Annotated in this window: 53 protein-coding genes and 4 tRNA genes (1 of these 57 cut by a window edge); 35 read left to right on the plus strand and 22 right to left on the minus strand. The window is 74.3% G+C overall.

Features of this window, described 5'->3' with window-relative positions; all coding sequences use genetic code 11:
- Window positions 1-138 precede the first annotated feature (138 nt).
- On the minus strand, window positions 139-1347 hold the full coding sequence (locus ACQKM2_RS08105) for an ALF repeat-containing protein (protein ID WP_427707524.1): 1209 nt from the start codon (window positions 1345-1347) through the stop codon (window positions 139-141).
- An 89-nt stretch (window positions 1348-1436) separates the two neighbouring features.
- Entirely contained in the window at window positions 1437-2573 is a 1137-nt protein-coding gene (locus ACQKM2_RS08110) for a Gfo/Idh/MocA family oxidoreductase (protein ID WP_427707526.1), read from the minus strand.
- A 55-nt stretch (window positions 2574-2628) separates the two neighbouring features.
- Between ACQKM2_RS08110 and ACQKM2_RS08115 the strand changes: the two genes are divergently transcribed.
- The 13 genes from ACQKM2_RS08115 to ACQKM2_RS08175 all read left to right on the plus strand — a co-directional run bounded on the left by ACQKM2_RS08115 (window position 2629) and on the right by ACQKM2_RS08175 (window position 15696).
- Window positions 2629-3759, plus strand: a complete 1131-nt coding sequence (locus ACQKM2_RS08115) for an ROK family transcriptional regulator (protein ID WP_427707528.1) — start codon at window positions 2629-2631, stop codon at window positions 3757-3759.
- A 378-nt stretch (window positions 3760-4137) separates the two neighbouring features.
- A complete protein-coding gene (locus tag ACQKM2_RS08120) occupies window positions 4138-4878 on the plus strand; it encodes a hypothetical protein (RefSeq protein ID WP_427707530.1) in 741 nt (246 codons plus the stop codon).
- 101 nt (window positions 4879-4979) lie between these two features.
- Complete coding sequence (locus tag ACQKM2_RS08125) at window positions 4980-5747, plus strand: GntR family transcriptional regulator (protein WP_427707531.1); 768 nt, start codon at window positions 4980-4982, stop codon at window positions 5745-5747.
- Window positions 5748-5904: 157 nt separating this feature from the next.
- Window positions 5905-7026, plus strand: coding sequence for a TIGR03364 family FAD-dependent oxidoreductase (locus tag ACQKM2_RS08130; protein WP_427707533.1), 1122 nt, complete (start codon window positions 5905-5907; stop codon window positions 7024-7026).
- Window positions 7027-7031: 5 nt separating this feature from the next.
- Complete coding sequence (locus ACQKM2_RS08135) at window positions 7032-7745, plus strand: phosphonatase-like hydrolase (protein WP_427707536.1); 714 nt, start codon at window positions 7032-7034, stop codon at window positions 7743-7745.
- Entirely contained in the window at window positions 7742-8791 is a 1050-nt protein-coding gene (locus ACQKM2_RS08140) for an ABC transporter ATP-binding protein (RefSeq protein WP_427707539.1), read from the plus strand. The genes ACQKM2_RS08135 and ACQKM2_RS08140 overlap by 4 nt, the downstream gene beginning before the upstream one ends.
- Window positions 8784-9704 carry a 2-aminoethylphosphonate ABC transporter permease subunit gene (locus tag ACQKM2_RS08145; protein WP_427707541.1) on the plus strand — a complete coding sequence of 307 codons (921 nt, stop codon included), beginning with the start codon at window positions 8784-8786 and terminating at the stop codon, window positions 9702-9704. The genes ACQKM2_RS08140 and ACQKM2_RS08145 overlap by 8 nt, the downstream gene beginning before the upstream one ends.
- A complete protein-coding gene (locus ACQKM2_RS08150) occupies window positions 9691-10488 on the plus strand; it encodes an ABC transporter permease (protein ID WP_427707543.1) in 798 nt (265 codons plus the stop codon). The genes ACQKM2_RS08145 and ACQKM2_RS08150 overlap by 14 nt, the downstream gene beginning before the upstream one ends.
- 58 nt (window positions 10489-10546) lie before the next feature.
- On the plus strand, window positions 10547-11635 hold the full coding sequence (locus ACQKM2_RS08155) for a 2-aminoethylphosphonate ABC transporter substrate-binding protein (RefSeq protein WP_427707545.1): 1089 nt from the start codon (window positions 10547-10549) through the stop codon (window positions 11633-11635).
- 204 nt (window positions 11636-11839) lie between these two features.
- The gene (locus tag ACQKM2_RS08160; RefSeq protein ID WP_427707547.1) at window positions 11840-13447 is read left to right on the plus strand and encodes an alkaline phosphatase family protein; all 1608 of its coding nucleotides are present in this window, start codon (window positions 11840-11842) and stop codon (window positions 13445-13447) included.
- Window positions 13448-13554: 107 nt separating this feature from the next.
- Entirely contained in the window at window positions 13555-14334 is a 780-nt protein-coding gene (locus tag ACQKM2_RS08165) for an HAD-IIA family hydrolase (RefSeq protein WP_427707549.1), read from the plus strand.
- A 103-nt stretch (window positions 14335-14437) separates the two neighbouring features.
- Window positions 14438-15037: a hypothetical protein gene (locus tag ACQKM2_RS08170; protein WP_427707551.1), complete on the plus strand. Its 600-nt coding sequence runs from the start codon at window positions 14438-14440 to the stop codon at window positions 15035-15037.
- On the plus strand, window positions 15034-15696 hold the full coding sequence (locus ACQKM2_RS08175; protein ID WP_427707553.1) for a class F sortase: 663 nt from the start codon (window positions 15034-15036) through the stop codon (window positions 15694-15696). Before ACQKM2_RS08170 ends, ACQKM2_RS08175 begins: the two co-directional genes overlap by 4 nt.
- A gap of 79 nt (window positions 15697-15775) precedes the next feature.
- Here the strand turns inward: ACQKM2_RS08175 and ACQKM2_RS08180 are convergent.
- A tRNA-Lys gene (locus tag ACQKM2_RS08180) sits at window positions 15776-15849 on the minus strand.
- A 236-nt stretch (window positions 15850-16085) separates the two neighbouring features.
- Between ACQKM2_RS08180 and ACQKM2_RS08185 the strand changes: the two genes are divergently transcribed.
- The 5 genes from ACQKM2_RS08185 to ACQKM2_RS08205 all read left to right on the plus strand — a co-directional run bounded on the left by ACQKM2_RS08185 (window position 16086) and on the right by ACQKM2_RS08205 (window position 22412).
- On the plus strand, window positions 16086-17603 hold the full coding sequence (locus ACQKM2_RS08185; RefSeq protein WP_427707772.1) for a peptidoglycan-binding protein: 1518 nt from the start codon (window positions 16086-16088) through the stop codon (window positions 17601-17603).
- Window positions 17604-17614: 11 nt separating this feature from the next.
- A complete protein-coding gene (locus ACQKM2_RS08190; protein WP_427707555.1) occupies window positions 17615-19639 on the plus strand; it encodes an SPFH domain-containing protein in 2025 nt (674 codons plus the stop codon).
- Between the two features lie 299 nt (window positions 19640-19938).
- Window positions 19939-20529, plus strand: a complete 591-nt coding sequence (locus ACQKM2_RS08195) for a lytic polysaccharide monooxygenase auxiliary activity family 9 protein (RefSeq protein ID WP_427707774.1) — start codon at window positions 19939-19941, stop codon at window positions 20527-20529.
- A gap of 26 nt (window positions 20530-20555) precedes the next feature.
- Entirely contained in the window at window positions 20556-22262 is a 1707-nt protein-coding gene (locus ACQKM2_RS08200; RefSeq protein ID WP_427707557.1) for an AMP-binding protein, read from the plus strand.
- 76 nt (window positions 22263-22338) lie between these two features.
- A tRNA-Lys gene (locus tag ACQKM2_RS08205) sits at window positions 22339-22412 on the plus strand.
- A gap of 99 nt (window positions 22413-22511) precedes the next feature.
- Here ACQKM2_RS08205 and ACQKM2_RS08210 read toward each other — a convergent pair.
- The gene (locus ACQKM2_RS08210) at window positions 22512-23270 is read right to left on the minus strand and encodes an IclR family transcriptional regulator (RefSeq protein ID WP_007264223.1); all 759 of its coding nucleotides are present in this window, start codon (window positions 23268-23270) and stop codon (window positions 22512-22514) included.
- A 263-nt stretch (window positions 23271-23533) separates the two neighbouring features.
- On the opposite strand from ACQKM2_RS08210, the gene ACQKM2_RS08215 reads away from it, so the two are divergent.
- The gene (locus ACQKM2_RS08215) at window positions 23534-24739 is read left to right on the plus strand and encodes an LLM class flavin-dependent oxidoreductase (protein WP_427707777.1); all 1206 of its coding nucleotides are present in this window, start codon (window positions 23534-23536) and stop codon (window positions 24737-24739) included.
- 266 nt (window positions 24740-25005) lie between these two features.
- The gene (locus ACQKM2_RS08220; RefSeq protein ID WP_427707559.1) at window positions 25006-26700 is read left to right on the plus strand and encodes a glycosyl hydrolase family 18 protein; all 1695 of its coding nucleotides are present in this window, start codon (window positions 25006-25008) and stop codon (window positions 26698-26700) included.
- Between the two features lie 78 nt (window positions 26701-26778).
- Here ACQKM2_RS08220 and ACQKM2_RS08225 read toward each other — a convergent pair whose 3' ends face one another.
- Window positions 26779-28614, minus strand: a complete 1836-nt coding sequence (locus ACQKM2_RS08225) for a putative bifunctional diguanylate cyclase/phosphodiesterase (RefSeq protein WP_427707561.1) — start codon at window positions 28612-28614, stop codon at window positions 26779-26781.
- A gap of 411 nt (window positions 28615-29025) precedes the next feature.
- Here ACQKM2_RS08225 and ACQKM2_RS08230 point away from each other — a divergent pair, with 411 nt between their 5' ends.
- Window positions 29026-30225 carry a M6 family metalloprotease domain-containing protein gene (locus ACQKM2_RS08230; protein ID WP_427707563.1) on the plus strand — a complete coding sequence of 400 codons (1200 nt, stop codon included), beginning with the start codon at window positions 29026-29028 and terminating at the stop codon, window positions 30223-30225.
- 84 nt (window positions 30226-30309) lie between these two features.
- On the opposite strand, the gene ACQKM2_RS08235 is transcribed toward ACQKM2_RS08230, so the two are convergent.
- The 4 genes from ACQKM2_RS08235 to ACQKM2_RS08250 form a co-directional block, all read right to left on the minus strand.
- A tRNA-Lys gene (locus ACQKM2_RS08235) sits at window positions 30310-30383 on the minus strand.
- Complete coding sequence (locus tag ACQKM2_RS08240) at window positions 30374-30967, minus strand: bifunctional DNA primase/polymerase (protein ID WP_427707564.1); 594 nt, start codon at window positions 30965-30967, stop codon at window positions 30374-30376. Before ACQKM2_RS08240 ends, ACQKM2_RS08235 begins: the two co-directional genes overlap by 10 nt.
- A 158-nt stretch (window positions 30968-31125) precedes the next feature.
- Complete coding sequence (locus ACQKM2_RS08245; RefSeq protein WP_427707567.1) at window positions 31126-31473, minus strand: hypothetical protein; 348 nt, start codon at window positions 31471-31473, stop codon at window positions 31126-31128.
- A gap of 72 nt (window positions 31474-31545) precedes the next feature.
- Window positions 31546-32103: an NADPH-dependent FMN reductase gene (locus ACQKM2_RS08250; RefSeq protein WP_427707569.1), complete on the minus strand. Its 558-nt coding sequence runs from the start codon at window positions 32101-32103 to the stop codon at window positions 31546-31548.
- Between the two features lie 136 nt (window positions 32104-32239).
- Here ACQKM2_RS08250 and ACQKM2_RS08255 point away from each other — a divergent pair, with 136 nt between their 5' ends.
- Genes ACQKM2_RS08255 through ACQKM2_RS08265 form a run of 3 tightly spaced genes read left to right on the plus strand, consistent with a single transcriptional unit; the run spans window position 32240 to window position 33788 of the window.
- Window positions 32240-32734, plus strand: a complete 495-nt coding sequence (locus ACQKM2_RS08255; protein ID WP_427707571.1) for a MarR family winged helix-turn-helix transcriptional regulator — start codon at window positions 32240-32242, stop codon at window positions 32732-32734.
- A 16-nt stretch (window positions 32735-32750) separates the two neighbouring features.
- Window positions 32751-33329: an SMI1/KNR4 family protein gene (locus ACQKM2_RS08260; RefSeq protein ID WP_427707572.1), complete on the plus strand. Its 579-nt coding sequence runs from the start codon at window positions 32751-32753 to the stop codon at window positions 33327-33329.
- Between the two features lie 42 nt (window positions 33330-33371).
- Window positions 33372-33788 carry a GNAT family N-acetyltransferase gene (locus ACQKM2_RS08265; protein ID WP_427707574.1) on the plus strand — a complete coding sequence of 139 codons (417 nt, stop codon included), beginning with the start codon at window positions 33372-33374 and terminating at the stop codon, window positions 33786-33788.
- A 42-nt stretch (window positions 33789-33830) separates the two neighbouring features.
- On the opposite strand, the gene ACQKM2_RS08270 is transcribed toward ACQKM2_RS08265, so the two are convergent.
- The 4 genes from ACQKM2_RS08270 to ACQKM2_RS08285 all read right to left on the minus strand — a co-directional run bounded on the left by ACQKM2_RS08270 (window position 33831) and on the right by ACQKM2_RS08285 (window position 38656).
- On the minus strand, window positions 33831-34418 hold the full coding sequence (locus tag ACQKM2_RS08270; RefSeq protein WP_427707576.1) for a hypothetical protein: 588 nt from the start codon (window positions 34416-34418) through the stop codon (window positions 33831-33833).
- 85 nt (window positions 34419-34503) lie between these two features.
- Window positions 34504-35838 (minus strand): AAA domain-containing protein, encoded by a 1335-nt coding sequence (locus tag ACQKM2_RS08275; protein ID WP_427707578.1) that lies wholly within the window; start codon window positions 35836-35838, stop codon window positions 34504-34506.
- Window positions 35835-37406, minus strand: coding sequence for a hypothetical protein (locus tag ACQKM2_RS08280; RefSeq protein ID WP_427707581.1), 1572 nt, complete (start codon window positions 37404-37406; stop codon window positions 35835-35837). Before ACQKM2_RS08280 ends, ACQKM2_RS08275 begins: the two co-directional genes overlap by 4 nt.
- The gene (locus ACQKM2_RS08285) at window positions 37394-38656 is read right to left on the minus strand and encodes a hypothetical protein (protein WP_427707584.1); all 1263 of its coding nucleotides are present in this window, start codon (window positions 38654-38656) and stop codon (window positions 37394-37396) included. Before ACQKM2_RS08285 ends, ACQKM2_RS08280 begins: the two co-directional genes overlap by 13 nt.
- 98 nt (window positions 38657-38754) lie before the next feature.
- On the opposite strand from ACQKM2_RS08285, the gene ACQKM2_RS08290 reads away from it, so the two are divergent.
- A complete protein-coding gene (locus ACQKM2_RS08290; protein WP_362461802.1) occupies window positions 38755-39351 on the plus strand; it encodes a histidine phosphatase family protein in 597 nt (198 codons plus the stop codon).
- A 43-nt stretch (window positions 39352-39394) separates the two neighbouring features.
- Entirely contained in the window at window positions 39395-39736 is a 342-nt protein-coding gene (locus tag ACQKM2_RS08295; RefSeq protein ID WP_427707586.1) for a VOC family protein, read from the plus strand.
- Between the two features lie 150 nt (window positions 39737-39886).
- Here the strand turns inward: ACQKM2_RS08295 and ACQKM2_RS08300 are convergent, their stop codons facing one another.
- Window positions 39887-41209 (minus strand): tetratricopeptide repeat protein, encoded by a 1323-nt coding sequence (locus ACQKM2_RS08300; protein WP_427707588.1) that lies wholly within the window; start codon window positions 41207-41209, stop codon window positions 39887-39889.
- 280 nt (window positions 41210-41489) lie between these two features.
- Here ACQKM2_RS08300 and ACQKM2_RS08305 point away from each other — a divergent pair, with 280 nt between their 5' ends.
- Complete coding sequence (locus tag ACQKM2_RS08305; protein WP_427707590.1) at window positions 41490-41906, plus strand: hypothetical protein; 417 nt, start codon at window positions 41490-41492, stop codon at window positions 41904-41906.
- Between the two features lie 25 nt (window positions 41907-41931).
- Window positions 41932-42816 (plus strand): spermidine synthase, encoded by an 885-nt coding sequence (locus ACQKM2_RS08310; RefSeq protein ID WP_427707592.1) that lies wholly within the window; start codon window positions 41932-41934, stop codon window positions 42814-42816.
- Between the two features lie 13 nt (window positions 42817-42829).
- Here ACQKM2_RS08310 and ACQKM2_RS08315 read toward each other — a convergent pair whose 3' ends face one another.
- Window positions 42830-43387: a hypothetical protein gene (locus ACQKM2_RS08315; RefSeq protein ID WP_427707594.1), complete on the minus strand. Its 558-nt coding sequence runs from the start codon at window positions 43385-43387 to the stop codon at window positions 42830-42832.
- Between the two features lie 78 nt (window positions 43388-43465).
- Between ACQKM2_RS08315 and ACQKM2_RS08320 the strand changes: the two genes are divergently transcribed.
- From ACQKM2_RS08320 to ACQKM2_RS08335, 4 genes are all read left to right on the plus strand, one after another.
- On the plus strand, window positions 43466-44155 hold the full coding sequence (locus tag ACQKM2_RS08320) for a response regulator transcription factor (protein ID WP_427707596.1): 690 nt from the start codon (window positions 43466-43468) through the stop codon (window positions 44153-44155).
- Window positions 44156-44171: 16 nt separating this feature from the next.
- The gene (locus ACQKM2_RS08325; RefSeq protein ID WP_427707598.1) at window positions 44172-45539 is read left to right on the plus strand and encodes a sensor histidine kinase; all 1368 of its coding nucleotides are present in this window, start codon (window positions 44172-44174) and stop codon (window positions 45537-45539) included.
- 192 nt (window positions 45540-45731) lie between these two features.
- Window positions 45732-46412: an NADPH-dependent F420 reductase gene (locus ACQKM2_RS08330; RefSeq protein ID WP_427707600.1), complete on the plus strand. Its 681-nt coding sequence runs from the start codon at window positions 45732-45734 to the stop codon at window positions 46410-46412.
- A 97-nt stretch (window positions 46413-46509) separates the two neighbouring features.
- Window positions 46510-46809, plus strand: a complete 300-nt coding sequence (locus tag ACQKM2_RS08335; RefSeq protein ID WP_427707602.1) for a hypothetical protein — start codon at window positions 46510-46512, stop codon at window positions 46807-46809.
- Here the strand turns inward: ACQKM2_RS08335 and ACQKM2_RS08340 are convergent.
- Window positions 46754-48073 (minus strand): MFS transporter, encoded by a 1320-nt coding sequence (locus ACQKM2_RS08340; protein WP_427707604.1) that lies wholly within the window; start codon window positions 48071-48073, stop codon window positions 46754-46756. The two genes, ACQKM2_RS08335 and ACQKM2_RS08340, sit on opposite strands and share 56 nt — an antisense overlap.
- A 159-nt stretch (window positions 48074-48232) precedes the next feature.
- On the opposite strand from ACQKM2_RS08340, the gene ACQKM2_RS08345 reads away from it, so the two are divergent.
- The gene (locus ACQKM2_RS08345) at window positions 48233-49225 is read left to right on the plus strand and encodes a LacI family DNA-binding transcriptional regulator (RefSeq protein WP_427707605.1); all 993 of its coding nucleotides are present in this window, start codon (window positions 48233-48235) and stop codon (window positions 49223-49225) included.
- A gap of 108 nt (window positions 49226-49333) precedes the next feature.
- Here ACQKM2_RS08345 and ACQKM2_RS08350 read toward each other — a convergent pair.
- The 4 genes from ACQKM2_RS08350 to ACQKM2_RS08365 all read right to left on the minus strand — a co-directional run bounded on the left by ACQKM2_RS08350 (window position 49334) and on the right by ACQKM2_RS08365 (window position 52117).
- Window positions 49334-49406, minus strand: a tRNA-His gene (locus ACQKM2_RS08350).
- A 94-nt stretch (window positions 49407-49500) separates the two neighbouring features.
- Window positions 49501-50103, minus strand: coding sequence for an oligoribonuclease (orn, locus tag ACQKM2_RS08355; protein WP_427707607.1), 603 nt, complete (start codon window positions 50101-50103; stop codon window positions 49501-49503).
- Window positions 50104-50181: 78 nt separating this feature from the next.
- Window positions 50182-51354: a helix-turn-helix domain-containing protein gene (locus tag ACQKM2_RS08360; RefSeq protein ID WP_427707609.1), complete on the minus strand. Its 1173-nt coding sequence runs from the start codon at window positions 51352-51354 to the stop codon at window positions 50182-50184.
- 376 nt (window positions 51355-51730) lie between these two features.
- A complete protein-coding gene (locus ACQKM2_RS08365; protein ID WP_427707780.1) occupies window positions 51731-52117 on the minus strand; it encodes a hypothetical protein in 387 nt (128 codons plus the stop codon).
- A gap of 416 nt (window positions 52118-52533) precedes the next feature.
- On the opposite strand from ACQKM2_RS08365, the gene ACQKM2_RS08370 reads away from it, so the two are divergent.
- Both ACQKM2_RS08370 and ACQKM2_RS08375 read left to right on the plus strand, forming a co-directional pair.
- On the plus strand, window positions 52534-53064 hold the full coding sequence (locus ACQKM2_RS08370) for a universal stress protein (protein ID WP_007264195.1): 531 nt from the start codon (window positions 52534-52536) through the stop codon (window positions 53062-53064).
- Between the two features lie 99 nt (window positions 53065-53163).
- On the plus strand, window positions 53164-53730 hold the full coding sequence (locus tag ACQKM2_RS08375; protein WP_362461763.1) for an acetate uptake transporter: 567 nt from the start codon (window positions 53164-53166) through the stop codon (window positions 53728-53730).
- Window positions 53731-53812: 82 nt separating this feature from the next.
- Here ACQKM2_RS08375 and ACQKM2_RS08380 read toward each other — a convergent pair whose 3' ends face one another.
- Window positions 53813-54238 carry a hypothetical protein gene (locus ACQKM2_RS08380; RefSeq protein WP_427707612.1) on the minus strand — a complete coding sequence of 142 codons (426 nt, stop codon included), beginning with the start codon at window positions 54236-54238 and terminating at the stop codon, window positions 53813-53815.
- Window positions 54239-54313: 75 nt separating this feature from the next.
- Window positions 54314-55060, minus strand: partial view of a glutamine--fructose-6-phosphate transaminase (isomerizing) gene (gene glmS / locus ACQKM2_RS08385; protein WP_427707615.1) — the 3' end only. The gene runs 1071 nt beyond the window's last position; the window shows 747 of its 1818 coding nt (coding positions 1072-1818); its start codon lies beyond the right edge, outside the window; it ends in the stop codon at window positions 54314-54316.

A 55060-nucleotide genomic window follows, 5' to 3' on the forward strand; every position in this document is an offset into this window, starting at 1 on the left:
TTGCCCGCGGGGTGGGAGGTTTAGAGGGGGGGGGGGGGGGGGGGGCGGCGGGGGGGGGGGGGGGGGGGGGGGGGGGGGGGGGGGGGGGGGCCGCCGCCCCCCCCCCCCCCCTCCCCGTGTGCGTGACGGCGGAGCCGGTCAGCCCTCGGCCGAGGCGCGCCGGCGGCGGTTGGCGACGACCAGGCCGGCGCCCGCGGCGAGCGCGGCGGCGCCGGTGCCGGCGATCCACGTCTCGGAGCCGGCGCCCGTGCTGGCGAGCGGGGTGGAGCCGGAGCCGCCCGCCGGGGTGACGTTGGCGTTGCCGCCGGTGCCCTTGGCGACAGCGGGCTGGACGACGCCGGTGGTGCCGGTGCCGGTGCCGGTGTTCGTGCCGGTCCCGGTGCCGCCCGTGGTGCCCGAGCCGCCGGTGTGGCCGGCGGCCTTGTCCTTGGCGCGCGCCACGTGCTGGCCGGTCTTGAGGAAGTCCGTGCGGTCCGCCGCGGTGCCCTTGAGGGCGGCGAGGGCGGCCTTCTTCAGCTCCGGGCCGGCGTTGGCGACCATCCTCGCGATGTCGACCCTGTTGTCGTCGTCGCGGAGCAGGTGCTGCTCGTTCTTCATGAACCCGCGCAGCTGCTCCGGGGTCGGGTTGCTTTCGAGGAGCTTGATGATCCCCTCCTTCAGGCCCGGCCCGGCGTCCTTCAGCATGCCGAGCAGCGCGACCCGGTCGTCCTCGGCGCGGACCTTGTGCTGGCGGGTGGCGACGAACTCGCGGATCTGCTCGCGCGTGCCGTGGCTCATCAGGTCGTTGACGGCCTGGGTGATGCCCCGGCCGGCGCCGTTCAGCATGCGCATCATCTCGACGCGGTCGTCCTCCAGGCGGGCCACGTGCTGGCCCTCCTTCAGGAATGCCGTGAAGGCGGCCTGGTTCTCCTTGAGCAGGGCCTCCTTGGCCGCGGCCTTCACGGCCTTCCCGCCGGAGTCGATGATCTGGGAGATCCGGACGTAGTCGTCGTCGAACTGCTGCTTTGCCCACTCGACGTCCAGGAAGTGCCGGACGGCGTTGGCGTCGCCCTTGAGCGCCTTCGCGGCGGCCTCGCGGACGCCGGGGCCGCTCGCAGGGTCGTTAAGGAGCTGCTGGACCTTGGCCCGCTCCTGGGCTGCCGGGTCCTCGGCCGGGGTCTTCGCCGGGGTCGTCGTGGGCTTCGCGCCGCCCTGCGGGTCCTGGTCGGGCGCGGTCGGCGACGACGGGGCCGCCGCCGACGCGGAGTCAGCGGCGAAGGCGGGCGAGGAGAGCAGGACAGCCGGGGCGATCGCGGCGGTGGCCACGACGGACGCGATCCGGGGCAGCTTCACAGGCAGGGTTTCCATTCTTCACATGTGTGATGATCAGCAGCCTGTGCAGGATAGATCGCAATTCGGTGCTCTATGCATCGATTTTCCGGCAAAGGCCGACCGGATCAGGCGGATCCCATCTCCACGGCCACCCCCTCCCGGGAGGACCTGCGGGCTGCCTCCAGCACCGCCAGGCAGCGCGCCGCCTCCTCCGCGGTGACCGGCGCCGGGCCGCCCGTACGCAGGGCCTCCGCGACCGCGGCGTAGTACGCGGGGTAGTCGCCGGGGGAAGTGCGAACCGGCATTCCGCCGCCGGTCAGAGGGGACTCGCCGGAGCCCAGCCGCCCCCACAGGTGCTCGGGCTCCTCGCCCCAGGGCTGCGCGTCGGGGTCGTTGCCGCCCGGCCGCAGGCCCTCGCGCAGAGCGGCCTCCTGGGGGTCCAGGCCGTACTTGACGTAGCCGGCGCGCGAGCCGAGCACGCGGAACCGCGGGCCGAGCTGGGCGGCGGTCGCGCTGACGTAGAGGTGGGAGCGGACACCGTTCGCATGCGTGATCGCGATGAACGTGTCGTCGTCGGCCTCGGCGGCCGGGCGGCGCACGTCGGTCTCCGCGTAGACGCGCACCGCCGGGCCGAAGAGCACCAGCGCCTGGTCCACGACGTGGCTCCCGAGGTCGTACAGCAGGCCGCCGATCTCCTCCGGGGCCCCGGACTCCCGCCAGCCGCCCTTGAGCTGGGGGCGCCAGCGCTCGTAGCGGGACTCGAAGCGCTGGACCTCGCCGAGCTCGCCGTCGGCGAGGAGGCGGCGCAGGGTGAGGAAGTCGTTGTCCCAGCGGCGGTTCTGGAAGACGGAGAGAAAGGTCCCGGTGCGCTCCGCGAGCGCGGCCAGCTCGTACGCCTCGGCGGCGGTGGCGGCCAGCGGCTTGTCCACGACCACGGGGATGCCGGCGGTGAGGGCGGCGGTGGCGAAGGGCACGTGGGTCTTGTTGGGGGAGGCGACGACGACCAGGTCGGGGGCGTCCGGCCGCTGCCACAGCTCGTCGGCGGAGGCGGCGATGCGGACGTCGGGGTGGGCCTCGCGCGCCTGGGCCTGCCGGCCGGGGTCGGAGGTGACGACGGTGTCGAGGAGCAGGCCGTCGGTCGCGGACACGAGCGGGGCGTGGAAGACGGAGCCGGCGAGTCCGTAGCCGATGAGCGCTACGCGCAGCGGGGAGGCGGAGGGGGAGGGGGAGGGGGAGGCCGGGGTGGCGGGGGTGGCGGTCATGGGACCACTTTGGCAACAGCGTTGTGTAAGTGCAAGGAGGGTGGACAATGGGCTGGTGAACAGGGGCAACGGGGACGGCGAGGCGGCCGGAAGCGGGCGGGGCGGGGTGAACCTGCCTGCGCTGCGCGGGCACAACGAGGCGCTGCTGCTGGACCTGCTGCGCGCCGCGGGGGCGCCGGGGCTGGGCCGCGCGGAGCTCGCGGCGCGTACGGGGCTCACCCCGCAGGCGGTCAGCAAGATCACCGCCCGGCTCGCGGCGGAGGGGCTGGTGGCCGAGGCCGGCCGCGGCGCCTCGACCGGCGGCAAGCCGCGCACGCTGCTGCGGCTGGTGCCCGGGGCCCGGCACGCGGTCGGGGTGCACCTGGACCGCGACGAGCTGAGCGCGGTCCGCGTCGACCTGGCGGGCGGCGTGGTCGCTCGGTGGAGCGGGCCGCTGGACTTCGGGGCCGGCCCAGCGGCGGTGGTGGATTCCGTCGTACGAGCGGTCGCGCGGGTTTCCCGAGAGGCCGGGGCGGAGGCGCCGCTGCTCGGTGTGGGCGCCGCGGCGCCGGGCCCGCTGGACTGGCGCAGCGGGGTGCTCGGGAGGGTGACGGGGTTCCCGGACTGGGCGGGGTATCCGTTGCGGGAGGTGCTGGCGGGGCGGCTGGGGCTGCCGGTGGTGCTGGACAAGGACACCAACGCCGGGGTCGCGGCGGGGGCTCCGGGCGGGCCGGGCGGGCCCGGCGGGCCGGGCGGGCCGGGCTCGGGTACGACGGTGTACCTCCACGTCGGCACCGGGCTCGGCGCCGGGCTGCGGATCGACGGGGCGGTGCACCGGGGGGCGCGGTCGGCGGCGGGGGAGTTCGGCCACCAGGTGCTCCGGCTGGACGGGCCGCCGTGCCGGTGCGGGGGGCGCGGCTGCCTGGAGGTGCTCTGCCTGGCGGCGGTGGCCCGGGGCGACCTGGTGGAGGCGGCGCGGATCCTGGGGGAGGGGGCGGCGAACCTGGCCGCGCTGCTGGACGTGGACCGGATCCTGCTCGGCGGCCGGGTGGTGGACGCGGACCCGGAGCCCTTCGTGGCCGGGGTCCGCGCGGCGCTGGCGTCGCGCGTGCTGCTGGAGCGCGCGCCGTCGGTCGAGCGGTCCCCTGCCGGGGTCGCGGAGGGGGCGGCGGCGCTGGTGCGGGGGCGGGTGTTCGGGTGGGCCTGACCTCGCCCTGGCCGGGCGGGGCTGGGGGCGGGGCGCCCGGCTGAGCCCCGCGTCCCCGGGGCGGGGCCGGGCAGGGTCGGGGACCGGCCGGCCTTCCGGGCCTGGGCCGTGGAGATCGCCGGCCGGCCCCTGACCCGCCCCGTTTGACCCCGGCCGCCGTTCGGGCGTAAACCGGCAGGGTTCGCGCGTGGGGTGCGGGGTCCGGGGTGCGGGGTCGTGGCAGGGTGCGGGCAAGGAGCGGGGTGATTGTCGCCTCGTCAGAACATCGGTCCGGGTCTGTCCGGGAAGGTCCGGGCCGGGCAGGCCCGTTCCGTGCGGTTCGGTACCGTTCCGTACCGCTTCCCTTCGTACCGTCCGGCGAGCAGCAAAGGGTCTTCCATGCGACTGCGCGACACCCGCAACGCCCTTGCCCTCACCGCCCTCCTGCTCGCCCTCGGCGCCCCCGCCGCCACCGCCGACATCGGCAACGGCGGCGGCGCCCGCCCCGCCCCCGCGCTGCCCTCCCGGGCGCACGCCACCTGCGGCGACGGCAAGGCCACCGCGTTCCCCATCGGGGCGCGGATCCGGGGCGGGCCGGCGGTCTACCGGGCCGGTGCCGGGCCGCAGAGCTGGCTGCTGGACCTGACCAACACCACCAGCGGCACCTGCACCGCCATCCACCCCGTGGTGGTCTTCACCGATCCCGCCCGGGCCCTGCGCCCCGCCCACCTCAGGATGGAGTTCGACGCGCCCGGCGGCCCCTACCCCGTCACCCTGGAGCGCTCCGACCGCGACGAGATCATCGCCGTGTTCGACGGCGGGAGCCGGTTCTCCGGCTTCTCGGTCCCGGCGGGCGGGTCGGCCACCGTCAAGGTGCGGCTGGCCTTCGCCCCCGACGCCCCCCTCGGCGAGGTCGTCGCCGACGCGGCGCTGGTCCAGCGCCAGGCCGACGACGGCGCGTGGGTCGGCGAGGCCGGCGGGTACCGCTTCTCGGTGCAGGGGCCGCAGGACCCGGCCGAGGCGGGCTCCCTCGCGCACACCGGCCCCCGCGAGTGGGCCTACGGCGGGATGGCCGTCGCCGCGCTCGCCGCCGGGGGCGGGCTGCTGCTCGGGGCCCGGCGGATCAGGGCGTCCGCGTAACCCGACCGCGTAACCCGCCCCGCTCCCCCCGCCCGCCGCCCCCCGCCCGCCGCCCGTACGGCCAGTACGGCCCGTACACCTGCCCCGCGTACAGTCCGAGCGTGGAAGACCAGAACACGCCGCCCCACCGCCCCGGCTCGCCCGTCCGCTCCGGCATCCCCGAGCACGGCCGCATCCCCAAGTACTACGCCGTCAAGGCCCGTATCGCCGACCTCCTCGACGAGCTCGGCGAAGGCGGCCCGCTGCCCACCGAGCGCGATCTCGCCGAGCGGTACGAGGTGGCCCGCGAGACCGTGCGCCAGGCCCTGCGCGAGCTGCTGCTCGAAGGCCGGCTGCGCCGTTCCGGACGCGGCACCGTCGTCGCCGGCCCGAAGCTGGAGCAGCCGCTGTCCCTCGCCAGCTACACCGAGGGGGTGCGCCGCCAGGGCCGCCGCCCGGGCCGCAACCTGATCGGCCTGGAGCGCTTCCCCTGCCCGCCCGACCTCGCGGCCGGCATCGGCGCCGAGGCGGGCGAGCCCGTCTGGCACCTGGAGCGGGTGCTGCTCGCCGACGACGAGCGCGTCGGGCTGGAGAGCACGTACATCCGGGTGGCCCGGGTCCCCCACCTCGACGTCGACTTCAAGCCGGACTCCTCCTTCTACGGCTACCTCCACGACAGCCTCGGCATCTCCTTCGGGGACGCGGACGAGAAGCTGGAGACCGTCCTCGCCACCCCCCGCGAGGCCCTGCTGATCGGCACCCCTCCCGCGCTCCCGATGCTGCTCATCCACCGCTTCTCGCGCGACCGGGACGGCCGGCCGCTCGAACGGGTGCGTTCGCTCTACCGTGGCGACCGGTTCAGCTTCACGACCCACCTGAGGCCCGAATAGCGCCCGGAGTCTCGCCCGAACCGCCCCTAATCGGACAAACGGCGACCCATTCACATCACAGAACGATAACGGGTCTAGTCCAAGCGTCGAGGGCTGTTCACCGACCCGTCGTCCCCGCGATCCCCCCGGGTCACTGACCGCGCCGACCGTGGACGCCGTGAGAGTCATAGTCGTCGGAGGCGGCGTGGTCGGCACCATGCACGCCTGGCAAGCAGTCCAACGCGGCCACGAGGTCGTCCAGATCGAACGCGAGGCCGAGGCGCGCGGCGCCTCGCTGCGCAATTTCGGCCAGATCTGGGTCAGCGGCCGGGCCGGGGGCGAGGAGCTCGACACCGCCCTGCGCGCCCGCGAGCTCTGGGAGCGGATCGGCGCGGAGGTGCCCGGCCTGGGCTTCCGCGCCATCGGCTCCCTCACCCCCGTACGCAACGCCCGCGAGTACGCGGTCGCCGAGGCGGCAGCCGCCCGCCCCGACGCCGCCGCCCGCGGCTACAAGCTGGTCTCCGCCGCCGAGGCGCGGGCGGTCAACCCGGCCCTGCGCGGAGCCTTCGAGGCCGCCCTGTGGTGCGAGCGCGACGCGGCCGTCGAACCGCGCACCGCCCAGCTGCACCTCCGCGAGGCCCTCCGCGCCTCCGGCCGCTACACCTTCGTCCCCGGCCGCGAGGTGCGCGACCTGGCCGGCCCCGGCGCCGTCCGCGACGACCACGGTGACGTCCACCGCGGCGACGTCGTCGTCCTCGCCACCGGAGCCTGGCTGTCCGGCCTGGTCCGCGAGCTCGCCCCCGAACTGCCCGTCCGCCGCGTCCGGCTCCAGATGATGCAGACCGCCCCGCTGGGCGAGCCGCTCACCACCTCCGTCGCCGACGCCGACAGCTTCCGCTACTACCCCGCCTACCGGAGCGACGCGCTCGACGTCCTCAACGCCGAGCAGGCCCAGACGCCCGTCGCCGCCGCGCACAAGATGCAGCTGCTGATGGTCCAGCGCCAGGACGGCGGACTGACCATCGGTGACACCCACGAGTACGAGCACCCCTTCGCGTTCGACACCCTCGAAGACCCCTACGACCACCTCACCCAGGTCGTCGAGTCCTTCCTGGGCCGGCCCCTGCCGAAGATCAGGCACCGCTGGGCCGGCGTGTACGCGCAGTGCACCGACACCACCCGCGTCGTCCACCGCCAGCAGGTGGCCGACGGCGTCTGGCTGGTGACCGGACCCGGCGGCCGCGGCATGACCTGCTCGCCCGCCATAGCCGAGACCACCGCGAACGAACTGGGCTGGTGAGCCGCATGACCGAAACCCCCACCGACACGAACCGAAGGCTCGTCGTCCTCGACATGGCCGGCACCACCGTCGCCGACGACGGCCTCGTCGAGCGCGCCTTCGAGCACGCCGCCGCCCGCCTCGGCGTCGAACCGGGCACCCCCGCCCACGCCGAGAAGCTCCAGTACGTCCGCGACACCATGGGCGAGTCGAAGATCTCCGTCTTCCGCCACCTCTTCGGCACCGAGGAGCGCGCCCGGCTCGCCAACTCCGCCTTCGAGGAGGCGTACGCGGAACTCGTCGACGGCGGCCTCGTCGCCCCGCTCCCCGGCGCCCGCGCCGCCGTCGAGGAACTCCGCGCCGCCGGCCACACCGTCGCCCTGACCACCGGCTTCGCCCGCGTCACCCAGGACGCCATCCTCGACGCCCTCGGCTGGCGCGACCTCGCCGACCTCACCCTGTGCCCCGCCGACGCGGGCGGCCGCGGCCGCCCCTACCCGGACATGGTGCTGACCGCGTTCCTGCGCACCGGTGCCGTGGCCGACGTACGCGACACCGTCGTCGCCGGCGACACCGCGTACGACATGCTCAGCGGCCGCCGCGCCGGCGCCGGCACCGTCGCGGGCGTCCTCACCGGCGCCCACGACCGCGCCACGCTCACCGAACACGGCGCCACGCACGTCCTCGGCTCCGTCGCCGAACTCCCCGCCCTCGTCGCCCTCCTCGCGGGGTCGTCGTGAGCGGCATCCGCTTCGACTCGGTCTCGGTCGCCTACCACGGCACGACCGTCCTGGACTCCCTCGACCTGACCGTCGAACCCGGCGAGGTCATGGCCCTCCTCGGCCCCTCCGGCTCCGGCAAGACCACCGCCCTGCGCGCGGTCGCCGGTTTCGTCCGGCCCGCCTCCGGGCGGGTGCTGATCGGCGGCCGGGACGTCACCGCCCTCCCGCCGCACAAGCGCGGCATCGGGATGGTCGTCCAGCAGTACGCGCTCTTCCCGCACATGCGCGTCGAGGACAACGTCGCCTTCGGGCTCCGGGCGCAGAAGGCCCCCAAGGCCGAGATCCCCGCCCGGGTCGCCGAGGCCCTGGAGATGACGGGGATGGCCGCCTACGCCCGCCGCTACCCCCGTGAACTCTCCGGCGGCCAGCAGCAGCGCGTCGCCATCGCCCGCGCCCTCGCCATCCGCCCCGGCGTCCTCCTCCTGGACGAGCCCCTCTCGGCCCTCGACGCCCAGCTGCGCTCCGGGATGCTGGCGGAACTGGCCCGGCTGCACCGCGAACTGCCCGAGGTCTCGATCCTGTACGTCACCCACGACCAGGTCGAGGCCCTGACCCTGGCCGACCGGATCGCCGTCATGGACCGGGCCCGGCTCCAGGACTGCGGCACCCCGCAGCAGCTGTACCGGGCGCCGCGCACCGAGTTCACCGCCTCCTTCGTCGGCAACGCCAACCTGCTGCCGGTGACGGTGGCCGAAGGCGGCGCGGTCTTCGCGGGCCGCCCGCTGGCCCTCAATGCCGGCCGCGCGGCCCCGGGCTCCACCGCCACCCTGTGCGTACGCCCGCACCTGCTCGCCCTCGGCGAGGGGCCGAACGCCCTGCGCGGCACGATCACCGAGGTGCAGTGGCGCGGCTCGACGCACCGGCTGTACGTGGACGTGGGCGGGCACCGCGTGAAGGCGGACCTGCCCGAGCTGAGGGAGACCCCGGCGCTGGGCGACGAGGTGACCCTGCACTTCGAGCCCCGCGACGCGGTGCTGCTGGCGGCGGGGGTCTCCGATGGCTGAGGCCACCCTGCCGGCCCCGGCCCGGCACGCCCCCGCTCCGCCGGCCCCCGGCACCGGCCCGGACACCCCCGGCGCCGGTCCGGGCCCGCGGCGGAGCCTCCCCCGCGCCGTCTGGGCCCTGCCCCCGGTGGCGGTGCTGGCGCTGGTGTTCCTCTACCCCCTCGTGCTGGTCGTCCGGCAGTCCTTCACCCCCGAGAACGGCGGCGGCGCCCTCGACGCCTACTCCGCCGTCTTCGCCTCGAACGCCTTCCGCGAGGCCCTCGGCACCACGGTCTGGCTGGCCGTCGGCGCCACCGCCGGCTGCCTCCTCCTCGGCTTCACCCTCGCCCTGGTCATCGCGTTCGTACCGTTCCCCGGGGCCAGGGCCGTCGCCAAGTTCATCGACGTCTTCCTCTCCTTCCCCTCCTTCCTCATCACCCTCGCCCTGCTCTTCATCTACGGCACGGTCGGCATGGCCAACGGTGTCTGGACCGGCGTCCTCGGCGTCGCAGGCGGCCCCTTCCACTTCCTCACCACCCCCTGGGGCGTCCTCCTCGCGGAGATCACGTACTTCACCCCCTTCGTGATGCGCCCGCTGCTCGCCGCCTTCTCCCAGCTGGACACCGCTCAGCTGGAGGTCGCCGCGGGCCTCGGCGCCCGCCCCGCCCGGATCGTCCGGCAGGTGATCCTCCCCGAGGCCCTGCCCGCCCTGGCGGCCGGCGGCAGCCTCGTCCTCGTCATGTGCCTGAACGAGTTCGGGATCGTCCTGTTCACCGGGGCCAAGGACGTCACGACCCTGCCGATGCTCGTCTACGGCAAGGCGATCCTCGAATCCGACTACGCGGCCGCCTGCGTGGTCGCCGTCGTCAACATCGCGATATCCGTCGGCCTGTTCGGCCTCTACCGGGTGGTGGGCAAGCGTGCTGGTGCATAGCAAGGGCGGCCGCTGGGCCGCCTGGGGCCTGTTCGGCGTCCTCTTCCTGCCCCTCTTCGCCCTGCCGCTCCTCGTGGTGGTGGCCGCCTCCTTCGCCACCCACTGGTCCGGGGCCTTCCCCTCCGGCCCGACCACCGCGAACTACGCCGCCGCCGTCCGCGGGGAGTCCCTCCAGGCCCTGACCACCTCCCTGGTCACCGCCCTGGCCGCGAGCCTGCTCGCGCTCACCGTCGGCACCTGGGCCGCGCTGGCCGCCGCGTCCCTCGGCAAGCGCGGGAAGCGGTTCCTGGACGCCCTGTTCGTGCTCCCGGTCGCCGTGCCGTCCGTGGTCGTCGGCCTCGCCGTGCTCGTCGCCTTCAGCCGGCCGCCCGTCCTCCTCAACGGCACCAGCTCCATCGTCATCCTGGCGCACACGGTTCTTGTCACGGCGTTCGCCTATCAGTCGGTTTCCGCCGCCATCGTCCGTCTCGACCCCGCGTACGAGCAGGCCGCGGCCTCCCTCGGCGCCCGTCCCGGCTACGTGCTGTGGCGGGTCCGCCTCCCGCTCCTGCTGCCGTCCCTCACCGCGGCCGCGGGGCTCTGCTTCGCCCTCTCCATGGGCGAGCTGAGCGCCACGATGATGCTCTACCCCCCGGACTGGATGCCCCTCCCGGTCCGGATCTTCACCGCCACCGACCGCGGTTCGCTCTTCGGCGGCTCCGCCGTCGCCGTGGTCCTGATGGCCACCACCCTGCTGGTGCTGCTGGCCGTCTCCCGCGTCCGCACCCGCGCCTCCTACCGCTGACCCCGCACTCCGGTTTCCCCCGTCCCCCGCAGACTCCCTTTCCCCGTAAGGAAGTTCCATGACCGGCACGTTCACGCTCCGCACCGCCGCCGCCCTCACCGGCGGCCTCGCCCTCGCCGCCGCCCTCACCGCCTGCGGCGGCGGCTCCACCACGGCCGCCGCCGACGCCGAGGACGGCGGCGGCGAGAAGGTGGTCACCGTCTACAGCGCCGACGGCCTCAAGAGCGACAAGGGCGACGGCTGGTACGACAAGGTCTTCGCCGAGTTCACCAAGAAGACCGGCATCGAGGTCAAGTACGTCGAGGGCGGCTCCGGCGAGATGGTGCAGCGCGCCGTCCGCGAGAAGACCAACACCCAGGCCGACGTGCTGATCACGCTGCCCCCCTTCATCCAGCAGGCCGACGGCAAGGGGCTGCTCCAGGCGTACGCCCCGCAGGGCTCCGACAAGGTCAACGGGGCCGACAAGGCCGCCGACGGCAAGTGGACCTCCGTCGTGAACAACTACTTCGGCTTCGTCTACAACAAGAAGGAGCTGGCCCAGGCGCCCAGGACGTGGGAGGAACTGCTCGACGCCAAGTACAAGGGCAAGCTCCAGTACTCCACCCCGGGTGTCGCGGGCGACGGCACGGCCGTCCTCATCAAGTCGATGCACGACTTCGGCGGCAAGGAGCCGGCGATGGAGTACCTGAAGAAGCTCCAGGCCAACAACGTCGGCCCGTCCTCCTCCACCAGCAAGCTCGCGCCGAAGACCGACAAGGGCGAGCTGCTCGTCGCCAACGGCGACGTCCAGATGAACTTCGCCCAGTCCAAGTCCATGCCCAACCTGGGCATCTGGTTCCCCGCCAAGGACGGAGCCAAGCCCACCACCTTCGCCCTGCCCTACGCCGCGGGCCTGGTCGCCAAGGCCCCGCACGCCGAGAACGGCAGGAAGCTCCTCGACTTCATGCTCGGCGAGGAGGCGCAGAAGCAGGTCAGCGAGATCGGCGGCGGCTTCCCGGCGCGCGCCGACGTCAAGCCGACCGACGCCAACGCCATCGAACTCACCAAGCTGATGGCCGGAGTCGAGGTCTTCCAGCCGGACTGGGCCGACATCGACAAGAACCTCACCGCCCACGTCGACGCGTGGAAGTCCGCGACCGGCAGCTGAGCCGTAACCCGGCGGTCACCCACGGCCGCAATAGTCACCAGTGGATAACGGGTCTGGACCGAAAGCCGCTCCCTTCGGTCCGGGCCCGCCGCACGTCCGCGTGCACTCCGCGCACCCCGCACGCCTGCGCGCCCCGCGCGCCCGCACAACCCCGCACGCCCCGCTCGATCCGCCGCGCCTTCCCCAACGCTCCTGGAGGAGCACGTGTCCACTGTCCTGTCCGGACGCACCCTCGCCGTGGCCGCCACCGCCACGGCCCTGCTCGCCACCACCCTCGGCCTGAGCACCGCGGCCGCCGCCACCCCCGTCGACCCGGCGAAGGCCGCGGCCGAGGCCGCCGCGAAGGCCGCCGCCAACGCCGCCCCCGCCACGGCCGCCGCGGCCGGGGCAGCCGGGGCGAACACCGACAAGGTCCTCGTCATCGGCATCGACGGCACGGTCCTCGACCGCGTCAAGGCCGCCAACGCCCCGAACCTCAAGGGCCTGATGGCCCAGGGCCTGACCGCCCGCAGCACCCTCTACGCCAACCCGATGGCCGCCACCTCGTCCGGCCCCGGCTGGTCCACCATCGCCACCGGCGTCTGGCCCGACAAGCACGGGGTGAAGGACAACTCCTTCACCGGCAAGAACTACGCCGCCTACCCCGACTTCCTGACCCGCGTCGAGAACGCCAAGCCGTCCCTCAACACCTACGCGGCCGCCGACTGGGAGCCCATCACCTCCACCGACGCGGGCGGCCCGATCTTCTCCGCCAAGGTCGACAAGCGCCTCTCCCTCAAGGGTGACCGCGACGGCTACGGCACCGAGGACCCGAAGATCGCCACCGCGGCCGCCGCCGAACTGCGCGACCAGAACCCGGACGCCTCCTTCGTCTACTTCGGCCAGATCGACGGTGCCGGACACTCCTACGGCGCCGCCAGCCAGCAGTACCTCGACGCCATCGCCCGCGTCGACGTCCTCGTCGGCCAGGTACTCACGGCCGTGCAGAACCGGCCCGCCTACGCCCAGGAGAACTGGAAGATCCTGGTCACCACCGACCACGGGCACACCGACGGCGGCGGCCACGGCGGCTCCACCATCCAGGAGCGCGGCACCTTCGTCATCGCCAAGGGCGCGGGCATCACGGCCGGCTCCGTACGCGAGGACGTACGCCTCGTCGACGTCGCCGCCACCGCGCTCGCCCAGGTCGGCGTCAGCACGGCCGCCCTGGACGGCGTACCGCTGGCGAACCCCGACAGCGACCCCTTCGACACCCTGCGCCCGAACCTCCAGGCCCGCGTGGACGAGACCGGGATCCCCGCCGGTACCAAGGGCTTCACGCACACCCCGCCCGCCGGCTGGTCCGTCGACAACTCGAAGATGGGCACCGGCGGAGTCGCCGAATGGGCCGGCTGGGCCTTCGCCACCGACGAGTTCTGGAGCCAGTCGCAGCGCGACCAGTGGCGCGAGCTGAACGTCCGCTCCCGTGACGTGTTCGCCGTCGCCGACTCCGACGAGTGGGACGACAAGACCCACACCGGCACCTTCGACTCCACCCTGATCACCCCCAAGTGGGCGGTCACCGGCGGCACCACGCGCACCCTGGACTTCCAGACGCACTACCGCCACGAGGCCGGCCAGACCGCGCAGGTCCTCGTCTCGTACAACGGCGGCACCCCGACAGTGGTGAAGACGTACACCGCCGACGCCGTCGCCAAGGCCGAGTCCCTGACCCTCCAGGTCCCGGCGGGTGCCACCGACGTCCAGGTCCGCTTCCGCTACAGCGGCAGCAACAACTGGTACTGGACCGTGGACAACGTCCGCCTCGGCTAGGCCGTCCGGGCCGTGGACGCCCCCGGCGCCCACGGCCCGCGCCCGCTAGGGTGGTGGTACAGACCACAGACCCACAGGTCAGCGGCCACCAGAGCGGAGAGAAGTCAGTGGCGGAGCGCAAGCCGATCGAATCCTGGCTCACCGACATGGACGGGGTCCTCATCCACGAGGGCACCCCGATCCCCGGTGCGGACGCCTTCATCAAGCGGCTGCGCGAGTCCGGCAAGCCCTTCCTGGTGCTGACCAACAACTCCATCTACACCCCGCGCGACCTGCAGGCCCGGCTGAGCCGGATGGGCCTGGACGTGCCCGTCGAGAACATCTGGACCTCGGCGCTCGCCACCGCGAAGTTCCTCGACGACCAGCGCCCGGGCGGCACCGCGTACGTCATCGGCGAGGCGGGCCTGACCACCGCCCTGCACGACATCGGCTACGTCCTGACCGACCACGAGCCCGACTACGTGGTCCTCGGCGAGACGCGGACCTACTCGTTCGAGGCCATGACCAAGGCCGTCCGGCTGATCAACGGCGGCGCCCGCTTCATCTGCACCAACCCGGACGAGACCGGCCCCTCCACCGAGGGCCCGCTCCCGGCGACGGGCGCGGTCGCCGCGCTGATCACCAAGGCGACCGGCAAGAAGCCGTACTTCGCCGGCAAGCCGAACCCGCTGATGATGCGTACGGGCCTCAACGCCATCGGCGCCCACTCCGAGACCAGCGCGATGATCGGCGACCGCATGGACACCGACGTGCTGGCCGGCCTGGAGGCGGGCATGCAGACCTTCCTCGTGCTGACGGGTCTGACCACGGCCCAGGACACCGAGAAGTTCCCCTACCGGCCCACCAAGACCGTCGACTCCATCGCCGATCTGGTCGACGTGGTCTAGCCGCGCGTTAGCGCGTACGGCTGACACGTACGGGCCAAGAGAGCGCCGCTCCGGATGCGGAGCGGCGCGCCGCGCGTGAATCTCCTTGTTGAGGAGGTTCACCATGCGCTGTTCTCTGATCGCTCTCCGTGTCGCGGGTGCCGCCGTCGCCCTGACGGCGTCCACCGCCGTGACCGCCCCCGCCGCCCTCGCGAACGAGTGGGACCGCGGCGGCGTCTCGGCGGAACCGAACCCGGCCGAACCGGGAGCGCACGTCAAGATCCGCGTCCGGGGCTGCGACGGTGACTGGGGGGTGGCCCGTTCGCCCGTCTTCGTCTCCGACGCCCGGCTCTCCTCGGGGCACGGCGACGGCCGGACCCTCCACGGCGAGGCGAAGATCCGCCCGCACGCCGACCCGGGCTGGCACGAGATCCGGATCAAGTGCGAGGGTGCCGACGGCCTGCGCGGCTCCATCGAGATCCGCCGCGACCACCACCGCCCCGACCCGCACCACTCGCCGGTCTGGCCGGTCCACGCGGGCGGCGGCGGGATGTCCGCCGAGGTCGCGGAGACGACCCGGCTGGCGGCGGCCGCGAAGAAGAGCCACGGCGGCGACGGCCCCGGGCTGCCCCACACCGTGATCGGCGCCGTCCTCGCCGCCGCGGCCACCCTGGCGGTCGCCGGCCGGGCCATCACCCTGCGCCGCCGCCGCAACGGCGGATGAGCGAGCCCAGGGCCTCCGCCGGCGGCCGGCTGCTGACCTTCGCCGCCTGGACGGTGCTGGTGATGGGCCTGTGGCTGTGGGGCAAGGAGATCACCGGGGTTCCGCCCGCTCCGCCCGCCGGGCAGCAGGCCGCCGGGCCGTCGGGGCCGGCCCTCCCGGCCGCGCGGGCCCCGCTGTCCGGGGCGATGCCCGCACGGGTCGACGTACCGGACCTGGGCGTCCGGGCGCCGGTGATCGCGCGCGGCCTGGACGCGCAGGGGGCGATCGACCCGCCGCCGTACGAGCTCCCGGGCACGGTGGGCTGGTGGGGGGCGGGTCCCGCGCCCGGAGCGGCGGGGGCCGCGCTGATGGTGGGGCACGTGGACACGAAGTCCAAGCCGGCCGTCTTCTACGGCCTGAGCACGCTCAAGCCGGGCCAGAAGATCCGCGTGGCGCGGGCGGACGCGACGGTCGCCGAGTTCACGGTGGAGGACGTACGCGTCTACGAGCGCGCGGGCTTCGACCCGCACGCGGCGTACGGGCCCCGGGTGCGGGGCCGGGCCGAACTGCGGCTCGTGACCTGCGGCGGGAACTACGACAAGGCGGCCGGGCAGTACTCGGCGAACGTGGTGGTCTCGGCGTACCTGACGGGGGCGGGGACGGCCGCGGCGTCGGTCTGACCTGTCGGTCCAGCCCGTCCGGACCCGGGAACGAAGAAGCCCCCCGCAGCTTTCGCTGCGGGGGGCTTCTCCTCGTCTGTGCGCCGCCAGGGACTCGAACCCCGGACCCGCTGATTAAGAGTCAGCTGCTCTAACCAACTGAGCTAGCGGCGCTTGCTGACAGGGAAAACTCTACCCCACCTGCCGAGGTGCTCGTGACCAGCCGCGCCCGCGTTGTCCGATTAACCCATGTTTGGGGGGTTTATCGTGCACGATATGTCTGGTCGAGCCGAATCTGATGCCCCGACAGATGCGTGCCCGGCCGACCAGTGGACGAGCAGGGGAGTGGACGGAACCGCATGACGATGCAGCCTCCGGTGCATGTGCAGATGCCGACGCCGCCGACGCCGATGACGATGCCGGTCTTCGAGGAGTACGAGCCCGCCGGCGACTGCGTGTGCCTCGGGTGCGCGCAGCGGCGCCGCACCCTCGCGCGCGGGCGGGCCATAGCGCTCCGGGACGGCGGCCACCCGGCCGCGCACGGGGCCCGCCGGGCCCTGGTGCTGGCGACCGCGGCCGGTGTGGTGCTCGGCGGCGGAGGCTCGGCGGCGCTGGCCGCGGCCGACCCGGTGCCGGGCCCGGGGCCGGTGGCGCCGGCCGACCGGAACGGCTCCGACGGACCGGGCACCCCGCAGGGCGACCGGGCCCCGCTGCACGGACGCCCGGCCCCGGTCACGGGGCCGCGCCCGCCGTCCTCGGCGGCGGGCCGGCCGGGCGCGCCGCCCGCGGTGCGGGCCATCGACCGGGCCACGATCATCAACCGGGCGAAGATCTGGCTGGACGCCCAGGTCCCCTACAGCATGTCCGAGTACTGGTCGGACGGCTACCGGCAGGACTGCTCGGGGTACGTCTCCATGGTCTGGAACCTCGGCACGAACGAGTGGACCGGCAGCCTCGACACCTTCGCCACGAAGATCACGAAGGAGGAACTGCTGCCGGGGGACATGCTGCTCTTCCACAACCCGGCGGACCCCAACAACGGCTCGCACGTCGTCATCTTCGGCGGCTGGGCCGACGAGACGCGGACGCACTACATCGCGTACGAGCAGACCCGCCCGTACACGCGGAAGCTGGCCACGCCGTACGGGTACTGGAAGAACTCGGAGAAGTACCTCCCGTACCGCTACAACGGGGTGACCACCGGGATCCTGCCGGACGTGCCGGTGCCGGGCGCCCCGGCGGCGGGCACGGCGGTCTTCCCCGGCGCGGCGAAGTTCGGCCCGGGCGCGGACAACGAGCACGTCACCGAGCTGGCCAAGATGCTGATCGGGCGGGGCGCCCTGCGGTTCTACCCCAAGGGGCCGAGCTCGAAGTGGAGCGAGGCCGACCGGCAGGCCACGCAGGCCTTCCAGCAGGCGCAGGGCTGGACGGGCGCCGACGCCGACGGCATCCCCGGCGAGCACACCTGGCGGCTCCTGGTGCAGCGCCAGGGCAAGGACATCCCGCCGACGGGCCGAACGGCCCCGGGCACGACGCCGGGCACGGCCCCGGGCAAGGTACCGGGCAAGGGCCCGGGCACTGCGCCGGGCAAGGCACCGGGCGCGGGCCCGGGCAAGGCTCCGGGGACGGCTCCGGGCACGGTGAAACCGCCTGTGGCACCGCCGGGGGCCCTGCCGGGTTCCGCCGGGGTGCCCGCCTATCCCGGGCTGCGGTTCTTCCGCCCGGGGCAGTCCCATCCGGCCGTACTCGCCCTCGGCCGCCGGCTGGTGCAGAAGGGCTTCGGCAAGTACTACACGTCCGGCCCGGGCCCCAGCTGGAGCGAGGCCGACCGCCGCAACGTCGAGGCCTTCCAGCGCGCCCAGGGCTGGCGCGGCGCCTTGGCCGACGGCTACCCGGGCCCGGAAACCTGGCGCCGGCTGTTCGCATGACGGAGGCAACGATGTACCCCACCCACACCACCTTCACCACGGGCACGTGCCGGCTCCCCGCGCTTCCGCCTGCGGCGACGCTTCCGGAACCGGTCGCGGTGTACCGGGGCACCTGGGCCCCGGCCCCCGCCCCGGCGGAGCCCGCCCGGGCAGCCGCGCCCGGCCCCGCCGGGCACCCTGCGCCGGCCGCTCCGGCGCATCCGGCCGAGCCCGCCCGGGTACGGACGCCGCACCCGGCCCCGGCGGGGCATCCGGCGGACCCGGAGCCCGCCGCCTGGACGCCCGGCCCGCGTCCCGCACCGGCGGCCCCCGCCCGGCCGGCCGCCCCCGCGCCGGGGGCGCACCCGGCCCCCGCCGCTCCGGCGCATACGGCCGAGCCGGCCCGGGCGCGTGCGCCGCACCCGGCGGCTCCGGAGGCCGCCGCCTGGGCGCGGCCCCCCGCCCGCCCGGCCTCCGCCGCGCCGGGGGCGTATCCGGCCACCGCCGGGCACCCGGCTGTTCTGGAGGCCGCCGTCTGGGCGGCGCCCGCCCGCCCGGCCACCCCCGCGCCGGGGGCGCACCCGGCTCCCGCCGCTCCGGCGCATCTGGCCGAGCCCGCCCGGGCGCGTACGCCGCACCCGGCCCCGGCGGCGCCCGCGCCTGCCGGGCACCCCGCACCGGCGCCGCACCCCGTGGTTCCGGAGACCGCCGTGCGGGACGGGCGTGGCGGTGAGGCGGCGACGCAGCCGTTCGGGGCCACCCGGTTCGGGTCCGGGGTCGCCGCCGCACACCCGGCGCGCCCGGAGCCGGCGGCCGCCGCCGGCTGCGCCCCGGCACCCCGTGCCGCCGAGCGGGCCGACGCGGCCCCGGCCGGGATCCCGCACCCCACCCCCGAGCCGCCCTCCGGCGTGCCCGGGCCCGGGCCCGCCGAGATCGCCGCCCGGGCCGTCGCGCGCGGGATGCGCACCGAGGAGCCCGGCCCGCGCGACGGCCTCCCGCGACCCCCGCGCGGCAGCGGCAGCGGCAGCGGCACCGCCGTCACGGAGGTCCCGCTGCACCTCCCGTTCCGCCCGCAGTCACAGCCGCAGCCTCAGGCCCCCGCCCCCGCCCCCGTCGCCCGCGCCCCGAAGAAGCCGCCCGCCGGCCGCCGCGTACCCCGGGGGGACGACCGGCTCCGGGAGCACCGGGGGCCCGTGCTGCCCGGCTGGACCGCGGTGCTCGTCGGCGGCCTCGCCCTCCTCGGCTGCGCGGCCGTGCTGTGGCGGGCCGGGGCGGTCCCCGCCACCGTGGTCGCCGCCTTCGGGGCCACGCCCCGCGCCTACCAGGGGCTGCGCGCAGCGCACTGGCCCCCGCTCGCCCTCCTCGGCATCGTCACCCTCCTCGCGCTCGGCGGCCTCGGCCGGGCCAAGGCGGGCCACGCCTGGGTGCTCACCCTCTTCGGCCGCTACCGCGGCACGGTCCGGCGTACCGGCCTGACCTGGATCAGCCCGCTCCTGCTGCGCCAGCGGGTCGACGTACGGCTGCGCCACTGGCGCAGCGAGCCGATGGCCGCCGTGGACTCCGGCGGGCTCGCCCTCCAGGTGGTCGTGCAGGTCGTCTGGCAGGTCAAGGACACGGCCAGGGCCACCCTCGCCGTCGAGGACCACATCGACTACCTGGCCGAGCAGGTCGAGTCGGCGATGGCCCGGGTGCTGTCCCAGCTGCCCGCCGACGCCTTCCACGAGGACGCCCCGACCCTGCGCGACGCCGAGGCCGTCGGCGACGCCCTGACCCGGATGGTGGCGGCCGAGACGGAGGCGGTGGGGATCGAGGTGTTCTCGGCCCAGCCCACCCGGATCGAGTACGCGCCGGAGGTGGCGGAGGCGATGCGCCGCCGCCGGGTCGCCGCGATCGACGCCAAGCACCGGGACACGGTGCTGACCTCGGTGGTCGACGCCGTGGACGACACGGTCCACCGGCTGACCTCGCGCGGGATCGTGGAGCTGGACGACTACGAGCGCAAGGCCCTGGTGAAGGACCTCACCGTCGCCTTCTACACCGGGAGGTCCGACCAGTAGCGGACGTCACGGGGGTTCCGCGCGAGGACGGGTGGCCGGTAATGACCGGACCACCCGTTTTCGCATTGGTATAGACATGGCCAACTCCCGTCAATACTGTGGGACTTGGTCTAGACCTAGTGCCGACAGCTCCGAGCCGCAATCCCCACCGGCCCGCCAGGGCCGATCCCCACGCGCGCGCACGTCCCCGCCGGAATCCCCTCCCCCCACGCCCAAGGAGCACCATGCGTTCCTTCCGCATGCCCTCATGGCCCTCGCGCCCCGCGCACTCCGCGCGCCCCTCCCGCACCTCGCGCCCCGTGCGCGTCGGCGCGGCCGCGACGGTCGGGCTCGGCCTCCTCGCAGGCGCCGCCCTGTTCGGCGCGCCCAGCGCCAGCGGTCACGGCTACACCGACACCCCCATCAGCCGCCAGAAGCTCTGTGCCAACAGGACGGTCTCCGACTGCGGGCCCATCCAGTGGGAGCCGCAGAGCGTCGAGGGCTACAAGGGCTTCCCCGCGGCCGGCCCCGCCGACGGGAAGATATGCGCCGGCGGCCACGCCGAGTTCGCCCAGCTCGACGACCCGCGCGGCGGCAACTGGCCCGCGACCCGCGTGAACTCCGGCCAGCCCTTCGACTTCCGCTGGCAGTTCACCGCCAACCACTCCACCACCGACTTCAAGTACTACGTCACCAAGGACGGCTGGGACCCGACCAAGCCCCTCACCCGCGCCTCCCTCGACCCGCAGCCCTTCCTGGTCGTCCCCTACAACGGCGGCCGCCCGGACATGACCACCATCCACCGCGGCTCCATGCCGGCCGGCAAGACGGGGCGGCACATGATCCTGGCCGTCTGGACGGTCAACGACACCCCGATGGCCTTCTACTCCTGCTCCGACGTTCAATTCTGACGGAACGTCAGCTAACCTCCGGCGGCATGCGGACCACGACAGCACCCGATGCCGCCGAGACCGTCGCGGAACTCGTCGCGCGCCAGTGGGGCGACCACCGGCCGGGACTGATGTACGGGGCCGGCGCGGCCGACAGCGCCGGACCCGTCGTCCTCAGCCGCCACCGGGCCGCCCAGGAGGCCGCCGCCCGCGCCGCACTCCTCGCCGACCTGCTGCCGGCGGGCGCGGAGCCGCACGTGGGGGTGCTGCTCGACAACACCCCCGAGTTCCCCTCCTGGCTCGGCGCGGCGGCCCTCGCGGGGGCCGCCGTCGCCGGGATCAACCCCACCCGGCGCGGCCCCGAGCTGGCCCGGGACATCCTGCACACCGACTGCCGGATTCTGGTCACCGAGCCCGCCCACCTCCCCCTCCTGCGCGGCCTCGACCTGCCCGGCGTACGCCTCCTGGTGACCGGCACCGAGGAGTACGCGGCCCTGCTCGCCCCGTACGCCGCCGCGAAGCCCGGCGAGGCCCGCGTGCGCCCGGGCGGCCCGGACCCCGGCACCAGGCTGCTGCTGTACTTCACCTCCGGCTCCACCGGCGCCCCCAAGGCGGCCGTCTGCAGCCAGGGCCGCCTCGCCGCCGCCGGGGGATCGCTCGTCCGGCAGTTCCAGGTCACCCCGGACGACGTGCACTACGTCTGCATGCCGCTCTTCCACGGCAACGCCGTGATCGCCGACTGGCTGCCCGCCCTCCACGCCGGAGCCCCGGTCGCACTGCGCCGCCGCTTCTCGGCCTCCGCGTTCCTGGACGACGTACGGGCCTACGGGGCGACGTACTTCACCTACGTCGGCCGGGCCGTCCAGTACCTGCTGGCCACCGCGCCCCGCCCCGACGACCGCGAGCACCGGCTGCGCCTCGGCTTCGGCACCGAGGCGGGCGCGGTGGACGCGGCCCGCTTCGCCGAACGGTTCGGGGTCCGGCTGGTCGAGGGGTACGGGGCCACCGAGGGCGGCGCCTCCGTCCAGCGCGGCCCCGGCACCCCGGAGGGCGCGCTGGGCCGGGCCGCGCCCGGGGACGACCTGGCCGTGGTCGACCCGGACACGGGCCGCGAGTGCCCGCCGGCCCGGCTGGACGCGCGGGGCCGGCTGCTCAACGGCGACGAGGCCATCGGCGAGCTCGTCAACCGGGGCCGGAGCCCCTTCGAGGGCTACTGGCGCAATCCGGACGCCGAGGCGGCCCGCACCCGGGGAGGCTGGTACTGGACCGGCGACCTCTTCTTCCGGGACCCCGAGGGCTTCCTCTACTTCGCGGGCCGCACCGACGACCGGCTGCGGGTCGACAGCGAGAACCTGGCCGCCGCGGTGATCGAGAACGTCCTGGCCCGCTGGGAGGCGGCGGCCGCTGTCGCCGTGTACGCGGTCCCGGACGAGGTCGCGGGGGACCAGGTGATGGCCGCCGTGGCCCTGCGGGAGGGCGTGGCCTTCGACCCGGAGGCCTTCACCGCCTTCCTCGCCGCGCAGCCGGACCTCGGCACGAAGATGGCCCCGCGCTACGTCCGGATCCTCGACGAGCTGCCCGTCACCGCCACGAACAAGATCCACCGGGTGGCCCTGCGCCGGGCCGGCTTCCTCGGCCCCGGCCCGGTCTGGCATCGGGCCGGCGGCGCCTACCGCCCGCTCGGCGGGGAGGACCTGGCCGCGCTGCTGGCGGCGTACGAGGCCCAGGGCCGCCGGGAGCTGCTGGACCGCTGAGGGGTCGCCGGTCCGGTGCCCCCGATACCGGTTTGGAGCACCCCCGGGGAGCAGGTAGTATTTTCTCTGTCAGCAGGCGCCGCTAGCTCAGTTGGTTAGAGCAGCTGACTCTTAATCAGCGGGTCCGGGGTTCGAGTCCCTGGCGGCGCACCTGTCCTTCGGGCGGTTTCCGGTTCACCGGGAACCGCCCGAAGTGTTTTCCGGGCCGTCCCGCCCACCCTGCGGGAGCCTCGGGAGCCTCGGGATCCCTCAGAGCGTGAGCGACAGCAGCAGCGGCGCGGCCTTGCGGTTCAGGGTGTCGGCCGCGGCGCGCAGCCGGTGGGCGTGCTCGACGGGCATGGACAGGGCGAGGCAGCCCACGGCGGCGCCGGCCGTGATCGGGACGGCCGCGCAGACGGTGCCGACGGCGTACTCCTGGAGGTCCAGGACGGGGACGGTGGCCGGCTGGGCGTCCAGCTTGGAGAACAGGATCCGCTCGTTCACGATCGTCTTCGACGTCAGCCGGGCGATCTTGTGCCGGGAGAGGTGGTCGCGCCGCCCGTTCAGGTCGAGCTGCGTCAGCAGGCACTTGCCGACCGCGCTGGCGTGGGCCGCCGAGCGGAAGTCGACCCACTCGTGCACCTTGGGCGTGCGGGGGCTGTCCGCGAACTGGGTGATGCGGACCTCGCCGTCCACGTAGCGGCTGATGTAGACGGCCGCGCCGACTGAGTCCCGCAGCTTGTCGAGCGTGTCCTGGAGCTTTTCCTGGAGGGCCTGCTGCCGGTCCATGCCGGAGCCGAGCAGGACGAGGGAGTCCCCTATGGCGTAGGCGCCGTCCGAGACCTGGAGCACGTACCCTTCGCGCCGCAGCATGAGGAGCATCGGGGCGAGATGGACCGCGGGCAGGCCGGTCTCACGCGCGATCTGCACGTCGGTCACACCGCCGGTGTGCCGCGAGATCGTTTCGAGTACGCGCAGGGCGTACTGCACCGAGTGGAACGGCGCGGTCGGCTCGGGCTTCAGCGCCACGGTTTCCCCCTACCAGGTTGTTACCGCTTGCTCTACCACGATAGCCATCAAGAGGCCCACGTGGAGCGTGTGTTGAGGAGATTGATGGCTTAATCAAGTCCCCCTGCCTGGGCCTACTCGAATGTCATATGCCACTGGCACGGGCATGCCCCGGTCTGCCGGGAATGCCCGGCGAGCACATCCCGTTCGACTTCTTCGTACGAACGCCGTACGAGGCGTACGGGGCGCCGCGGGCGCACGAGCGGGACGGGACGGGAGCGACGATGAGCGACACCGGGGACACGGGCCGGCGCACGGACGGGCAGCCGGAGGATCCGCGAGGGGGACCGGTCCAGGACCCGGTTCGGGACCCGGTTCGGGACCCGATACAGGACCCGGTTCGGGACCCCGTCCAGGACCCGGTCCGCGGGACCGCGCGCGGCGAGGCGCCCGTACCGCTGTCGGTGCTCGACCTGGTCACCGTCGGCAGCGGCTCCACCGCCCACGAGTCCCTGCGCACCAGCGTCAAGATCGCCCGGCAGGCCGAGTCCCGCGGGTACCACCGCCACTGGGTCGCCGAGCACCACTCCATGCCCGGGGTCGCCAGTTCCTCCCCGGCCGTGATCCTGGCCCACCTCGCCGCGTACACCTCCCGCCTCCGGCTCGGCTCGGGCGGGGTCATGCTGCCCAACCACGCCCCGCTGGCCGTGGCCGAGCAGTTCGGCACCCTGGAGGCGCTCGCCCCGGGCCGGATCGACCTCGGGCTCGGCCGGGCGCCGGGCACCGACCCGCGTACGGCGGCCGCGCTGCGCGGGCCCGGGCGGCTGGACGAGGCGGCGGACGAGTTCCCCCGGCGGCTCGCGGAGCTGACCCGCTTCCTCGACGACGACTTCCCCGACGGGCACCCGTACTCCCGCGTGCACGCCGTGCCCGGACCGGTGCAGGGGCCCGCCGGCCGCCCGCCGCTGTGGCTGCTGGGCTCCTCCGGCTTCAGCGCCCGCCTCGCCGGGGAGCTGGGCCTGCCCTTCGCGTACGCCCACCACTTCTCCGCCGCCGGCACCCTGCCCGCGCTGGAGCTGTACCGCGAGAGCTTCCGCCCGTCGGCGGTGCTGGACGCCCCGTACGCCATGATCGGCGTCTCGGCGCTGGCCGCCGACACCGGGGCCGGGGCCCGCGCGCAGGCGCTCGCCGGCGCGCTGGCGATGCTCCGGCTGCGCACCGGCCGGCCCGGGCTGGTCCCGACGCCCGAGGAGGCGGCGGCGTACGACTTCTCGCCGGCGGAGCGGGAGTTCGTGGACTCCTGGCTCTCCAACATCGTCCACGGCACCGCCGACGAGGTCCGCGCCGGGCTCGACGCCCTGGTGAAGCGGACGGGCGCGGACGAGCTGATGCTGACCGCGAGCGCCCACAGCGGCGCCGCCCGCATCCGCTCCTACGGGCTCGTTGCCAATGCGTACGGGATGCCGACGGAGCCCTTGACGGCGAGGTGAGCGCGGCTGGATCCGCGAAGAACGGCGTTTGGCTGGTTTGTTGCCGAAACCTTGCCGCAGCATGACCTAAGTGAACCTTAAACCGCTCGTCACCCGGGGTGGCGGGCGGTTTTTGTTGTGCCCTCAGGTCTCTGACTAGGGCATTTGGCCGCCGAGTGGTCTAGTCCTTCTTTGGTCCAAACCATTGACTGGGGCGGCGGGTGATCGCTATCACTTCTCTCACCTAAAGCTGATGCCCTCCCCTCCCACCCCCACGGAGGCAGTTCATGCACATCCGTAAACCCCTCATCGCGGCCGCCGCCACGGCCGCGCTGGCAGCCGGAGCGCTGGCCACCTTCGCGGGACTCGGCACCGCCCAGGCCGCCGACGCCTCCACCACCGCCGCGGCCGGCGGCGTGCGGATCGCCTACTACGACCAGTGGAGCGTGTACGGCAACGCGTTCTACCCCAAGCACCTCGACACCCGGGGCATAGCGGGGAAGCTGGACGTCATCAACTACTCGTTCGGCAACATCCACCCCACCGACCTCACCTGCTTCGAGGCGAACAAGGCGGCGGGCGACGACAACAACCCCAACGCCGGTGACGGCGCGGGCGACTCGTACGCCGACTACCAGAAGTCCTTCAGCGCGGCCGACAGCGTCAGCGGCGTCGCCGACAAGTGGGACCAGCCCATCGTGGGCGTCTTCAACCAGTTCAAGCAGCTGAAGGCCAAGTACCCCCACCTGAAGATCAACATCTCGCTGGGCGGCTGGACGTACTCGAAGTACTTCAGCGACGCGGCCAAGACCGACGCCTCCCGCAAGAAGCTGGTCTCCTCCTGCATCGACCAGTACATCAAGGGCAACCTGCCCAAGGCCGACGGCTACGGCGGCCCCGGCACCGCGGCCGGGATCTTCGACGGCATCGACATCGACTGGGAGTACCCGGGCTCGTCCGGCGGCCACCTCGGCAACCACTACGCCCCCGAGGACAAGCAGAACTTCACCCTCCTGCTCAAGGAGTTCCGCGAGCAGCTCGACGCCTACGGCCAGGCCAACGGCGGCAAGAAGTACCTGCTGACCTCGGCCCTCCCGGCCGGCCAGGACAAGATCAAGTACATCGAGACGGACAAGATCGGCGCGTACCTCGACTACGCGAACATCATGACGTACGACATGCACGGCGCCTGGGACGGCGACGGGCCGACGTACCACCAGTCCCCGCTGTACTCCGGCACCAACGACCCGACCGACCCGATCGCCCCGGGCACCCAGAAGTACAGCATCGACAACGCCATCGACTCCTGGATCGACGGCAACCCGGCCTACGGCATCACCGGCGGCTTCCCCGCCAACAAGCTGACCCTGGGCTACGAGTTCTACTACCGCGGCTGGAAGGGCGTTCCCGCCGGGGCGAACAACGGCCTCGCCCAGCCCGCCACCGGCGCCTCCGGCGCCCGGCCCACCAGCCAGCAGGCCGGCATCGCCAACTACAAGGAGCTCGGCGGGATCGTCGACAACCCGGCGACGACCTACTGGGACGACCAGGCGAAGGCCTCCTACTTCTACAAGGACGGCGAGTTCTTCACCGGCCTGAACCAGAAGTCGATCCAGGCCCGGGTCGACTACGGCAAGCAGCGCGGCCTGGCCGGCGCGATGATGTACTCCCTCCTCGGCCTGGACAACAACACCACGCTGCTGAACCAGATCTCGGACGCCCTCGGCGGGACCACCGTGCCGCCGACCACCCCGCCGACGACGCCTCCCACCACTCCGCCCACCACGCCGCCGACGACTCCGCCGACGACGCCCCCGACCGGCTGCGGCAACGTCCCGGCCTACGTCCAGGGCACCGTCTACACCGCCGGCAACGAGGTGTCGCACAACGGCCGCAAGTACAAGGCCCAGTGGTGGACGCAGAACGAGGTGCCCGGCACCACCGGTGAATGGGGTGTCTGGAAGGACCTCGGCGCCTGCTGATCTCCCCCCACCCCGCGCCGAGCGCCGAACCGCCCCGCCCCTCCTCCCGAGGGGCGGGGCGGTCCCGGTTCCGGTCTCCTAGGGCGTCTGCGTGGTCCCCGTCGCGAACCGGGCCCCCGGCGGCGGCGCGATCATCTCCGCGATCCGCTCGGGTGCCACGGCCCGGGAGTACAGCCAGCCCTGGCCGGTGTCGCAGCCGACCCGCCGCAGCCGGGCCGCCTGCCCGGCCGTCTCCACGCACTCGGCGGTGACGGTCAGGCCGAGCCGGTGTGCGAGCTGCACCAGGGCCTCCACGATGGTCTCGTCGGCCGGGTTCGGGTGGGTGCCCTCCTCGTAGCGGAAGCCGCGGACGAAGGAGCCGTCCAGCTTCAGCACCGACACCGGGAGCCGGCTCAGGTAGGCCAGGTTCGAGTAGCCGGTCCCGAAGTCGTCGATGGCGATCCGCACGCCCATGTCGCTCAGCGCCTGGAGCGCCTGCAGCGGCCGGCCGGCCGACCCCATCACCGCGGACTCCGTCAGCTCCAGCTGCAGCAGCTGCGGGGCGAGACCGGTCTCGGCGAGGATCTCCGCCACGTCACCCACCAGGTCCGAGTCCCACACCTGGCGCACCGCCACGTTCACCGAGACGAACACCGGCGAGTCGCTGGGCTGTTCGATCTGCCAGCGCCGCGCCTGCCGGCACGCCGTGCGCAGCACCCACTGCCCCAGCTGCACGATCGAGCCGTCCTCCTCGGCGATCCCGATGAACCGATTCGGCGTCAGCATGCCGAACTGGGGGTGGTTCCAGCGGACCAGGGCCTCCACCCCGCGCACCACCCCGCTCTCCAGGTCCACCAGCGGCTGGTACTCCAGCTCGAACTCCCCGCGCTCCACGGCCGGGCGCAGGCTGGACGAGAGCGCCTGCCGGGTCATCCGGTGCGCGTTGCGCTCGGGGTCGAAGAGGGTCCAGCGGGCCTTGCCGTCCGCCTTCGCCCAGTACAGCGTGGTGTCCGCGGCCTGCATCAGCCCCGTCGCCGAGGTGCCGGCCGCGTCCCGCTCGACCACGCCGATCGACGCGGACACCGACAGCCGCTGCCCGGCCAGGTCGAAGGGCTCCTGCACGGCGGCCAGTACGCTGCGCGCCAGGTCCGCGAGCTGCTCGGTGCCGGTGGAGTCCTCGACCAGCAGGGCGAACTCGTCGCCGCCGAGCCGGGCGACGAGGTGCCCGCCCGAGCGGCCGTAGCCGGACTGGTCGGCGCACTGGGTGAGCCGGGCCGCCACGGCGGTCAGCAGCCGGTCGCCGACGCGGTGGCCCAGGGTGTCGTTGACCGCCTTGAAGCCGTCGAGGTCCAGGTAGCACAGGCCGATCCGGCCGGTGCCGCCCGTGCCGTAGGCGGAGGCCTCCAGGGCGGCCGAGAGCCGTTCGAAGAACAGCGCCCGGTTGGGGAGCCGGGTGACCGGGTCGTGCATCTGGAGGTGCCGCAGCCGGGCCTGGAGGTCGCGCCGGTCGCTGATGTCGGCGACGGACAGCAGGACGTCCGGGGTGCCGGTCACCGGGCCGAGGGTGACCTCGGTCCACAGCGAGTGCCCGTCGGGGTGCTTGAGGCGGCGGGTGCAGCGCAGCCGGGCCTGCCGTCCGCGCAGCACCTCCTGGTAGGCCTGCCAGGTACGCGCCTCCGCCGCCAGGTCCACCAGGTCGGCGGCGCACTGCCCGGCGAGGGCGTGCGGCTCGGCACCCAGGAGGGCGGCCAGGGCCCGGTTGGCGGCGATCACCTCGCCGCTGCGGCCGACGACGGCCATGGCGAGGTGGGCCGCGTCGAAGGCGGCGCGGTAGTCGCGGGGTTCGGGCACGACAGGCACCGCGGGGTGACGCTCCGTAAGGGTCGGACGGATGCTCTCGGCCGCCGAACCGGTCTCGTCTGAGGTTCCGCTCACCGTTCGCTCCCGCTGTGTTCGTGAGTGTCCGCGCAGGAAAGTGTGCCGATCATAGAGGCTGCCGGGAGGCCCTATCCAGCGGCGTCGCCGTGCGGGGCCGGGTCCGTCGCCGTGCTGACGCCTTCGGGGGGAGGTGCTGACGGGGTGTCGGACAGCAGTCGGGCGACCGTTTGCGCACGCCTGTGAACGCCTGGTGACGGCGACTGTTCTCACGTGATCGAACGTGACGTTCTGTAGCGACGGGCGTCAAAGGCGGGGGTCACCGGCTTGCCGCATCGCTCACTCATGTGGGGCACCGGAACAGGACATTAGTCAGACAATCGCCTCAAGGTGGATGGGACGGGACGAATCCACCACCGGGAGGTCGATGTGCGGCGAGAGCAGACACCCGGGGGAGTGGACCGCTCCCGCATGCGAAGTACGGCCGCCGCGCTCACCTCTCTGACGGCGCTCGCCGCCATGTCGCTCGTCGCGGGGCCGGCGGTGGCGGCCGACAGCACGGCCGCGGGGCCCTGCGCGCTGACGCGGACGGCCGCCCACCACTCCCTCGGCGTGGACACCTGGAACGCCGCCTACCCCAAGCCCGAGCGCACCCTGAACGCCGTCATGGTGTTCCTCTCCTTCCCGGGCCACCGCGCCGCCGTGACGCCCCGGGAGCTGACGGCCGACTACTTCCCCGCGACCAGCGACTTCTTCGAGCGGGCCTCCTACGGCCGGTTCCGGCTGGTCCCGCACCCGCAGGAGCGGTGGATCCGGATGCCCCGGCCGGCGACCGCGTACGGGATACAGCGCGACTGGGCCCCCGAGGACCGGGCCGCCTACCTGCGGGACGCGGTCGCGGCCGCCGATCCGCTGGTCGACTTCAGCGCGTACGACGTCGTGTACTTCGTAGCCGACCCGGGCGCCCCCGGCGTGGACTCCGACGCCACCAAGGTCGTCAACTTCGACCGCCCGATCGTCGCGGACGGCGCGGAGCTGCGGCGGATCGTGACCGTCTTCGAGCGGCACCCGCCGGACCGCAACGTGCTGGCGCACGAGACCGGGCACGTCTTCGACCTGCCCGACCTCTACCACCGCCCGACGGACGGCAAGGGCGACTGGGACACGTACGTCGGCGACTGGGACGTCATGGGAAGCCAGTTCGGGATGTCCCCGGACCTGTTCGCCTGGCACAAGTGGAAGCTGGGCTGGCTGGATCCCGCCCAGGTGGACTGCGTACGGTCCGGCACCTCGCTGCACACCCTCCAGCCGCTGTCGCAGGCCCCGCCGCCCGGCGGCACGGGCGGCACCCGGCTCGCGGTGATCCGTACGGGTCCCGGCAGCGCGATCGCGGTCGAGGCGCGGGGCTCCGCCGGCAACGACGGGGACACCTGCACGGAGGGGGTCCTGGTCTACCGGGTCCGCAACGAGGCGGCCTCGGGCGGCGGGCCGATCGAGGTGCTCGACGGCCACCCCCGCACGGAGGCCTGCTGGGACCGCTCGGTGTACCCGCCGCTGGCGGACGCGCCGCTGGAGGTCGGGGAGACCTTCACGGTACCGGGGGAGCGGATCACCATCGAGGTGGCGGACCGGACCCAGTCGGGCGCCTACACGGTGAAGATCACGACCTGAGGGGCCGTCCGCGCGCACGCCGTGCGCACGCCGCGCACACGAAGAAGGCCCCCGCTCCGAAGAGCGGGGGCCTTCTCCCGTCTGTGCGCCGCCAGGGACTCGAACCCCGGACCCGCTGATTAAGAGTCAGCTGCTCTAACCAACTGAGCTAGCGGCGCCTGCTGACGTCGTAGACATTAGCAGGCGTTTCGGCCGAACCAAAAATCGATACCGGGCCGCGGACGGCGTGCAGGAACGCCCAGAGCAGGGAGTCCGGCCCCGGCAGCCAGGGCAGCCGGGTGTCCGGGGCCACCAGCCACCGCGACGGCCCGGGGGCGGCGGCCAGCGGCGGCACGGTGACGGCGTCCCCGTGGCCGTGGCACAGCGGGGCCGGGGCGGCCGGGCCCCACTCCTCCCAGGCGAGCAGTGCCGGGAGCCGCTGGGCGGTGCCGGGGGCGGCGAAGAGCAGCATCCGGCCGCGGTGGACGGCGGCCGGTCCCGATCCGGGCCCCCGCTCCCAGAGCAGGTCGAGCATCCGGCGGCCGAGCACGAGCGGAACGTTGACGACGTCGAACGCGGTCCCGCAGGGCAGCGCCGCGGGCGAGGCGGGCCGCGCCTCCCAGGCCGCGAGGGTCTCCCCCGGGTGCGCCGAAGCGGAGGCCAGCCAGGCGGCGCCCTGCGCGGTCACCTGGGTCGCGGGCGCGGTGCGTGCGTCGGGGCCGTCGAGGGCGGGGCAGCCGGCGGCCGTCGTCAGGGTCGTCATATGCCAGATGTACCCGGCGTAGTGTGACCATTTCGCGGAGTTACCGAAAACCGGGACAGGGTGGGCGGTCCTGGGGTATGTTGCGCCGCGCATATGCCACACGGCCCCGCGACCTCCCGGCCCCGCCGCCCGCGCCCTGTGTCCCGTATCCCGTACGGCTAGACCGTGTCGGGGGTGGTGCCGCGCTGGAGGTCCTCGCCGAACTCGATCATCTTGCGGGCGTAGTCCTCGGTCCACTCCGCGATCGCGGCGATGGCCTCCGGCGGGAGCCGGTCGAAGCGCCGGGGGTCCGCCAGCTGGGCCGCCGCCAGGGCCTGGAACTCCACCGCCCGGTCCTGCGCGGCCCGGAACGCCATCGTCAGCTCGGTGGCCCGGGCCAACAGCTCGCGCGGGTCCTCGATGGACTCCAGGTCGAAGAAGTGCTCCGGGTCCGTGGCGGCCTCCGAGGGCTCGAAGAGCAGCGGAGCCGGCCGCTGCCTCCGCTCGGTCCGCTCGGGCTCTGCCATGCGTGTCCTCCTGCTGCGCTCCGGATCCTGGGCCACCCTCCATTGTCCAGCGTCGCGCAAGGGTGCCGGGAGTCAGGCCGCCACGGGCTCCTTCACCAGCGCCGCGACGTCGTCCAGGACGCCCGCCAGTTCGGCGGCCAGGCCCTCCGGCGCGTTGAAGCCCTCGGCGCCCACCAGGCCGTTGATGCCGGCGATCGCCACCGAGCGCTCGGCGGGGAGCATGCCGAGCTGGGTGAGCACCGGCAGGAGCATCCGGGCGGCCGGGGCGCCGCCGGTGCCGCCGGCGCTGTAGCTGACCAGGCCGACCGGCTTGCCCTGCCATTCGCGGTAGAGGAAGTCGACGGCGTTCTTGAAGGGGGCGGTGAAGCCGCCGTTGTACATCGGCAGGACGAACAGGACCGCGTCGGCGGAGTCGACGATCGCGCTCCAGTCGCGGGTGTGCTGGTGGGCGTAGTTGCCGGTGGAGGCGTACTCCGGCTCGTCCAGGAAGGGCAGTGCGAGCTCCGCGAGGTCCACCGGGGCGACCTCGAAGGCGCCGTGGTCGCGGGCCTGGCCGGCGACCCACTCGGCGACGGGGCGCCCGGAGGAGGTGGGGCGGGTGGCGGCGGAGATGACGAGCAGTCGGGTCATGGTGTTGAACTCCCGTTGGGTCTGTTGCGGTGTGCGGTCCGCAGTCTGGTTGTTGACGTGTCACCTAGGGAAATCGGTAGCTCGTGATATGTCAACTACATGGTTGATGTGTCACCAAACTGGGTAGTCTGCACCCATGACCGACGCCCCCGAGCCGGCCCACCCCCGCTGGCTCACCGAGTCCGAACGGCACGCCTGGTACGCCTGGCGCCGCATGTTCCCCCTCGTCGACGCGGAGATCGCGCGGGACCTCACCACGGACAGCGCCCTCTCCGAAGCCGACTACGACGTCCTGTCGGCCCTCGGCTCGACCGAGGGCCACCGCATGCGGATCAGCGCCCTCGCCGTGCTGATGCAGTGGTCCCGCAGCCGCCTCTCGCACCAGATCAGCCGGATGCAGCAGCGCGGCCTCGTCACCCGCGAGGAGGTCGAGGGCGACGGCCGCGGCGCCGAAGTGGTGCTCACCGGCCAAGGGGTCGACACCATCACCGCGGCGGCCCCGCTGCACGTGGAATCCGTACGCCGGCACCTGATCGACGTCCTCACCCCGCAGCAGCTGGACGCCCTCGCCGACGCCGGCGAAACCCTCCGCCGCCACTTCGGCATCACCCGCAAGGGCTACGACGGCTAGGCCGTACCCTCGCCACATGCACCGACCCGCCACCCTGCGGCCGCCGTTGACCGAGGACGAGGTGGCCGACGCCGAGCGCGCGCTCCACGTCCGCTTCCCCGCCGAGTACCGCGCCTACCTGCGGGGCCCCGACCCCGACGGGTTCGGCGTGGTGCGCACCGAGGACGGCTGGCGCTGGCCGGGCGACGACCACCTGCGCCGCGACCTGCTGCCCGAGCCGTTCCCGCACCCCGACTCCTACGCGGCGGCCGACATCGCGCTGTGCGAGGCGGAGCCCCGGGAGGAGGACTTCGACGACCCCGCCGAGATGACGGCGGCCTGGAACGCCTGGGACGCGGAGTGCGAAGTGTTCGAGGACGGCCGGACGGCGGGCGCGATGCGCCTCCAGGAGCACGGCTGCGGCTTCTCCACCCTGCTGGCGGTCTCCGGGCCGCTGGCCGGCACGATGTGGTGGGACGGGCGCGCCAGTTGCGACCGCATCATCCCGCTCTCCCTCGACCACGCGGGCGGCGGCCGGCCGGCCACCTTCGGGGAATGGCTCGGCCGTGACTCCTGGGACCTGCTGCCGCCCGGCTGGGGTGGTCCCACCAGCTGAAACCCCCTGGCCCGGCCGGGGCGGACGCTGTTGGATGGCCCGATGGACGGCTACGAGATCTCCACCGACCCCGACCGGCTCGACAACGAGCGGGTCCACCGCTGGCTCTCCGAGGACGCCTACTGGGCCCTCGGCCGCAGCCGCGAGAGCCACGACCGGGCCGTCGGCTCCTCGCTCAACTTCGGCGCGTACGACAGCGCTTCGGGCGCCCAGCTCGGCTACGCGCGGATCGTCACCGACCTGGCCACCTTCGCCTGGCTCTGCGACGTGTACGTGGACCCCGGCGCGCGCGGCAAGGGCCTCGGCGGCGCCCTCGTCGAGGCGGTGAAGGCCCACCTGGCCCCGTACGGCCTGCGCCGCATCATGCTGGCCACCGCCGACGCGCACGAGGTCTACGCCCGCGCCGGCTTCGCGCCGCTGGCGACGGTGGAGAAGTGGATGCTGTTCGGCGAGCAGTAGCAGTAACCGCCCCGGCCGGTCGGTCGGCCGGCCGGCCGGCCCTCAGTCGTCCCAGGTCGCCACGAAGTCGTGGAAGCCCTCGGAGAACACGGCCGGAACGGCTTCGTCGACGGGGCGGCCGTTCAGCCAGGTCGCCCGCGCGGTCTCGCTCTCGGTGTCGAGCAGGCAGCACACGGCGCCGGAGGCGGCGGCGAGGCCGGTGAACGCCTCCCGGATGCTCGCCGAGCGCGTGAAGAGCCGGCTCATCTCGGAAGTGGCCGCGGTGAAGTCCAGCAGCGCGTGGCGGGGGTGGAGCGGCGATTCGAACGTCCCCGTCAGGTAGACGTACCCGACCTGCATCCTCCCGAGTGCGTCGGGCACCAGGCCGCGGCCGTCGAGGTACGCGCGCACCGCGGCGTCGGCACCGAACATGATCGAGGTGTCGAGGTCGAGCCGGCCGCCCGCGGAGCAGTCGACCGGCTCGCTCCCGAACCCGGACGTGAACGGGACGGTGACCCGCTCACCGCCGGGCAGGGTGACCGTCAGCGGCGGCACCCGGTCGGTGGGCGGCGCCAGCCGGGTGAGCTCGCCGAGCGCCCGGGCGACGTTCCGCGCGGGCAGGTAGATCTGATAGCCGTAGTCGAGCCCCATGCGCCCCAACCCCCTTGAAGTCCGGCCCGGATGCTCGCACGTCCCGGCCACGCGGAGCACCTGATTTCCGGCCCTGCGGCGCCCCCTACGGCCGCCAGCGGACGCGGTGTTCGGCCAGGTGGGCCAGGACCGAGTGGTTCGCCTCCCACCCGTCGGGGAACTTGACCGTCACGCCCAGCTGGACCGGTTCCGTCGACGGGTGGTCGTCCAGCAGCTCCGCTATCCCCGCCCGGGCCACCACCACGCAGGCGTGCCGGTGCCGGGAGGCCAGGACGCACAGGCGGCCCGTCTCCAGGTGGAACGCCGTCGCGTCGGGGCGGCCCGACAGGGGGTGCAGGACCACCGTGAGGTCGTACTCGCGGCCCTGGAGCCGGTTCGCCGTGTCCACCGTGACCCCGGTGACGCCGAGGGACGCCAGCGCCGTGCGGACGGCCGCCGCCTGGTCGCGGTGGGCGGTGCCGACGGCGATGCGGTCCGGGGTCAGGGGCGCAGGGGCGGGGGAGCGTTCGTCCGAGGTCACCGCGCCCCGGTCCAGTGCCCGGCGCACCACCAGGGCGACCGCCCCCACCGCCTCCGGGTCCGTGCGCGGGGTGTGCCGGGCGGGCAGCTCCAGCAGCCCCCAGCCCGACGCGGCGGCCTCGTCCAGCACCCGGTCCGGGCCCGAACCGTCGCCCGCGACCCCGTACGCGAGGCGCCGCTCGCCGGGGCCGGTGCCGCTGCGGAACTGCGAGTACGGGTAGAAGGCGCGCGAGACCAGCGGCGCCGCCGTCGCCGGGAGCCGCCACGACACCGGCAGCCGGTGCTGCGGCAGCCCGGGGTTGTGCGCGAGGAGCGTGGAGACCGCCGACGCCGAAGGGTCGTACGACAGCCCGGCCCACTGCTCCGCGCCGACCACGCTGAACGGGTCCAGCTGCCCCGGGTCGCCCACGAACAGGGCCCGTTCGAACAGCCCGGCCACGGCCAGCAGGGCGTCCGAGCGCATCTGGTACGCCTCGTCGACGATCGCGTGCTCCCACGGCGCGTCGGCCTTCACGTACGCCCACTTGGCGGCCGTGGAGATGGTGACCGGCAGCTCCGCCAGGTCCGCCGGCTTGGCGGACAGGGTGACCGAGGGGAGCCCGCGCAGCGCCGGGTCGTAGGCGTCGCCGTCGCTGCTGTGCAGCCGGCCCACCTTCAGCTCCGGGTCCTTCTCGGCGAGCCGCAGCACCAGGTCGTCGACCTGCGCGTTGGTCTGCGCGACCACCATCAGCCGGCGCCCGGCGGCGGCCAGCTCCCGGGCCGCCCGCACCACGAGCGTCGACTTGCCGGCGCCCGGCGGGGAGTCCACCACCACGCCCCGGTCGGTGCCGTGCAGGGTGTCGTGGAGGATCGCGGCGGTGGCCCGGTCGGCGGCCGCGCCCGGGTCGAAGGCGGTGGTCACAGCAGGTCCTCGTCGGTCACGGCGTCCAGGGCGGGGGCGGTCGCGGAGCCCGGCGGGCCGCCGTGCGTCCACGGGGTGTTCTCCGGGTCCGGCAGCTTCGGGCCGCCGCGCGCGTCGTGCTCGAACAGGGTCCAGCAGTCCCGGTCGCCCTTCTCCGGCACCGAGCCCGCCACCGGCTCCCGGCCCGCGCCCATCTTGTCGAGCACGCGCAGCACCAGCTGCCCGTCCTCCTCGTACCGCACGAACTCGAAGGCCTGCTGCCGTCCGTCCAGCGAGCGGAACACCTTCCCGCCGCCCGCGTCGGCGAGCTGCGGCCGGTCCTCGGTGGCCACGGTCACCAGCGGGCGCGGCCGGGGGCGCTTGCCCTCCGACCACTCCATCAGCACCTCGGTGACCTCGCCGGCGAAGGCCTCGCCCGCGAACCGCCGGCCCGCCATGACGAGCGGGTCGTCCAGCGCCTCCTGCGCGTCGAGGCGCACCTGCTCGGTCTCCCGCGTGGCCAGCTTCTGGGCGGCCGTCACCGCGTCGTCGCGGCGCGGCTGCGGCGGCTCGCCCGCCCGGACCCGGTCGCGGTGGCCGGTGAAGGACCAGCGGTCGCGGGTCCAGCGCTCCTCGGTCCGCTCGCCCGGCGGCAGGGTGCGCATCAGGTCGACCGCCGCCCAGGTCTGCCACCAGGCGGTCTCCATCTGGCTCAGGACCAGCCGGCGGACCGCCCGCTCGGCGAAGCGCGCGGTGTCCCCGCCGCCGTCCGCGTCGGCCGCCCGGGCCGCGTCGAACTTCGCGATCGCGGGTGCGAGCAGCGTGTTGTCGAAGGCCGGGTCGGTGGCCGGGCCGGCCGGCGGGACCGTCAACTGGCCGTCCGCGTCCCGCGCGAGCTCCACGCGCAGCGCGAACTCGGCGCCGGAGAGGCCCTCCGGCGGGTCGATCCAGCCGAGCAGCGCCCCGAGGTGCTGGTCCTCCAGGTCGCTCTGGCCCGTGGCCCAGTGCCGGCCCAGCAGGTCGGTGGCGGACAGCAGCATGGAGGAGCCGGGGACGCGGGAGCGTTCGGCGAGGTGCGTGAACCAGCGGCCGAGCAGCGGCACCTGGGTGGGGGCCGGGTAGGGGTTCTCCGGGTCCTCCTCGGCGGTCCGGCGGAACCGCATGGAGCGGCCCAGCAGGCGCACGTACTCGATGCCCGCCCGGCTCGGCACGACGATCTGCGGGGCGTCCACGCACAGTTCGGCCTCGACCTTGACCTTCTTGCCGGTCTCCGGGTCGGTCTCGGTGCGTTCGGCCGGCTCGACGACGTCCGTGTACCCGTCCACGTACGCCATGACGTGCACGGCGAGGTCGGCGAGGAACCGCCAGCGCAGGTCGCGGTCGCGGGGCTGGGGTATGACGAAGATCCGCGGCTCGTGCCGGTCGGTGCCCAGCATCGCGCCCAGCGGGGCGCCCGCCTCGCCGGCGGTGGTGAGCGGTACGAAGACCAGCGGCTCGGCGCTCAGGTGGCGGTGCCGCACGGTCGCGAGCGGCTGGGCGCGGCCCGCGCGGACCGCCTCCAGCCGGGCCAGGGTGCTCAGCAGGGGCATTCGGGGGTCTCCGGGGCCTGGTACGGGGGTCGGGCGGCGGCCGAGGCGAGCGCCTCGGCGCGCAGCCGGGCCGCGTCGCGCAGGGCGGCGGCGGTGGGGTCGGTGCCGGCGTCGGCACCGGCACCTGCGTCGGGACCGGCACCGGGGCCGGCACCGGGGCCGGGGCCGGGGCGGAAATCCGCTCCGGCGGCCGCGGCGAGGGCGGCCTCGACGGTGGTCAGGCCGCCCAGCTCGCCCCGGACGGAACGGCCCAGCGCGGCCGGCTCCCCGGCGTCGCGGGCCCGCTCCCGGCAGTGGAAGGCCAGCTCGCAGGCGGCGAGGCACTCGGGGGCGTAGGCGGCGGAGACCGCCGAGACGGCCTCGGTCAGCTCGGCGGCGGGCCGGGCGGGGTCGAAGCACAGCCCTTGCGGCAGCCCCTCGGCCAGCTCCTCCACCCGGGTCAGCCGCTCCAGCTGGCGGCGGGTCACCGCCCGTTCCCGGCGTACGTCCACGAGTGCGGCGGTGGGCAGGTTGGAGAAGTCCTTCGGGCAGACGAGCAGCACCTGGTGGCCGACCTCGGCGCCCTCCAGCTTCCCGGCGGTCTGCTCCAGGGCCAGCACGTACACGGCGGCCTGCCGCGCGGCGGCCCCCACCTTCGCGGCGTCGGCGGCCCCGTCGATCATCGGGAACGACTTGATCTCCACCACGGTCCACCGGCCGTCGGGGTGCACCACGACGGCGTCGGGCTCCAGGTACGCGGGGGTGCCCGCCACCTCCAGGGCCAGCATCGGATGGTCCAGCAGCGTCCACGTCCCGGCGGCGGTGGCCTCCCGCAGGGCCAGCGCCGTCCGCGCGGCACGCCCCTCGGGACCCGCGGCGGTCAGGTCCGGCACCCGGGAGTCCGGCCCGGGCGGCTCGGCCCCGCCGCCGAGGCGGGCGTGCGTCAGCCGCAGCAGCTCCGCTCCGCCGTCGCCCTTGACCCGGGCCTCGAAGGAGTTGCCGCGGACGATCGCGAACTGCGACTGCCCGAAGGAGGCGGGAGAGCCCAGCGCGGCCGCGAGCGCGGTCTTGTCCACCCCGGCGCCGTCGAGCAGGGCCCGTCTGCCGCAGCCGGGATTGGCGGCGAGGGCGGCGAGCGCCCGCGCGTCGAGCGGGCGGGGCGGCACGGCGGGGCCGCGCAGGTCGGCGAGCCGCTGCCGCAGTGTCGTCTGGGGCGGGCCGTCGGGCGGGTAGGAGCTCACGGGCGGAAGTGTCCCATCCGCCACTGACAATCGTGGTCATACGGCGGAAACGGTCCGGTCCCCGCCGTTGCGGCCGCGTCGGGGATGATGGACGGACGGTGAACCCCCACGGACCGGGAGAAACACAGATGGCCCCCCGCATCCTGCTGGCCCGCCACGGCCAGACGGCATGGTCCCTGCTCGGCAAGCACACGGGACGCACGGACGTGCCGCTGCTGGAGGAGGGCAGGCTGGGGGCGAAGCGGCTCGGCGAACGCCTGGCCCGGGAACCCTGGGCGGGCCTGCGCGGCCTGGAGGTGCGCACGAGCCCGCTGGTCCGCGCGAGCGAGAGCTGCGACCTGGCCGGCTTCGGGGCCCAGGCCGATCCCTGGGACACGCTGATGGAGTGGGACTACGGCGATTACGAGGGCATGACCCCGGCCGAGATCCAGGCGGTCCGGCCGGGCTGGCTGATCTGGCGCGACGGGGTCCCGGGCGGCGAGTCCGTCGCCGACGTCTCGGCGCGCGCCGACGAGGTCGTGGCCTGGGCCCGCGCGGCGGAGCGCGACGTCCTCGTCTTCGCCCACGGCCACATCCTGCGCACCCTGGCCGCCCGCTGGCTCGGCTTCGAGGCCTCCTTCGGCGCGCGGATCCGCCTGGACCCCACCTCCCTCTCGGTCCTGGGCTGGGCCTACGGCGCCCCTGCGCTGGAACGCTGGAACGACACGGGCCATCTGGAAGGCTGACCCCAACTCCGTTGCGGGCGGCCAGGGTTGGGATGATTCCGGTATGACGATCTCATCTGTGGTGCTGCGGCGGCGCGTGGCAGACCTCGAAGACGCCGTGGGCTTCTACGCGAAGCTCACGGGCGAGCCGGTCGCCCGGTTCGCCTTCGCCGGCCTGGAGCTGGCGAGCACCGGGCCGTTCCTGCTGTTCAGCGGACCCGACGAGGTCGCCGGGCGGTTCGCCGCCGTGGCGGCCACGCTGACCGTGGCCGACCTCGACGCCGCGGTGGCCGAGGCCGCCGCGGCCGGTGCCGAGGTGATCGCCGTGCCCGCCGACACCCCCAACGGCCGCCGTGCCGTACTGCGCCACCCGGACGGCGGGGTCTTCGAGTACGCCGGACCCTGACCGGGGCGCGCCCCGGCGGGGGCGCGGGGAACTGCGCGACCGGCCACAGCGGACCCGCGGTCGAGGGACGACGGCTCCCCGGGAGCGCCCCGGCCGTGCCGGCCGGTGACCCGGGCCCGCAGCCGGCCCTCCCGGCCCACCCGCGGAGCGTCAGGTCTGGGCGTGCCGGGTCAGGAACGCGCCGACGCGCGGGGAGCGCTGGTGGGGGACCAGGGTGCGGGCCGTGCCCGCCAGCATCGACCGGATCCGGGTCGAGCGGACCTCGGCCAGCAGGTCCAGGACCCGCCCGCCCGCCCAGGCCGCCTCGTCGGGCGCGCCCGCCCGGGCCAGGTCGTCGGCGAGCTCCGCCGTGTAGAGGGCGACGTTCCGCGCGAAGTGCGGGTCCTGGAGGTCCGCCGCCCGCCGGGCGTGCCGGGCCGCGCGGGCGTGTTCCCCGAGGGCGGCCCAGCAGCGGGACTCCAGCGACTCCAGCTCGGCCTCGCCGAAGAAGGACATCCACTCCGGGTCGGCGGCCGACTCGCCCCGCGCGAAGTCCGCGTGCGCCCGGGCCAGGGACTCCTCGCACGCCCTGCGGTCCCCGAGGCCCGCCCAGCCGCCCGCCTCCCGCAGGGCCAGCAGCGCCAGCAGCCGCGGTGAGCCCAGCGAGCGGGCCGCGCGCCGGCCCGCCTGGGCGGCCCGTACCGATTCGCGGTGGCGGCCGCGGTCCCGGGCCAGGAAGGCCATGTTGCTGAAGGCGTGCGCCTCCAGGGCCGCGTTGCCCGAGACCCGGGCGGTGGCCAGGGCCTCCGCGTAGTGCGAGCGGGCGTCCTCGAAGCGGCCCGAGTCGTGCGCCAGCCAGCCCACCGAGACGGCCAGCTCCCCGGCCCCCGCGTGCAGCCGGTCCTCGGTGGACTGCCGGGTGGCCCCCGCGTCGAGCAGCGCGTACGCGGTCTTCAGGGGCTGGGCCGCCCGCCGGTAGAGGGCGTCGGCGCCGTGCCGGTCGTCGAGCAGCCGGATCTGCCGCACCGCGTCCTCGACGGCGGCGGCCTCGGCCTCCCCGGCGCGGGAGGGGATCCTGCGGGCGTCGCCGAGCAGGGTGAGGCTGAGCGTCGCGGCCGCCACGGTCGCGGAGCCGCCCGTCATGAACGCGCGGCGCAGCACGTCGTTCTCCTTGGAACGCTGGACGAGGTGGGTGAAGACCGGCGGCGCCGGCAGCGCGCGCTGCGCCCCCCGGCCGCGCACCGCCTCGCGCGGGGAGAAGCCGAGGTCGGCCAGGGTGCGGCCGGGGAACATCTGGAGGAAGACCCGTTCGTAGGCGTAGTTGGGGCAGCGGATCTCGCCCGACTCGACCCGGCCGATGTAGCGGGCGTCGCAGGAAACCGTTTCGCCGATCTCCCGGGCCGCGCGGCGGACCATGGCCGCGAACTCGGCGGGGGAGTGCTGTCCGCGCAGTCGGCGGAAGGAGGAGTTGGGTGAGTGGGGGGACGCCGCCATCGACGTGTGCCTCTCTGGACGATCCCGGGTTTCCCGCAGGAAGCAGGACCCCGTCGATCCCTGTCGGTCTCGCTCCGGAGTCAGGGCTCCGGCGCGCATGAACGTACCGCCAGCGACGGGTGCTTCACGCGGTGTTTGGCTACAAAACGGATATCTCACCCGCGATCCGCCATGAACTGCCATCCTTTGCGGCGTCTTGCCGCCGCACCCGTTGACGCTTCCGTGCGTTGAACCCATGCGGATACGGATCGAGGAGGGGTTCCCCTTGGTGGAGGCCGGCATGGACAGCATCGGAACGAACACCGCGCCCGGACCCGGCGCGACCTCCCCGGCCCCGGCTCCGGACCTGGTGACCGTGCCCACCCGCCAGGGCCTGGAGGCGGTGGACATCATCCGGCGCGGCGCCGGCCTGGCCGCCCCCGGCGTCGGCCCGGTCCTGCACGACGGCTCCGGCGACACCCTCGGCTTCCTCGTCCCGCCCGGCACCGCCGACGCCTGGGACCTGCCCGGCAGTGCCTGTACGCAGACCAACGGGCGGGGCATGCGCTTCGGCGACCTCGCCGCCGCGCCCACGGCGGGCGGTACGGGCTGGCTGCTGCCCCCCGATGCAGTGGGGCCGGTCACCGACCCCGAGGTGCTGCGCGCGGCGCTGGGCGAGGCGGCCCGGCTGATCGAGGCGGCCGACAACTGTCGGTGATGCCCTGGCCAGCGATAATGGGGGCGTGGCAGGTAAAGGCAAGGGCAGCAGGGGCAGCAGGGGCGGCGCGATACCGGCCGCCGGACCGGTCGCCGGGCAGGTGGGCGGCGGTCTGGCCGAGCTGGCCCCGGACCGCGAGCGCTCGCGCGCCTGGACCCTGCTGATCGACGGCGCCCCGCAGTCCCACGTGGACCTGGACGACCCCGGGTACCTGGACTTCGCGTACCAGCGCCGGATCGGCCACCTCATCGACCTGATCGCGCCCGCCCGGCAGCCCCTGAACGTGGTGCACCTGGGCGGCGGCGCCTTCACCCTGGCCCGCTACACCGCCGCCGCGCGCCCCCGCTCCACGCAGCAGGTGGTGGAGGTGGACGGGGCCCTGGTGGCCTTCGTACGGGAACACCTGCCGCTGGACCCCCAGGCGCGGATCCGCGTACGGGCCGTGGACGCGCGGGCGGGGCTCGCGAAGGTGCCGGACGGCTGGGCGGACCTGGTCATCGCGGACGTGTTCAGCGGGGCGCGCACCCCGGCCCACCTGACCAGCGGGGAGTTCCTGGACGAGGTGCGCCGGGCGCTGGTGCCCACCGGCTGGTACGTGGCCAACCTGGCGGACGGCCCGCCGCTCGCGCACCTGCGGGGCCAGGTCGCGACGGCCGCCTCGCGGTTCGCGGAGCTGGCGCTGGCGGCGGATCCCGTCGTCTGGCGGGGGAAACGTTTCGGCAATGCGGTGCTGGTGGCCTCCGACCGGGAGCTGCCCCTGGCGGAGTTCACCCGCCGCGTGGCGAGCGACCCGCACCCGGGCCGGGTCGAACACGGCCGCGCCCTGGCCGACTTCACGGGCGGGGCCACCCCGGTGAAGGACGCCTCCGCCGTCCCCTCCCCGCAGCCGCCGCCCTCGGTCTTCCGCTAGGGTCCCCGAGTCCCTACGGGTCGACGGTCTCCACCATCGGCGGGTGGTCGTGCCAGGTGCAGAACACCGACACCTCGCGGCCGCCCTGGGTGAAGGTGACCCGGATCCAGAAGTCCTGCTTCCACACCTGCATCCGCCAGCCCGCCTCCGGCGTCGCCGAGACCAGCCCGGCCGAGGTGGCCCCGAGGTCGAAGACGACCCGGCCGCCCGACACCGAGTAGCTCTTCACCGTGCCGGACCCGCCGCCCTGACCGCCCTCCGGATACGGGCTCCGGCCGGGCGCCGGCGACTGCTTCGACCGCGCGGGCGGCGAGGGAGCGGCCCCGGCCCGGTCCGGCGCGGACGCCGAGGGGGACGCGGACGGGGAACCGGAGGGCGAGGGCAGCGGATCCGGCCCCGGGGTGGCGGAGGACGACGGCGCGGCGTCCGGCGCCCTGACCGTCAACGGCACCGCGCGCGGAGGATCGTAGGCCGTACCGGACATGACCGTGTGCACACCCCACCACGACAGGGTCACGGCGGCCGCGGTCGCCAGCACCCAGGCCATGGCATGTACAGGTCCTCGTCGCATCAGGGCACATACTGCACCACACGTCACAGAGGCGTCCCCGCGCCTCCCCGGGTCCCCCGGATGGACTACGGTGCGCCCATGGCTAGTGTGCTCGTGGTCGAGGACGACCAGTTCGTACGTTCCGCCCTCATCCGGCACCTGACCGAGGCCTCCCACACCGTGCGGAGCGTCGGCACGGCCCTGGAGGCCCTGCGCGAAGTCGCCCACAACCGCTTCGACGTGGTCATCCTCGACCTCGGACTGCCCGACCTCGACGGCTCCGAGGCCCTGAAGATGCTGCGCGGCATCACCGACGTGCCGGTCATCATCGCCACCGCCCGCGACGACGAGGCCGAGATCGTCCGCCTCCTCAACGACGGCGCCGACGACTACCTGACCAAACCCTTCTCCGTCGAGCACCTCTCCGCCCGCATGGCCGCCGTCCTGCGCCGCGCCCGGGCCGCCGCCGGCGCCGAACCGCCCTCCCGCGTCCTGCGCGTGGGCGGTCTCGCCATCGACCCGCTGCGCCGCCAGGCCGAGCTCGACGGCGCCGTACTCGACCTCACCCGCCGGGAGTTCGACCTGCTGGCCTTCCTCGCCGGCCGGCCCGGCGTGGTCGTGGCCCGGCGGGAGCTGCTCGCCGAGGTCTGGCAGCAGTCCTACGGCGACGACCAGACCATAGACGTGCACCTGTCCTGGCTGCGCCGCAAACTCGGCGAGACCGCCGCCCGGCCCCGCTACCTGCACACCCTGCGCGGCGTCGGCGTGAAACTGGAGCCGCCGAGGTGAGAGCGGGGCGGACGCAGTGAGATGGGCGCTGGTCAAGGTGTGCCTCGCGGTCACCACCATGGTGGTGCTGGCCTTCGCCGTGCCGCTGGCGATGGTGGTGCGGGAGATGGCCAGCGACCGGGCCTTCTCCAACGCCGAACGGCAGGCCGCCACCATGGGGCCGACCCTCTCCATCACCACCGACCCCGCACAGCTGCGCCGGGCCGTGGAGTCCACCGAGATGGGCGCCGCCGGACGGATGGCCGTGCACGTCCCCGCGATCGGCGGCGCGGCGGCCGTGGACATCGGCGACGGCCGCGCCGGCGCGCAGGCGGTCGCCCAGACCCGCTCCCTGGGCCGGGCGACCACCGCCCGCGTCCCCGGCGGGGGTTCGGCCCTGCTCCAGCCCATCGCCCTCGGCTCCGGGGACATCGCCGTCATCGAGATCTACGTACCGGAGAGCGAGGTCAGCAACGGGGTCACCACCGCCTGGCTGGTCCTCGGCAGCGTCGGACTCGCCCTCGTCGTCGGCTCGGTGGCCGTCGCGGACCGGCTCGGCGCCCGTCTGGTGCGCCCCGCCGAACGGCTCGCGGACGCCGCCCACCAGCTGGGGGAGGGCAGGCTCGGGGCGCGGGTGCCGGAGGACGGCCCGAAGGAACTCCGCTCGGCGGCCGTCGCGTTCAACTCGATGGCGGACCAGGTCGTGGAGCTCCTCGCCAACGAGCGGGAGCTCGCCGCCGACCTCTCGCACCGGCTGCGCACGCCCCTGACCGTGCTGCGGCTCAACGCGGCCTCCCTGGGGGACGGCCCGGCCGCCGAGCACACCCGGGCGGCGGTGGAGCAGCTGGAGCGGGAGGTCGACACGATCATCCGTACCGCCCGGGAACAGCGCCCGCCCGCCAGCACCGCCACCGCCGGCTGCGACGCCTCCGAGGTGATCCGCGACCGGATGGCCTTCTGGTCGGCGCTGGCGGAGGACGAGGGCCGCGAGGTCCGGCTCGCGGGCGTGGACCGCACCGTGCGCATCCCGGTGGCCCGCCCCGAGCTGGCGGCCGCGCTCGACGCGATGCTCGGCAACGTCTTCCGGCACACCCCGGAGGGCACCCCCTTCGCGGTGGACGTGCACGACGCCGGGGACGCCGTCATCGTCCTCGTCTCGGACGGCGGCCCCGGCATCGCCGACCCGGACGCGGCCCTGCGCCGCGGCAACGACGGCGCCCGCGACGGCTCGACGGGGCTGGGCCTGGACATCGTGCGGAGGGTCGCCGAGTCCACCGGCGGCGACGTGCGGCTCGGGCGCTCGGTGCTCGGCGGGAACGAGGTGCGGGTGTGGATCGCACTGGACGGCCGGGCCCGCGGCGGTGAGGGCGGCCGCCGCGCCCGCCGCAAGCGGCGCGGCGCCTGATCCGCCCCGGACGGACCCCGCCAGGGCGGCGCCGACGGCGTCCCCGGAATCCGGGATCTTGGACGGAGACGTTCCGCCGAGCCGTGGAATACCGTACGGATCGCGCCAGTTGGGGGCCGGTACGCGCCGGTCCCCTTAGCGGCCGCATCCCGCGACCGGCACGTGCAGAACCGATCCTGATGGGACATCCACATGCGCTACGCAGTTCTCGGCACCGGCGTCGTCGGCCGTACGGTGGCCGCCCGGCTGGCCTCCCTGGGCCACGAGGTGGTCATCGGCACCCGCGACCCGGAGTCCACCCTCGCCCGCGCCGAGTACGCCGACTGGCAGGCCGCCCACCCCGCGATCGGCCTCGCGGGCTTCCCGCAGGCCGCGCGGGACGGCGAAGTCCTGGTCAACGCCACGGGCGGCCGGGTCAGCGTCGACGCCCTGGGCGAGGCCGACCCGGCCGACCTGGACGGCAAGGTCCTCATCGACATCGCGAACCCGCTGGACTTCTCCCAGGGCTTCCCGCCCGTCCTGGACCCGGCCAACGACGACAGCCTCGGCGAGCTGATCCAGCGCACCTTCCCGCGGCTGCGCGTGGTCAAGACCCTCAACACCATGAACTGCCAGATCATGGTGGACCCGGCCCGGGTGCCGGGCGAGCACACCGTCTTCCTCTCCGGCGAGGACGCCGACGCCAAGAAGACCGTCCACGACCTGCTGGGCTCCTTCGGCTGGCCGGACCGCGCCATCCTCGACCTCGGCGGCATCGAGACCGCGCGCGGCACCGAGATGCTGCTCCCGGTGTGGCTGCGCGTGATGGGCGCCCTGGGGCACTCGGAGTTCAACTTCCACATCCAGACGGCCGGCGGCGCCCCCTCCGCCTGACCGCCGCCCCGCTCCGCCCCGCTCCGCCGGACGGGGGCGCAAATGTTGCCGCGCCCCCGCCCCGCGCCGAGGGTGGCCGTGACGGAAGGAGCCACGCATGAGAGTCATGCTCAGGGCCCACATGGACACGGCCGCCACCAACGAGGGCATCAGGAGCGGGGCCCTGCCGCAGGCCATCAGGACCCTGATGGACAAGGTCAAGCCCGAGGCGGCCTACTTCGGCCTCCACGAGGGCGTGCGTTCCTGCTGGATCGTCTTCGACCTCCAGGACAGCGCGAAGCTGCCGCCGCTCCTGGAGGACCTCTTCCTCCAGTTCAACGCGGAGCTGGAGGTCGCCCCGGTCATGAACGCGGAAGACCTGGCGAAGGGTCTGGCCGAGATGAAGACGTCCCCGTAAGGCCCGCGCCCGCCGAGGCCGTCGCCGTCGCCGTCGCCGACGACGCCGACGGCCCGAACCGGACCCGCCCCGCGGCCGCCAGCCCCAGCAGCGCCGACGCGGCCACCGCCCCGCAGGACACGGCGAACGCGGCCCGGTACCCGTACGCGGCGGCCAGCGGCCCGGCCGCCGCCGCGGCGAGGGCCTGACCGACGATCAGGCCGCTGCCCAGCACGGTCATGGCCTCGCCCATCCGCTCCGCCGGGCCGGTCCGCTCGACCAGCCCGAACAGCGCGATCAGGTGCGGGGCCACGGCCAGCCCGATCCCCGCCACGGCGGCCGCCGCACCCCACAGCCCGGACACCGCGAGCAGCGGCAGGGTGAGCAGCGCCTGGATCCCGACGGTCCACCGCAGCCGCACCGGCAGGTCCGCGCTCCCGGGCCGGGCCACGGTCACCAGGCCGGCGACGGAGCTGGTCACCGCCATCCCGGCCCAGATCAGCCCGGCCGCCCCGCCCTCGCCGAGCGAGCCGGCCAGCGCGTTGACGCCCGTGTTGGCCCCGCTGAACGCGGCTCCCTGGAGCACGGCCATCGTGAACAGCAGGGCCAGCCCCGGCGACCACAGCCGTACGCCGGCCCGCGCGCCCGCCGCCGCGACCGGCCCGGGCGCGCTCGGGTGCAGGGCGAACAGCGTCCCCGACACCAGGATCAGGACCGCCGCCAGCACCAGCGCCGAGGCCGGGTGCACGGTCACCGCGAGGATCCCCGCCAGCGCCGGCCCCACCACGAAGCCGACCTCGTCGAGGGTGGTGTCGAAGGACAGCGCGGAGCCCAGCAGGGCCCGGTCCTCCCCGGCCAGCCGCGCCCACCGGGCCCGCGCCAGCGGCCCCACCTGCGGGACGGTCAGCCCGGCCGCCACCGCCAGCGCCATGCGGGCCGCCAGCGGCAGCCCGGCCAGCACGGCGGCGACCAGGGCGCACAGCACGGCGGAGTTCGCGGCGCAGGCGACGAGCAGCACCGGGCGGTGGCCCCGCCGGTCGGCCAGCCTCCCGATGACCGGGCCGCCCAGGGCCTGCCCCAGCCAGAGCGCCGACGCGACCGCGCCGGCGTCGCCGATGCCGTCGCGGTCGTTGATGAGCAGCAGCGTGCCGATGGGGCAGAGCGCGGCGGGCAGCCGGGCGAGGAAGGCGTGGACGGGCAGGGCGCGCCCGCCGAGGGCGAACACCCCGCGGAACCCCGCGGGAGCGGTCCCGGCCCGGGGCCGGGACGTGGTGGAACGGGACATGGGGGCAGCCTCCAGCCGCACGCCGACCCTCCCGTTTCTCCGGCGCGCACCGTTGCCCGTCGGCCGTGACGGTAGCCACGGAACGCCCGCTTCGGAAGCCCCCGCGCGCACGGGCCGTCGGGGTCCGCCCACGGGGTAGATTCGCAGCGGGAGGCAGCCATGAACGGTCACGGGCGCGGGCGGGGACGGCCGACCCTGGAGGAGGTCGCCCTGCGGGCCGGCGTCGGGCGCGGCACCGCCTCCCGGGTGGTCAACGGCTCGCCGGGGGTCAGCGAGCGCGCCAGGGCGGCCGTCGAGGCCGCCGTCGCCGAGCTCGGGTACGTCCCCGACCGCGCGGCCCGGGCGCTGGCCGCCGACCGGGCCGGGGCCGTCGCCCTGGTGCTGCCCGAGCCGCAGTCGCCCCTGCTCACGGAGCCCTGCTTCGCCGGTGTGCTGCGCGGTGCCGCCGAGGCGCTGGCCGGGGCCGGGGTGGAGCTGGTCCTCGCCCTCGGGGGCGGTGCGCCGGCGCTGTCCGGGCACCGGGTCGACGGGGTGCTGCTGCCGGCGTCGGGCGCGGTGGAGCCGCCGCCGGGGATCCCGGCGGTGGTCGGTGGCCGCGGGTCGGGCGCCGGGACGCTGCCGAGCGTGGACTGCGACCACCTGGGGGGCGCCGCCGAGGCGGTGCGGCACCTGCTGGGGCGGGGCCGGCGGACGATAGCCGCCATCGCGGGCCCGCCCGGGGACGAGGGGGCCGGGCGCCGCCTGGAGGGATACCGGCGGGCCCTGGCCGCGGCCGGGCATCCGCCGGACGAGCGGCTCGTCGCGGTCGGCGGCCCGGGCGAGGACGGGGGCCGGCGGGCCATGCGGGAGCTGCTGGAGCGCCGGCCCGCCCTGGACGCCGTCTTCGCCGCTTCCGACCTGCTGGCGGCGGGTGCCCGGCGGGAGCTGCGCGCGGCCGGGCGGCGGGTGCCGCAGGACGTGGCGCTGGTGGGCTTCGGCGACTCGGCGCTGGCCCGGCACCTGGACCCGCCGCTGACCAGCGTGCGGCCGCCCGCGGAGGAGCTGGGCCGGACCATGGCCCGGCTGCTGCTGGCCCGGATCTCGGGCGGCGGCTCCCGGGAGCGGGAGGAGATCGTCCTGCCGGCGGAGCTGATCGTCCGCGGGTCGACGTAGGCAGGGGAGCCAGGACCGTGGGGCCAGGAGCGTGGGGCCGGGGCCGTGGGGTGTGGCGGAAACGCAGAAGGCCCCGGTCCGCTTCCGCGTACCGGGGCCTTCCCGCAGGGTGAGTGACGGGACTTGAACCCGCGGCCACCTGGACCACAACCAGGTGCTCTACCAGCTGAGCTACACCCACCATGTCCGGTCGCAGAACGACCGGCCGAAGAAAAGGGTACAGGGTGTTGGAGGGTGCTCGCTCCACCTTTCCCCTGCGCCCCCCTCCGGAGGGACTACTCGTCCGCCACCACGTGCTTGGCGGCGATGGTGCGGGCGGTGTCCGAGTCGGGTCCGGGCTGCGGCACGAAGACCGCCTCCCGGTAGTAGCGCAGCTCGGCGATGGACTCCTTGATGTCCGCGAGCGCCCGGTGGTTGCCGTTCTTGGGCGGGCTGTTGAAGTAGGCGCGCGGGTACCAGCGGCGCGCCAGTTCCTTCACCGAGGACACGTCCACGATCCGGTAGTGCAGGTGGCTCTCCAGCGCGGGCATGTCGCGCGAGAGGAACCCGCGGTCGGTGCCGACCGAGTTTCCGCACAGCGGGGCCTTGCGCGGTTCCTTCACGTGCTCCCGCACGTACGCCAGGACCTGGGCCTCGGCGTCGGCGAGGGTCGTGCCGGCGGCCAGCTCGTCGAGCAGGCCGGAGGCGGTGTGCATCTCGCGCACCACGTCCGGCATGGTCTCCAGGGCAGCGTCCGGCGGGCGGATCACGATGTCCACGCCTTCGCCGAGCACGTTGAGCTCCGAGTCGGTGACCAGTGCGGCCACCTCGATAAGTGCGTCGTCCGTCAGCGAGAGCCCGGTCATCTCGCAGTCGATCCACACCATGCGATCGTTCATGCGCCCCACCTTATGCCGAAGGTCCCCTGCACCGGTGCTCTACCGGTGCAGGGGACCTCCTCGCTCGTCCGCGGACGGCTACGCGTGCTCGCGCAGCACCCGGCTCGGGGCGTACAGCTCGGTCACGCTCGGGCCGGAGGCGGCCAGGGCCGCCGCGGCCCGCTGGGGCTGCGGGGTGCGCTGGTGCGGCACCGGCGAGCCCTGCATCTCCGACACCGGCGCGTCGGCCTGGGGCCGGCGGGCGCGGTAGGCGGAGCGGTAGGCGGCCGGGGAGGAGCCCAGCTGCCGCCGGAAGTGGCCGCGCAGGGCTACCGGCGAGCGGAAGCCGCAGCGTCCGGCGACCTCGTCGACCGAGTAGTCGGAGGTCTCCAGGAGCCGCTGTGCCTGGAGCACCCGCTGGGTGATCAGCCACTGGAGCGGCGCGCTGCCGGTGAGCGAGCGGAACCGCCGGTCGAAGGTGCGCCTGCTCATGTAGGCGCGGGCGGCCAGCGTCTCCACGTCGAACTGCTCGTGGAGGTGCTCCAGTGCCCAGGCGACGACCTCGGCGAGCGGGTCGGCGCCGATCTCCTCGGGCAGCGACCGGTCGAGGTAGCGCTCCTGGCCGCCGGTGCGGCGCGGCGGGACGACGAGCCTGCGGGCCAGGGCCCCGGCCGCCTCGCTGCCGTGGTCGGTGCGCACGATGTGCAGGCACAGGTCGATTCCGGCCGCGGTGCCCGCGGACGTCAGCACGTCGCCGTCGTCGACGAACAGCTCGCGCGGGTCGACGTGGACGGACGGGTAGCGCTTGGCCAGCGTCGGCGCGTACATCCAGTGCGTCGTCGCGGGCCGGCCGTCCAGCAGCCCGGCGGCGGCGAGCACGAAGGCTCCCGTGCACAGGCCGACGATCCGGGCGCCTTCCTCGTGCGCCAGCCGCAGCGCGTCGAGCGCTTCCGGCGGCGGCGGTGAGGTGATGGAGCGCCAGGCCGGAACGACGACCGTGCCTGCCCGGGCGATCGCCTCCAACCCGTACGGCGCGGTCAGTTCGAGTCCGCCGGTGGTCCGCAGCGGACCGTCCTCCCCGGCGCACACGAGCAGTCGGTAGCGTGGAACTCCCGCGTCCTGCCGGTCGATCCCGAACACGGACAGCGGAATGGAACTCTCGAAGATCGGCCCGCCGCTGAACAGCAGCACGGCGACGATCTCCCTGCGACGACGCCCCGCGAGCTTCCGGCCCGCGTCTGCGACGACAGCGGCGGTGGAATCCTGGCTCATGGCGCTAAGCCCCCCTTGGGTGTCGCGACTCCTTGGTCTGGTCGCACCTGCACGTTTCCCCTCGGCCTTGCACGTGGATCCCCCGCCGTAAATACATGATCGAATCTACTGCGTCCCGTGGTGTCGGCGTGACAAGTTCAGCACGCAGCGCTATGTCGACTTGGCAACTTGGCGAAAAGCATTCGATCAGGAAGCGTTCCACTCCGCTACCCGACGGGGAAGCCCGCGATCCGGCCGTGGCCAGTACTCATGGGGTCGAATCGTCCCCTGTCGCCCGTAGTCGCTGGTGGTAGGGGGGTTGGGGGGACATTCCGGCAAGGGAAGCACAGGGTCCGGAAGTTGGCTGAAAACAACCGGGTGTGTACGTGCGAATCGGTCAGTCGTGAGGGGATGTGCCGCCGGAACCGTGGCAACCGCGGTGCGAACCGGCCCCGGTGCGGGAGTGCCGGCCGCGGTGCCCGGACGGAAGCGGATCCTCCGACAGGACGCGGGCCGCGGCCCGCTCGGTCTTCTCCGAGTGCCGCAGCAGCACCCGGCAGGCGGCCGTGACGGCCGTCAGCCCCAGGGTCGCCACGGCGGCCCCGCCGTACGAGGTCCCGTAGACCACCAGGACGACCGGCACGAGCAGGCAGCTGAAGGCCGCCCAGCGCACCACGTCACCCGCCGGGTCGTCGTGCACCCGTCCGGCGGACTGCACGGACGGGTGAAGCGGAGCGCGCGCGGAGGACGGCGCGGACCGGGCGGACCGGGCGGACCGCGTCATCGGAGCGGGCTGGACGGGCTGGACGGGGTGAACCGGATGGCCGGGCACGGCGTACTCCCTGCGGGCTCTTCCTGGACGGTCGGACTCTTGTCCAACGCCCCGGTACGGGCCTCGGTCACTGCGCGCACGGGTGGCGCAAGGGCCTCTCGTCACTGGCTGTAGGGGACAGCTGCCATTGCCAAGGCGCCCGCGCTCCGGCATGCTCCCTGGGACGCTCTCCAAGGGCGGCATGCCCTGTGCAGGACAGGAGTGTCGCCGTACCCTGGTGGGTAAGGGCTTGGAAAGATGCTTCCAGGACGGAGTCCGGTCACGCTGCGTCGTCAAAAACGCTCGTGGTGCGGGCCTCCGTCGTCAGAAGATCCGAGTCGCCGAAACCGTCCCTGTCGCTTCCCCCGAGGACTCCTCCCCGAGACATCATGGCCGGTCACGAATTCCCCGAACCCGCGGACCGCAAGCGCAAGCACCTCGCCGATTCCGTATCGAGCGACCTGCGCGCGGTGGAACAGACGCGCCATCCCTGCGACCCGGCCTTCCGGCACGGCGTGGTGGTGGGCTTCGACGGCTCCACGTCCAGTGAGCGCGCCCTGGCCTACGCGATCGGCATGGCCCGGCGCTCCGGTTCCGGTCTGATCATCGTGCACGTCGCGAACCGGCTGCCCACCACGGTGTGGGCCGGCTGCGAGCCGCCCGTCTTCGTGGACGTCCCCGACCACCGCACCGAGGTGCTCGGTCTGGAGCTGGCCTGCGCGGACTACCTGTCCGAGGTGCCGTGGATCCTCGTCGAGCGCGGGGGTGACATCTGCCACGAGCTGGAGGAGGTCGGCCGGGAGTACTCGGCGGACGCCATCGTGGTGGGCTCCACCCACGGGATCGTCGGCCGGATCTTCGGCTCGGTCGCGGGGCGGCTGGCGAAGCGGGCGCAGCGACCCGTTGTTGTCATTCCGTAACCCACTGTATGCCGATTGTGCGGTTGTGAACCCCCTTGTAAAGGGTAGATAAATGCTGCTGGGACGCAGCAAACAACTGCAGATCGAAGGGAGCCCGCCGTGGACAATGGTGTCTCTGCGGGAAGCACGGCCTCGACTTCGACCCTGGGGAACATCGCCCTGGGTCTCACCCTTCTCGCGTTCGGTATCGGCCACACGGGTGTCCTCTCGGGCGTGACCGCCGCCAACTCCGTGTCGCTCGCCATGTACGTCGGCGGCGCGGCCCTCTTCCTCCTCGGCCTCCTGGAGTACCGCGGCGGCAACGGGTTCAACGGCACCGCCTTCGCGGGCCTCGGCATCTTCTGGTTCACCTGGGCCAAGGGCGCGGGTGCCTCGGTCTCCGACGAGGCGGCCGGAACGTTTCTGGTCCTCTTCGCGATGCTCGCGCTGACCCTGACGCTCGCCGCGTCGAGCGGGCTGTTCGGCCAGGGCGTCTACGCCCTGCTGACCCTCTCCCTCCTCCTGCTGGCGATAGCCGCGTTCGCGGACAGCGCCGGTCTGGCCAAGGCGGGCGGCTGGGTCGCGGCCGTGTCCGGGCTGCTGGCCTGGTACGGGGCCACGGCCGCGCTGGCCAACTGGCCGATGGCGCTGGGCAGGAGCTCCGGACGGGCGGTCGCCGCGGGCTGACGGGCCCGGACCGCGCGGGAGCGCGAAGGGGTGCCACCGGAGTTCCGGTGGCACCCCTTCCACGTGCCCGGGGTCCCCGCCGTCAGGCGCCCGCCCGCCACGGGAGCGGAGCCAGGTCGGGCTCGGTCCAGGCCGTCCTCGCCTGCTCGGAGCCGAGCAGCTCGGAGCTGTAGAAGCGCTTCGGCAGCTCCTTGTCCAGCAGTTCGGGGAAGAGGGCGGCGAACTCCTCGAAGTCCTGGGCGGGTTCCCGCCCCGCCGGCCCCGGCTGCGCCGCGCGATGGCCCACCAGCTCCACCCAGAGGCGGGTGAGGGTCGCGTGGAACTTGCCCGGCACGCCCGCCCGGGTCGCGGTGCGCAGGATCCCCTCGCCGACCAGGTCCACGGTCGCCGCCGCCCCGTGGCGGCGTACGGCCAGCCAGGTCAGGTGGACGTGCTCGCGGTGGCCGAACCGGCCGGTGGCGGCCGTGGCCTCGGCCATCAGTTCCTCGAAGCGGCCGGGCGTGGTCATGGGGCTCCTCTTTCGGGGGAAGGGGGACGGCCCCCGGGGGGTTCCCCGGGGGCCGTCGCACGTGCGCTGCGGTGACTACTCGACCGTGACGGACTTCGCCAGGTTGCGCGGCTTGTCGATGTCCCGGCCCAGGGCCAGGGCGGTGTGGTACGCCAGCAGCTGGAGCGGGATGCCCATCAGGATCGGGTCCAGCTCGTCCTCGTTCTTGGGCACGAGGATGGTGTGGTCGGCCTTCTCCTGCTCGCGGTGGGCGACGGCCAGGATCCGGCCGCTGCGGGCCTTGATCTCCTCCAGCGCCGCGCGGTTCTTCTCCAGCAGGTCGTCGTCCGGGACGATCGCGACCGTCGGCATGGCCGGCTCGATGAGGGCGAGCGGGCCGTGCTTCAGCTCGGAGGCCGGGTAGGCCTCGGCGTGGATGTAGGAGATCTCCTTCAGCTTGAGGGAGGCCTCCAGGGCGACCGGGTAGCCCCGGACGCGGCCGATGAACATCATCGACTTGGCGTCGGCGTACTCGGCGGCGAGGCGCTTGATGTCCTCCTCGCCCTTGAGGATCTCCTCGATCTGCGCGGGCAGCTTGCGCAGGCCGTCGATGATCCGCTTGCCGTCGGTGACCGACAGGTCCCGGATCCGGCCGAGGTGCACGGCGAGCAGCGCGAAGGCCACCACCGTGTTGGTGAAGCACTTGGTGGAGACGACGCAGACCTCGGGGCCGGCGTGCACGTACACGCCGCCGTCGGCCTCGCGGGCGATCGCGGAGCCGACCACGTTGACCACGCCGAGGACGCGGGCGCCCTTGCGCTTGAGCTCCTGGACGGCCGCGAG

Origin of the sequence: Streptomyces sp. NPDC004126 (assembly GCF_050275515.1) — a bacterium.
GTDB lineage: Bacteria > Actinomycetota > Actinomycetes > Streptomycetales > Streptomycetaceae > Streptomyces.

Excerpts from the sequence above, each read along its gene's own strand:
- ACQKM2_RS08105 (WP_427707524.1), bottom strand. The coding sequence starts at position 1,347 with ATGGAAACCCTGCCTGTGAAGCTGCCCCGGATCGCGTCCGTCGTGGCC.
- ACQKM2_RS08110 (WP_427707526.1), bottom strand. The coding sequence starts at position 2,573 with ATGACCGCCACCCCCGCCACCCCGGCCTCCCCCTCCCCCTCCCCCTCC.
- ACQKM2_RS08120 (WP_427707530.1), top strand. The coding sequence starts at position 4,138 with ATGCGACTGCGCGACACCCGCAACGCCCTTGCCCTCACCGCCCTCCTG.
- ACQKM2_RS08135 (WP_427707536.1), top strand. The coding sequence starts at position 7,032 with ATGACCGAAACCCCCACCGACACGAACCGAAGGCTCGTCGTCCTCGAC.
- ACQKM2_RS08145 (WP_427707541.1), top strand. The coding sequence starts at position 8,784 with ATGGCTGAGGCCACCCTGCCGGCCCCGGCCCGGCACGCCCCCGCTCCG.
- ACQKM2_RS08155 (WP_427707545.1), top strand. The coding sequence starts at position 10,547 with ATGACCGGCACGTTCACGCTCCGCACCGCCGCCGCCCTCACCGGCGGC.
- ACQKM2_RS08170 (WP_427707551.1), top strand. The coding sequence starts at position 14,438 with ATGCGCTGTTCTCTGATCGCTCTCCGTGTCGCGGGTGCCGCCGTCGCC.
- ACQKM2_RS08175 (WP_427707553.1), top strand. The coding sequence starts at position 15,034 with ATGAGCGAGCCCAGGGCCTCCGCCGGCGGCCGGCTGCTGACCTTCGCC.
- ACQKM2_RS08185 (WP_427707772.1), top strand. The coding sequence starts at position 16,086 with ATGACGATGCCGGTCTTCGAGGAGTACGAGCCCGCCGGCGACTGCGTG.
- ACQKM2_RS08190 (WP_427707555.1), top strand. The coding sequence starts at position 17,615 with ATGTACCCCACCCACACCACCTTCACCACGGGCACGTGCCGGCTCCCC.
- ACQKM2_RS08200 (WP_427707557.1), top strand. The coding sequence starts at position 20,556 with ATGCGGACCACGACAGCACCCGATGCCGCCGAGACCGTCGCGGAACTC.
- ACQKM2_RS08215 (WP_427707777.1), top strand. The coding sequence starts at position 23,534 with ATGAGCGACACCGGGGACACGGGCCGGCGCACGGACGGGCAGCCGGAG.
- ACQKM2_RS08220 (WP_427707559.1), top strand. The coding sequence starts at position 25,006 with ATGCACATCCGTAAACCCCTCATCGCGGCCGCCGCCACGGCCGCGCTG.
- ACQKM2_RS08230 (WP_427707563.1), top strand. The coding sequence starts at position 29,026 with ATGCGAAGTACGGCCGCCGCGCTCACCTCTCTGACGGCGCTCGCCGCC.
- ACQKM2_RS08240 (WP_427707564.1), bottom strand. The coding sequence starts at position 30,967 with ATGACGACCCTGACGACGGCCGCCGGCTGCCCCGCCCTCGACGGCCCC.
- ACQKM2_RS08245 (WP_427707567.1), bottom strand. The coding sequence starts at position 31,473 with ATGGCAGAGCCCGAGCGGACCGAGCGGAGGCAGCGGCCGGCTCCGCTG.
- ACQKM2_RS08250 (WP_427707569.1), bottom strand. The coding sequence starts at position 32,103 with ATGACCCGACTGCTCGTCATCTCCGCCGCCACCCGCCCCACCTCCTCC.
- ACQKM2_RS08255 (WP_427707571.1), top strand. The coding sequence starts at position 32,240 with ATGACCGACGCCCCCGAGCCGGCCCACCCCCGCTGGCTCACCGAGTCC.
- ACQKM2_RS08260 (WP_427707572.1), top strand. The coding sequence starts at position 32,751 with ATGCACCGACCCGCCACCCTGCGGCCGCCGTTGACCGAGGACGAGGTG.
- ACQKM2_RS08265 (WP_427707574.1), top strand. The coding sequence starts at position 33,372 with ATGGACGGCTACGAGATCTCCACCGACCCCGACCGGCTCGACAACGAG.
- ACQKM2_RS08270 (WP_427707576.1), bottom strand. The coding sequence starts at position 34,418 with ATGGGGCTCGACTACGGCTATCAGATCTACCTGCCCGCGCGGAACGTC.
- ACQKM2_RS08280 (WP_427707581.1), bottom strand. The coding sequence starts at position 37,406 with ATGCCCCTGCTGAGCACCCTGGCCCGGCTGGAGGCGGTCCGCGCGGGC.
- ACQKM2_RS08290 (WP_362461802.1), top strand. The coding sequence starts at position 38,755 with ATGGCCCCCCGCATCCTGCTGGCCCGCCACGGCCAGACGGCATGGTCC.
- ACQKM2_RS08295 (WP_427707586.1), top strand. The coding sequence starts at position 39,395 with ATGACGATCTCATCTGTGGTGCTGCGGCGGCGCGTGGCAGACCTCGAA.
- ACQKM2_RS08300 (WP_427707588.1), bottom strand. The coding sequence starts at position 41,209 with ATGGCGGCGTCCCCCCACTCACCCAACTCCTCCTTCCGCCGACTGCGC.
- ACQKM2_RS08305 (WP_427707590.1), top strand. The coding sequence starts at position 41,490 with ATGGACAGCATCGGAACGAACACCGCGCCCGGACCCGGCGCGACCTCC.
- ACQKM2_RS08315 (WP_427707594.1), bottom strand. The coding sequence starts at position 43,387 with ATGCGACGAGGACCTGTACATGCCATGGCCTGGGTGCTGGCGACCGCG.
- ACQKM2_RS08320 (WP_427707596.1), top strand. The coding sequence starts at position 43,466 with ATGGCTAGTGTGCTCGTGGTCGAGGACGACCAGTTCGTACGTTCCGCC.
- ACQKM2_RS08330 (WP_427707600.1), top strand. The coding sequence starts at position 45,732 with ATGCGCTACGCAGTTCTCGGCACCGGCGTCGTCGGCCGTACGGTGGCC.
- ACQKM2_RS08335 (WP_427707602.1), top strand. The coding sequence starts at position 46,510 with ATGAGAGTCATGCTCAGGGCCCACATGGACACGGCCGCCACCAACGAG.
- ACQKM2_RS08340 (WP_427707604.1), bottom strand. The coding sequence starts at position 48,073 with ATGTCCCGTTCCACCACGTCCCGGCCCCGGGCCGGGACCGCTCCCGCG.
- ACQKM2_RS08345 (WP_427707605.1), top strand. The coding sequence starts at position 48,233 with ATGAACGGTCACGGGCGCGGGCGGGGACGGCCGACCCTGGAGGAGGTC.
- orn (WP_427707607.1), bottom strand. The coding sequence starts at position 50,103 with ATGAACGATCGCATGGTGTGGATCGACTGCGAGATGACCGGGCTCTCG.
- ACQKM2_RS08360 (WP_427707609.1), bottom strand. The coding sequence starts at position 51,354 with ATGAGCCAGGATTCCACCGCCGCTGTCGTCGCAGACGCGGGCCGGAAG.
- ACQKM2_RS08365 (WP_427707780.1), bottom strand. The coding sequence starts at position 52,117 with ATGACGCGGTCCGCCCGGTCCGCCCGGTCCGCGCCGTCCTCCGCGCGC.
- ACQKM2_RS08370 (WP_007264195.1), top strand. The coding sequence starts at position 52,534 with ATGGCCGGTCACGAATTCCCCGAACCCGCGGACCGCAAGCGCAAGCAC.
- ACQKM2_RS08380 (WP_427707612.1), bottom strand. The coding sequence starts at position 54,238 with ATGACCACGCCCGGCCGCTTCGAGGAACTGATGGCCGAGGCCACGGCC.